The following is a 57,671-nucleotide window of genomic DNA, read 5'->3' as shown; positions in this document are numbered from 1 at the left end:
TCGAGCAGGGCGGCAATGGTGTCGTGGGGGAGGTTGAGGTCGGCCACCAGCAACGCGGCGCTGGCGCATTGTTGCTGGCGAGTGGCGAGGAACTCCGGGCTCAGGCGCTCGTTCAGGGCCATGTCGGCCAGCGCCACGACCATCTCGCCGTCCTGGTCCAGCACCGCGGTATAGGTGCCGCTACTGACGCCGTCGAGGCGCAGGGCGCCGCGGGTGTCGATGCCGACATCCTCGGCGTGGGCGAGCAGGGCGCGGCCGGACGCGTCGTTGCCGACCGCCGTGATCAGGGCCACCGGCGCGCCCAGGCGCGCCAGGTTCTCGGCGATGTTGCGGGCGACGCCGCCGAAGGATTCGTCCTGGCTGGCCGGGTTCGAGGTGCCGAGCGCCAGCTTGGCGGTGCTGCGCAGCTTGCGGTCGAGGTTGGAAGCGCCGATGCACAGGATCGGACGCTGGTCCGGCAGCACGTAGGCACGCCCCAGGATGCGGCGCTCGCGCACCAGGGTGGCGATGTAGTTGGCCACGGCCGAGCGTGACAGCCCGAGCTGGGCCGCCAGGTCCTGTTGCGAGATGAAGGGATTCGCGCGGATCAGCTCGTACAACTGTTCTTTTTTTGGCAGCTCGGTCACGGTGGTGTGTCGATGAGAGTAAACAAATGTTTGTATATACTAGACAAATGTTTGGTCGACGTCAAAGAAAATCGGTTTCTATGTCTGTAGGTCAACAATACACGGAATCATTTATTTTTTAAACCAATAAATCGGCAAGAAAAATGGTATTTGCCATACATATCGCCCCTCATGCATAGTTATAATATTCCGGCTGGTATGTAGCAAACCCTGTTCCAGCCCCTCCTCACGTCTCCCGAATCCGCACACAAGGACTACCATGTTCAGCAATACCCCATTTGAAGCAGCAGAAGTCATCAAGGCCCGCAAACCCGGTTTCGCACCGCGCGCCGCATTGATCCTGGGTTCGGGACTGGGCGTGCTGGCCGAGCAGATGACGGACGCGGTGTCGATCAGCTATGCCGACCTGCCGGGCTTCCCGATCAGCACCGTGCACGGCCACGCGGGCGAGCTGGTGCTCGGTACCCTGGCCGGCGTGCCGGTCGTGTGCATGAAGGGCCGCGGCCACTTCTACGAAGGCTACGGCGCCAACGTCATGACCTCCGCCGTGCGCACCTTCAAGCTGATCGGCTGCGAGATGCTGCTGGTGACGAATGCCGCTGGCTCGCTGCGTCCCGAAGTGGATGCGGGCAGCGTCGTGGTCCTGAACGACCACATCAACCTGCTGCCGGGCAGCCCGATGGCCGGCCCGAACGACGAGCGCTTCGGCCCACGCTTCTTCAGCATGGCCAATGCCTATGACGCCGACCTGCGCGCCATGATCAAGGAAACCGCGGCCGCCAAGGGCATCACCCTGCACGAAGGCGTGTACCTGGCCTGCCCGGGCCCGAACTTCGAGACCGCCGCCGAAATCCGCGCCTTCAAGACGATGGGCGCCGACGTGGTCGGCATGTCGGTGGTGCCGGAAGTGATCTCGGCGCGCCACTGCGGCCTGAAGGTCGCCGGCATCTCGGCCATTACCAACCTGGCCGAGGGATTGACCCCGTTCCCGCTGTCGCACGAGCAGACCCTGAAGTACGCCGCGATCGCGGCCAAGGACCTGGTCACCCTGATCCATTCCTTCATCGAGCGCCTGGGCGCAAGCCCGCGCGCGGAAGCCTAATTTTCGAAAGAGCGAGCGATCCATGTCACGCGCATTCATCCTCCTGCTTGACTCGTTCGGCCTGGGCGCCTTGCCCGACGCCGACAAGTACGGCGACGCAGGCGCCAACACCTTCGGCCACATCGCAGCATGGGCAGCGAAAGAGGGCAAGCCGATGTCGCTGCCGAACCTGGAGCGCCTGGGCCTGGCCGCTGCCGCCCACAAGGCCAGCGGCGAATGGGCCGCCGGCTTCAGCCAGCGCGACGGCTTCACGGGCGCCTGGGGCGTCGCGCGCGAGCAGTCGACCGGCAAGGACACGCAGAGCGGCCACTGGGAGATCGCCGGCGTGCCGGTGCTGTTCGACTGGGGCTACTTCCCGAAGATGGTGCCGTCCTTCCCGAAAGAGCTGACGGATAAACTGCAAGAGCTGACCGGCGTGCCCGGCTGGCTCGGCAACTGCCACGCTTCCGGCACCACCATCATCGACGAGCTGGGCGACGAGCACGTCGCTACTGGCCGTCCGATCCTGTACACCTCGGCCGACTCGGTGCTGCAGATCGCCGCCCACGAAGAGCACTTCGGCCTCGAGCGCCTGTACGAGGTCTGCGAGGCCGCGTATGAACTCGTCAAGCCCTACAACATCGGCCGCGTGATCGCGCGTCCCTTCCTGGGCGAGAACGGCAAGTACAAGCGCACCAGCAACCGCCACGACTACGCCGTGCCGCCCACCGCGCCGACCCTGCTGGACCACGTGAAGAACGAGGGCGGTGAAGTCATCGCACTGGGTAAGATCAGCGACATCTTCGCGGCCCAGGGCGTGACCCAGCTGATCAAGGGCGCCGACAACATGGCCCTGTTCGACCGCCTGGTCGAGGTGGCCGACAGCGCGCCGTCCAAGTCGCTCACCTTTGTCAACTTCGTCGACTTCGACATGCACTTCGGCCACCGCCGCGACGTCGCCGGCTATTCGAACGCGCTGCACGAGCTGGACGCGCGCCTGCCGGAATTCATGGCCAAGCTGAAGGATGGCGACCTGGTCGTCATCACCGCCGACCACGGCTGCGACCCGACCGCGCCGGGCTCGGACCACACCCGCGAACACATCCCGATGATCTTCTTCGGCCCGAACGTCGCCCCGCAGGAACTGCCGATCGCGAATACTTTCTCGGATATCGGCGCAACGCTCGCCAAGCACCTTGGCGTCAAACCACTTTCGAACGGAACCGCACTGCTATGACCCAGCCCCTGGATTTCAAACGTAACACCGCCGTCGGCCTCGACCTCGGGCTGGTCAAGCACGTCAAGGTGAACCGCAACGCTGCCGACCGCCGCGCCGCCAGCCTGGCGAACCGCCGCACTGTCAAGAAGGAATACCAGGCCGCCTGGCTGGTACGCGCCATCGAGTGCATGGACCTGACCACCCTGGGCGGCGACGACACCCCGGGCCGCGTCGAGCGCCTGTGCATGAAGGCGATGCGCCCGCTGCGTTCGGACCTGATGCAGGCCCTGGGCCTGGAATCGCTCACTACCGGCGCCGTCTGCGTGTACCACGAGATGATTCAGCCGGCAGTGAAAGTGCTGCAGGGCCGCCTGCCGATCGCCGCCGTGTCGACCGCTTTCCCGGCCGGCCTGTCGAGCCTGGAGACCAAGCTGCGCGAGATCGAACTCTCCGTGGCTGCCGGCGCCACCGAGATCGACATCGTCATCACCCGCCAGCACGTCCTGACCGGCAACTGGCAAGCCCTGTACGACGAGATGGTCGCCTACCGCCAGGCCTGCGGCGAAGCGCACGTGAAGGCGATCCTCGCCACCGGCGACATCGTCACCCTGGACAACGTGGCCAAGGCCTCGATGGTCTGCATGATGGCCGGCGCCGACTTCATCAAGACCTCGACCGGTAAAGAGGGCGTGAACGCCACCATCCCGGTGTCGCTGGTGATGGTCCGCGCGATCCGCGATTACTACGAGCAGACCGGCTTCCAGGTCGGCTACAAGCCGGCCGGCGGCGTCTCCACCGCCAAGGCCGCGCTGCAGTACCTGACCGTGATGAAGGAAGAACTCGGCAACGACTGGCTGCAGCCGCACCTGTTCCGCATCGGCGCGTCGAGCCTGATGACCGACATCGAACGCCAGCTCGAACACTACGTGACCGGCAACTACTCGGCCGCCCATCGCCACGCGCAACCATAAAACAGCATCGGATTCGTCATGCCAACTATTAAAGAGATTCTTCAGACTATGGATTACGGCCCCGCACCAGAAAGCACCAAGGAAGCGAATGCGTGGCTGGACCAGCATGGACGCCGTTTTGGCCTGTTCATCGACGGCGCGTGGACCGAAGCGGCGACCACCTTCGCCACCAACAACCCGGCCGATGCCAGCGAACTGGCGCAGGTGACCCAGGCGACCGGCGACGACGTCGAGCGCGCCGTGCAGGCCGCGCGCCGCGCCCAGCCGGGCTGGGTGGCGCTGGGCGGCCATGGCCGTGCCAAGATCATGTATTCGCTGGCGCGCCTGCTGCAGAAGCATTCGCGCCTGTTCGCGGTGCTCGAGACCCTGGACAACGGCAAGACCATCCGCGAGACCCGCGACGCCGACCTGCCGCTGGCCGCGCGCCACTTCTACCACCACGCCGGCTGGGCCCAGCTGCAGTCGGAAGAATTCGCGGACTACCGCGCCGTCGGCGTGGTCGGCCAGATCGTGCCGTGGAATTTCCCGCTGCTCATGCTGGCATGGAAGATCGCCCCGGCCCTGGCCGCCGGTAACACCATCGTGTTCAAGCCGGCCGAGTTCACGCCGCTGACCGCGCTGTTGTTCGCCGAGATCTGCCAACAAGCTGGCGTCCCAAGCGGCGTGGTCAACATCGTCACCGGCGACGGCGCCGTGGGCGAAGCCATCGTCAACCACCCGGGCATCGACAAGCTGGCCTTTACCGGCTCGACCGAAGTCGGCCGCATCATCAGGAAGGCCACCGCCGGCACCGGCAAGAAGCTGTCGCTGGAACTGGGCGGCAAGTCGCCCTTCATCGTGTTCGACGACGCCGACCTGGATGCAGCGGTCGAAGGCCTGGTCGATTCGATCTGGTTCAACCAGGGCCAGGTCTGCTGCGCCGGCTCGCGCCTTCTGGTGCAGGAATCGGTCTACGAGCGCTTCATCGCCAAGGTGAAAGCACGCATGCAGAACCTGCGCGTCGGCTCGCCGCTGGATAAATCGAACGACATCGGCGCGCTGGTCGACCCGATCCAGCAGCAGCGCATCCACGGCCTGGTGGAATCGGCACGTGCGGAAGGCTGCGACATCTGGCAGCCGAGCTGCGAAGCCCCGACCGCGGGTTCGTGGTACCTGCCGACCCTGATCACCGGCGCTTCGACCTCGGCCGCCGTGGCCCAGGCCGAGATCTTCGGCCCGGTGCTGGTGGCGATGAGCTTCCGTACGCCGTCGGAGGCGGTGCAGCTGGCCAACAACACTGTCTACGGCCTGGCCGCCTGCGTGTGGTCGGAATCGATCTCGCTGGCGCTGGACGTGGCACCGCAGATCAAGGCAGGCGTGGTGTGGATCAACACCGCCAACCAGTTCGACGCAGCCTGCGGCTTCGGCGGCTACAAGGAATCGGGCTTCGGCCGCGAAGGCGGCAAAGAGGGCATGTACGAGTACCTGACCCCGTTGTCGGAAGACGCACGCCCGGCAGCACCTAGCGTGCCTGAAAAGGGCCGCGTCAAGGCATCGGAAGAAGGCAGCCCGTTCGCCGTCGACCGCACCGCCAAGCTCTACATCGGCGGCAAGCAGGCGCGCCCGGACGGCGCCTACAGCCGTGCCATCAACGGCGCCAACGGCGCCTTCCTGGCCGACGTCGGCGAAGGCAACCGCAAGGACATCCGCAACGCCGTGGAAGCGGCGCACAAGGCGTCCGGCTGGTCCAAGGCCACCGCGCACAACCGCGCCCAGGTGCTGTACTACGTCGCCGAGAACCTGGCGATCCGTGCCGACGAATTCGCCCAGCGCATCGCCGCGCAGACCGGCGCCAAGGATGCGGCGCGCGAGGTGCAGGCCTCGATCGAGCGCCTGTTCTACTGGGCCGCATGGTGCGACAAGTACGACGGCCAGGCCCACCAGCCGCCGATGCACGGCATCACCGTGGCGCTGAACGAGCCGGTCGGCGTGATCGGCATCATCTGCCCGAACGAGAACCCGCTGCTGGGCTTCATCTCGCTGGTGGCGCCGGCGCTGGCGCTGGGCAACCGCGTGGTGGCGGTGCCGTCGGAAACGGCGCCGCTCTCGGCGACCGACCTGTACCAGGTGCTGGACACCTCGGACCTGCCGGGCGGCGCGCTGAACATCGTCACGGGGTCAAGCTCGGAACTGGCGCGTACGCTGGCTTCGCACTCGGACGTGGATGCCGTGTGGCGCCACGACGGTTCGGCAGAGGGCTGCGCGGAAGTCGAGCGCTTGTCCAGCGAGTCGCTCAAACGCACCTGGGTCGGCGGCGCCAAGGGCCGTGACTGGTTCGATGCGAAGCAGGCCTGCGGCCGCACGGTGCTGCAGCATGCTTCCCAAGTCAAAAACGTTTGGATTCCATACGGCGTCTGATACGCGGCTTTGATGGTTTTGTAGGGTGGGCGGGTTCCCCGCCCACGCGGTGAGGCATACGCCAACTATCACCGCGTGGGCGGGAGACCCGCCCACCCTACGTTATAGAAAAGGATTGATATGTTCCTCCCCCAAGAAATCGTCCGCAAAAAGCGTGACGGCGGCACCCTGAGCGCCGAAGAGATCCAGTTCTTCGTGCGCGGCATCCCCGACGGCAGCACCACCGAAGGCCAGATCGCGGCACTCGCGATGGCGGTCTACTTCAACGGCATGACAATGGACGAACGTGTCGCCTTCACGCTGGCGATGCGCGATTCCGGCCAGGTCCTCGACTGGAAATCCCTCGACTTGCCGGGCCCGGTGGTCGACAAGCACTCGACCGGCGGCGTCGGCGACGTGGTCTCGCTCATGCTGGGCCCGATGATCGCGGCCTGCGGCGGCTTCGTGCCGATGATCTCGGGCCGCGGCCTGGGCCACACCGGCGGCACCCTGGACAAGTTCGATTCGATCCCCGGCTACAGCACCGTGCCTGACCCGGAAACATTCCGCCAGGTCGTCAAGGACGTGGGCGTGGCCATCATCGGCCAGACTGCCCAGCTGGCCCCGGCCGACAAGCGCTTCTACAGCATCCGCGACACCACGGCGACCGTGGAATCGGTGGCGATGATCACCGGCTCGATCCTGTCCAAGAAGCTGGCGGCCGGCCTGGATGCGCTGGTGATGGACGTGAAAGTCGGCAGCGGCGCCTTCATGCCGACCTACGAGAAATCGGTGGAGCTGGCCGAGAGCATCGTCCACGTCGGCAACGGCGCCGGCACCCGCACCTCGGCCATCCTGACCGGCATGAACGAGTCGCTCTGCCACGCGGCCGGCAACGCCGTCGAGGTGCGCGTCGCGATCGACTACCTGACCGGCAAATCGCGCCCCGCGCGCCTGCACGAAGTGACCATGGCGCTGTGCGCCGAGATGCTGGTCATCTCGGGTATCACCGCCAACGACGCCGAAGCACGCGCCAAGCTGCAGGCGGCGCTGGATTCCGGCGAAGCGGCCGAGCGTTTCGCACGCATGGTCAGCGCGCTGGGCGGCCCGGCCGACCTGATGGACAAGCCGGACGCACACCTGGAAACCGCACCGGTCATCGTGCCGGCACCCAGTCTGCAGGCCGGCTTTGCGAGCTCGGTCGACACCCGCGGCCTCGGCCTGGCGGTGGTGGCCTTGGGCGGCGGCCGCGTGCGTCCGCAGGACACGATCGACTTCGCCGTCGGCCTCACCAATCTGGTGGAGCTGGGCGATGCGATCGCGGTGGGCCAGCCGCTGGCGATGGTGCATGCACGCTCCAGGGAAGCTGCCGAGCAGGCGGTGCGCCAGGTGCAGGCGGCCTACCAGATCGGCCTTGATGCAGCGGCGGCCGAGCCGATGATCTACAAGACCATCCGTCCTTGATACCCAGACCATGAAATACGCGAAACTCATCGACGAAGCGCGCGCCGCGCGCGAACTGGCCTACACGCCGTACTCGAAGTTCCAGGTCGGCGCCGCGCTGGAATGCAAGGACGGGCGCATCTTCCGCGGCTGTAACGTGGAAAACGCCTCCTACGGCCTGTGCAACTGCGCCGAGCGTACCGCCTTCTTCAGCGCCATCGCGCACGGCTACAAGCCGGGCGACTTCACGGCCCTGGCTGTGATCGGCCAGACCGAGGGTCCGATCGCCCCCTGCGGCGCCTGCCGCCAGGTGATCCTGGAACTGGGCGGCAAGGCACTGCCGGTGGTGCTGACCAACCTGAACGGCGACGTGTTCGAGACCACGGCGGCCGAGCAGCTGCCGAATGCCTTCGTTGGCGGAGACCTCAACCGGTAAGCGGCACTCGTCCCGCTTACAAGCGCTGCACGCGACAAACGCGGCAGCGCTTTTCTTTTGCTTGTCTAAAGCCAAGCAAGCTGAGCTTCCTCAAGAGCAACATGGCAATCCCGGCGTGTAATCGCTGGAATCGCCTTGTATGTGCGCATGGAGGAAGCGATGTCCGAACACGTCCAGATTGCCAGTCTTCTCGCATCCTTCGGCAGCTTCACGCAAGATACCCGCCTGCTCAGGCTGACGACACCGCTGGGCAGCGCGCTGCTGGCGGAATGCATGCGCGGCGAGGAAGGGATCAGCCGGGGCTTCCGTTTTTCCATCGATGCCCTCTGTACCGAGGCCGATGTGCGTCTCAAGTCGCTGATCGGCCAGCCGGCGCTGCTCCAGCTGCTCACTGCCTCCAGTCTCGATGCGTTCCGGCCCTTCCACGGTCATGTCACGGCGATGGAGATGAGCGGCGCCAATGGCGGCTTCGTCCGCTACACCCTGACGCTGCAGCCCTGGACCAGCTTTCTCTCGCTTGGCCGCGACAGCCGCATCTTCCAGGACATGTCGGTCTTCGACATCCTCGACGTGGTCTTCGGCAGCTATGGCGGCCGGGCCAGGCTGGCGCCGGCCTGGCGCCTGGAGATTGCCGACCGCAGCATCTATCCCAAGCGCAGCCTGACGACCCAATATCAGGAGAGCGACCTCGCCTTCGTCGAGCGCCTGATGCTGGAGGAGGGCCTGTTCTACTTCTTCGAGCACAGCGGCGATCCCGACAGCCCGTCGCTGGGCGCGCACACGATGGTGATCGCCGACCACAACGGCGCCTTCCAGCCGAACCCGCAGGCGCAGGTCGACTTCACACGGCCAGGGGCCGTCATGAAGGCCGACAGCATCGACCGCTGGCGGACCGAATCCCGCCTGCTGAGCAATGGAATCGAGCTGGGAAGCTGGGATTACCGGACCGTGCGCCAGCGCCAGGTGTGCGCTTCTAGCCATGCCGGCCAGGATGCATCCTTGATCAGCCGTGATACGCCGGGGCTGTATGCCTGGGAGACGCGCGAGCAGGGCGAGCGGCTGGCCGAGAACCAGATCCAGGCCTGCGAGGCCGCGCGCCAGGTCCACATCGCCGCAGGCACCGTGCGGACCTTCACGCCCGGCACGCGCTTCACCTTGCACGGGCATGCCCGCTTCGACGAGGCGCCGGGCGACGACGCGCGCAGCTTCGTGATCACCGCTGCGACCCACCTGATGCACAACAACCTGACGGCCGACATGCTCGAGACGGTCAACAAGCTGCTGGGACAGGGGCCGGTCGCCGGGATGGCCATGCACCAGTCCGAGCCCAGGATTCCACGGCAGCTCGCCGGCGATCGTCCCCTCTATCGCAACCGGATCGAAGCCATTCCAGCCGGTGTTCCTTACCGCGCAACGGGGGAGGAAGGACATGGGCACCTGCTCCATCCGCGCCCGACCGTGCGCGGCCAGCAGACCGCCATCGTGGTGGGGCCGCCGGGTGCGGTGGTTCATACTGACAGGGATCATCGCATCAAGGTGCAATTCCACTGGCAGCGCGGCGCGATGAGCCATAGCCGCGCGTCGCATCCGGCGCCGGATGGACATACCGGCGCGCCTGGTGACGACACGGCCGGGACCTGGGTGCGGGTCGCGACACCGATGGCCGGCGCCAACTGGGGCAGCAATATGCTGCCGCGGGTGGGGCAGGAGGTGCTGGTGGATTTCATCGAGGGCGACATCGACCGGCCGGTGGTGATCGGCGCGCTCTACAACGGCCGCGGGCAGCCCGATGCCCAGCACAACGGGGTCGCGCATGGTCCCGGGGCGGCGACAGGCAATGCGCCGCCATGGTTTCCGGGCGAAGGGGGCTGGCACGGGCATGCGGCGGTGCTGTCGGGCTTCAAGTCGCAGGGCATGGGTGACAGCCAGTCGGGCACTGGCGCCTACAGCCAGCTGGTGTTCGACGACAGCCCGGGGCAGGCACGCACTGCCCTGCAGTGTCATATGAAGGCGCATGAAGGCACGGCGGAGCTGAACCTGGGGCATCTGGTGCACCAGACCGATAACGAGCGGCTGCAGACAGTGGGCTTCGGGGCGGAGCTGAAGACGGCGCACAGCCTGGCGATGCGGGCGGGGCAGGGGATGTTGCTGTCCACCGACGCGCGGCAGGGGGCGCGTGGCAGCCAGCTCGATTCGCGCGAGGCGGTGTCGCAGATCGAAGAGAGCCATCGCCTGCAGGTCGATGTGGCGAACCTGGCGCAGAAGCACAATGCCAGGCTGGAGGGGGAGGCGGGGCCGGACGAACTCGCGGCCGTGAAGGAGATGGCGCATAGCGCCGAGGTGATCGGTGCTACCGATGGTGATGCCATCGCGTACAGCGAGCCACAGCTGCAGCTGTCGAGCCCTGCGGGCATCGTCGTTACCACGCCGGCCGATGCGGTGCTCTCGGCAGGGACCACGAGCAGCATCGTTGCGGGGCAGGACATCAATGTTGTCGCGCAGGGCAACTCGTCCACCCTGGTTGCGAAGGGGATCAGCCTGTTCACCTACGGCAAAGCCACCAATAAGGAAAAACCGAACCAGGAGGTGGGCATCAAGCTGCACGCGGCCAGTGGAAAGCTGAGCAGCCAGAGTCAGTCAGGGCCGACCAGGCTGACGGCGGACAAGAAGATTACCGTGGCGAGCGTGACGAAATCGGTGGCGATTGCGGCGCCGAAGAAGCATGTGTTGCTGACGGCGCAGGGGGCGTATATCAAGCTGGAAGGGGGGAATATCGAGGTGCATGCGTCGGGGAATGTGGAGTTCAAGGCGAGCAAGAAGGAGTTGGCGGGTCCAAGGAGTGTGAGTATCGACACCCCGCGACTGCCTAAGCCGGAGGAAATCCTTAGCACCGACAAACCAATATTTAGCCAGCGTTTTGACTTTTCACATCTTGCCCTGAATCATCCGCTTGGATTTTCTTCCGAGCGTCTGCCATATGAAGTATTTGATGCAAATGGGAAATTTATAACCTCCGGCGTAACTGATGCAAATGGAGTCACTGACAGGATTTTTACGAACCATGAAACCGACTTGACCGTATTCATTGGTGATGGTGCGTGGAAAGTTGAAGAATATATCGAATCGGACGAGTTACAGGTGAGACCAAGTTATTGATGAGTTCAGGATATCGGTTACTTTCTAAACGCTGGGTCTATCCCACAATAAGCAGAAATTACTCGATCATGTCTAGTAAGGAAAATTGTTCGCTGCAGGTCTTGTTTTTGGATGCTGATCGCAATCCAATAGAAAAGATTTCATACAAGCTCCGCTTTAACGGTGCAATAATCAGCGGCGAAACCGGAATGGATGGCCTCACTAAAAAACTGACAACGGCTTCTTCGGGTGATAGTGTGCAAATAGCGATAGAGCGCACGGATAAATCAATGAAAACCGTTGCGCGCGTCATTGCTGAAGCTGGCAGCAAGCTTGTTACCTTGGTTAGTCCTCGGGTGAAGGTTGTTGGCCCGACTTTGCCCCATCTCGCACCAGTTCCAGGTCAGATTCCGGAAAAGAAAGAAATTGCACCTCCAATATATGACCCGCAAAAGACGAAACCGCCATCTGAGAAAAAGGAGTTTGGTCCAAAAATCGAGAAAACAAAAAATAGTCAAGGGAACCCTGTTGCAAAAGTTGAGGGTGATATACCGAACCTCGAATTCTTGGATGAATACAACGGCGAAGAAATGAGTGAAGCTGACTATGAATGGGCAGCAAAAACACTTGACATCGAACATGCAGCAATCAAGGCATTTGCAGTCGTTGAGGCAGAAGGTGAAGCATTCTTAAAAATCGGAAGTAAAACTGTTCCAAAAATCCTTTACGAGAGACACTGGTTCGCCAAGTTTACAAACAATGTATATAGTAAACTCAACCCAGATATCTCATTGCCATGCGGATATTATAATAAAAAGGACCGCTACATATTAGCCGACGCCTTATATAAACGGAAGCGTAATGTCCCGGAAGAGGTTGCGTACTATCGTCCCCTTAATAAGAAAGATAATGACGAGATCAGGTCTCAAGCGGTGCCCTTCAAGGATCTTGTGAAGGAAGGGAAGTTGGCCCGCGAAGACCATGCATACTACGATGAGATAGGGAGTTATAAGAGGCTCATCAAAGCTTATGCACTTGCTCCTGCAGCTGCACTGCAAAGCTGTTCTTGGGGAGTCTTTCAAATTATGGGCGTATATTGGAAAGTGATGGGCTACGCCAGTGTAGTGGAATTTACAAAATCGATGTCTCGTTCGCCGAAAGAGCAAATTAAAGCGTTTGTTTTGTACGTAGAAAAGGTAAATCCGCAGCTGAAGAAACTATTGCGTGCAAAGGACTGGGACGCGGTGGCTTGCGCATATAACGGACCTGATTACGCGGTCAATCAATATCACTTGAAGCTTGAGCGCGAATACAAGAAGGCAAAAAAGGAACCGTAATGAAAATTCTGATTTGTTTGTTGATGGCAATAAGTCCTTGTGTTGGAATTTGCGCCTTCACAGATGAGCTGGACTATTCGGCGAAATCGGACTTTTCAGATAATCCGTTTTTGGCATATGGCTACAATCCAAAGACAAAAGTCATCTCGGGGTATCTTGCTGCATTTAGGACTGCTCCGGGAAGAACGGATGAGTGTAAGTTAGTATTTAAAGGGAGTTCAGATCGCCTCTTGGTTAAATATTCGGAGGAAACTTGGGCATCCATGGGTGGAAACGATAGCTTTGTTTCAGTGGCGATGGAAAAGAATGATCCTTATCTGAAATTTCATAGGGAATCAATGGGTGGTGATTGCGATTGGATACTTCCTTTTAAGGTAGGTAAGCGTGTTCATGTAGCTGGCGGTGAAGTATTCGTATCTGCAAAAGTCCCCGTCATAGGCGACTGGATTGGTGTCTATGTAATTAATTCCAAGCGCGCCCAATTCCATAGTGGGCCGGATAGTAATTCGTTAAAAAAAGGATATGTAGTAAAAGGCGACGTTGTTTATGTTTATGATGAACAGCCTGAGTGGTATTTTGTTCGCTACGACAACGGGAAAAAGAGTAAGTCTGGATGGATTAAAAAGCTTGATACAGTGCAGCCCTGATGTAAGGGTTGATATCCAAAGGCTTACGGCTCAGCTTCTCGACAGTGTGCATACTGGTCTTGAAATCACTGACAAGCACACAACATGCAGCTTTGACCACGTTTTCGATGAGGAGCACCACCATGAGCCCATCCGACACCCAAATGCTGCATGACTTCCTCGGCCAGCTCGTCCAGGCCCGAGGCATCAAGAAAGACCCCGAAGCCGACGCGCTGATCCAGCGCGCGGTCGCACAGCAGCCCGATGCCGCCTACTTGCTGGTGCAGCGTGTGCTGCTGATGGAACAGGCCCTCGACAGCGCCAAATCCCAGATCGCCGCACTGGAAAGCCAGCTGCAACAACAACAGCAGCAACAGACCAGCCGCGGCGGCTTCCTCGACCAGTATTCCTGGGGCAGCCGCAGGCATGCCAGCCACCCGCAATCCCACCACATGCATTACCAGCACGCCATGCCGGGCTCGATGGGCCGCGGCATGGGAGGTTTCCTGCGTGGTGGTGGAGGTGGCGGCCTGCTCGGCTCGATCGCCGCGACCGCAGCCGGCGTGGCAGCCGGCAGCTTCCTGTTCCACGGCCTGGACAACCTGTTCCATGACCACGACGGAAACGGCGGCGCCCACCTGCTGGGAGGAGAAAACCTGTCAAGCGCCGACCTGTCGGGCAGCGCGCTGGCCGACCAGGCCGGCCTGAACGACATCGGCACGGGCGACAGCCTGCTCGACGGCGGTGACTTCGGTTCGGAAGGCAGCGGCGGTTTCTTCGACGGCGACGGTTCCGACGAGGGCCTGTTCGGCTGAGCGCCAGGCCGCCATGGGCATCACATCTGCTGGAACAGATGCCCGTGATTGCGGCTCACTTCCAGCTCGCCGGGGAAGTTGCGCAGCCGGACCATCTGGCGCCCGCGCAGGTCGCGGAACACCTCGGCGATCGCATCCACCCGCACCAGGGTCGAGCGGTGGATGCGCCAGAACTCGTCCGGGTCCAGCTCGTCCGCCAGTTCCTTGAGCGTCTTACGGATCAGGAGCTGGGCGGTCGCGGTCTGCACGCAGGTGTACTTGTCGTCGGCCTGGAAGAACAGGACCTCGCGCGTGCTGACCATGCGCAAGCTGCCGCCCACCTGGGCCTGGATCCACTTCAGGTAGTTCGGCTTGGCCGCGCCGCCTTGCTTGAGCAGGGTGCCCAATTCAAGCAGCTGCGCACCGATGTCCTGCGGCGCCCTGGTGAGCCGCGCGCGCAGGCGCTCGCAGGTGGTCTGCAGCCTTGAAGGCGTCACCGGCTTGAGCAGGTAGTCGATCGCTCCCTGTTCGAAGGCGTCGAGCGCGTACTGGTCGTAGGCGGTGGCGAACACGATGTGGCAGCGGTTGTACAGCTGGCGCGCGGCGTCGATGCCGCCCATGCCCGGCATGCGGATGTCGAGGAAGGCGATATCGGGCTTGTGCAGCTCGGCCAGCTCCAGCGCTTCGGCGCCGTTGGCGGCTTCGGCGACGATGCGCAGCTCGGGCCAGGCATCAAGCAGGCGCATGCGCAGCTGGTCGCGCATCGGCGCTTCGTCGTCGGCAATCAGCGCGGTTGGGGCGCCAGGACTCATCAGTCGAACTCCGTCATGCGGTAAGGGAGGCGGATCGAGGCACAGGCGCCGCCGCCAGGTGGCATTTCGATCACCAGCTCGGCATCCTTCCCGTACAGCAGGGCGAGGCGCTCGCGGATGTTGGCCAGGCCCACGCCTTCGTCGGCGTGCACGTTGATGCCGACACCATCGTCGCACACGTCCACGTGCAGCGTGGCCACTTCGACATGGGCGCGGACCGTGATGGTGCCGCCGGCCACCTTCGGCTCCAGGCCATGCTTGATCGAATTCTCGATCAGGGTCTGCAGCATCATTGGCGGGAAGGGCGAGCTGCCCAGGAAATCGGGCACTTCGAAGCGCACCTGCAGGCGCTCCTTCATGCGCGCCTGCATGATCGCCAGGTAGGCACGCGACAGCTCGACCTGCTTGCCGAGCGTGCCGCCGCCACCCGAGCGCATTTGCGGCAGCGAGGAGCGCAGGTATTCGATCAGGTGCGCGTGCACGCGCGCTGCTTCCTTCGGATCGGTCTCGATCAGCTGGCCGATCAGGGCCAGGGTATTGAACAGGAAATGCGGTTCGACCTGGGCCTGCAGGGTGGCCATCTGGGCTTCCATCAGGCGGCGCTCGAGGGTGGCCACGTTGGCCTTGTCGGAGGCTTCCCGCGCCGTCAGTTCGGCGCGGCGCTTGCCGCCGGCCAGCACCTTGACGCCGAGCGAGAGCAGGATGAACCACACCGCCGGTTCGGTCAGGTTGAACGAGATACCGAAGACGAAAGCCAGGAACCAGGTCACGTACAGCTTGCGCCACTCGACCAGGGCCAGCCAGTCGAAGAAGCCCCACCACAGGGTGCTGGCTTCGCTGACGGCTTCGCGCACGAAGTCGAGTGCGCGGTTGATCGGGGCGGCAGTCATGGCTTACTCCACGATCTGGGCCGGACGGCGGCCGAACAGGGCGGTCGCAACGACTTTCAGCAGCAGGAAAGCGATGAACAGCGTGAGCGCCAGCGGCACGATGCTCAGGATCAGCGCCAGCCCGATCGACACCGCCAGCAGCGACGGCCAGGACAGCGACGCCAGGGTGCGGGCGCCCGAACGCAGGGCACGGTTGGCCTTGCGGGCGATGTCTTTCATGTCGGTCATGAACGTATCAAAGCGAGTGGGTTTCATGTGTTGTCCTTCGGTTGAGTTGATGGTGCCACTGTAGGCCCTGGGGCCGGGCAGCGCCATGGTCATCCGACGAACGGTCGAAATCCCGGGTTTGTCGGTAGCGTGGACGGATAAGCGGGACTGTATTTATCACTTTCGGGAGAGCGCTGCGCGGCTGCGCGCGTCCCAGTAGCTGCGCAGCAGCCCATAGTTGACGGTGTCGGCCATCTGGCCGTGCACGAACCAGCGTTCCGGCATGTAGCCTTCCTTGCGAAAGCCCAGGCGTTCGAGCACGGCGGCCGAGGCGCCGTTGCGCGGGTCGATGTCGGCTTCGACGCGGTTCAGGCGCAGTTCGTGGAAACCGTAGTCGAGCGCCACCTCCAGCGCCTCGGTGGCGTAGCCCTTGCCCCAGTGCGGGCTGCCGAGCGCGTAGCCCAGTTCGCAGCGGCGGTTCTGCGGGAAGAAATGGTGCAGGTTGACGGTGCCGATGAGAAGGCCGGTGTCGGCCAGCTCGATGCCGAAGCGCACTTCCGACTGCTCGCGGTAGGCGTCCAGGGCCCGCGCGATCGCGCTTTCGGCAAAGGCGACCGAGGTCCAGGGTTCGGCGCTCCAGTAGCGCACCACGGCAGGATCGGAGAACACGGCGAACAGGTCGGCAGCGTCAAGCATCGTCATGGGACGCAGGGTGAGACGCTCGGTAGTGAGGATGGGCGTGGGGTAACTGGACATGGCGAAATGATAACACTGCGGCCGGGGCAGCGACCTACCTCAGCCGGTAGAGGCGACCGCCCGCACCACCAGGTCGCCGATCAGGCGCTCGGCATCCTCGAAGTCCTTGCCGGTGAGTTCGGGCTTGTCCAGCACCAGCGCCATCTGGGCCGAGAAGTCGGCGTAGGACTGGGTCATGGCCCACAGCGCGAACAGCAGGTGGGTGGCGTCCACCCGGGCGATGCGGCCGTCCGCCATCCAGCGCTCGAAGACTTCGATGTCGCGGCGCAGCAGCGGCACCACGCGGGTGCGGATCTGCTCGCCGTAGAACTTGGCGCCGCCGATGACTTCCATCGCATACACGCGCGAGGCCCAGGGCTGTTCGCGCGAGAAGCGCAGCTTGGCGGCGACGTAGGCGCGCAGCACGTCGGCCGGCTCGCCGCCGGCATCGGCAAGCTTGGCCATGCGCTCGAGCCAGTCGTCGAGCACGTCGTCGAGCACGCGCTGGTACAGGCCGTTCTTGGTCGGGAAGTAGTAGAGCAGGTTCTGCTTCGAGATGCCGGTCCGTTCGGCGACCGCGGCGATGCTGGTGCCGTCGAAGCCGCATTCGGCGAACAGGCGGGTGGCGGCGGCGAGGATGGCGTTTTCCAGCTTGTCGCGCCGCCTGGCGCTGTCGGTGACGTGGGTGTCCATGGTGTCCTCAGCGCTGTGCGCGCAGGAAGTCGAGCAGTTGCGGGTCGGCCGCGTAGGCGGCATTGAAGCGGAACCAGATGCCCTGGGGTTCGCGCTGCGTGAAGAATTCGCCCGGCGCCAGCAGGATGCCGGCCCTTAACGCGGCGTCGGCGATACTGCGGCCGTTTCTCGCCGCGCTCGGCGCTGCCGTCCAGCCGGCGCTGACGAACATGCCGCCGCGCGGCCGCGCCAGCGGGCGCAATCCCACATGGAGCAGGGCCTCCAGGGCGCGTTCGCGCGCGTCCTCCAGCTGGCTGGTCAAACGCTCGACCATGCGGCGGTAGCCGCGCGTGCCGGTGGCGTGGAAGACCGCGCGCTCGTTGATCTCGGACGTGGTCAGGCCCGCCACCATCTTCACGCGCAGCAGTTCCGGTATCAGGGAATGCGAAGCGCACAGCGAACCCACCCGCAGCACCGGCGACAGGGTCTTGGAAAAGCTGCCAACCCGGATCACGCGGCGCAGCCCGTCCATGGCCGCCAGCGACGCCTCGCCGGGGGCAGCCAGTTCGCGGTAGATGTCGTCTTCCACCAGCCAGAAATCGAACTGCTCGGCCAGCGCCAGCAGGCGGTGCGCCTGGGCCTGCGAGAGCGAGGTGCCGAGCGGATTCTGGAGCACCGTGTTGACGAACATGAGCTTGGGATGCAGCAGGGCGGCCTGGCGCGCCAGTTCCTCCATGTCCAGCCCGGCCTCGCTACGCGGGATGCCGACCGGGATGCAGCCGTGGTGGCGCACCAGCGACAGCAGGTTGCTGTAGCCGGGGTCTTCCACCAGCACCACGTCGCCGGGCCGCGTGAGGGTGCGCAGCACCAGGTCGAAGGCGTGGGTGGCGCCGTTGGTCAGCAGGATCTGCTCGGGTTCGACGGCGAACAGCTCGCTCGACAAGCTGGTGGCGAGGTACTGGCGCAGCGCGGGAAAGCCGAGCGGGTGGCCGTAGCCGCGCAGGCGGCTGGCCGGGATCTTCATCGCATGACGCACGGCGTCGAGGATGGTATTTTCTCCATACCACTCGGGCGGCAGCCAGCCGGCGCCGACGGGCAGCGCCTCGGCCTGCCCACTGTACAGGTCGGGGGCGAGGGCGTCGATTTCGGATTGCAGGCTGGGCTGGCATACCAGCGGTGCGGAGGGCGCCTGCGGCAGGCTGCGCGCCACGAAGAATCCGGAACCGCGGCGCGAGGACAGCAGCCCCAGCTGGTGCAGCCGCTCGTAGGCTTCGACCACCGTGAATGTGCTGACGCCATTGCACTTTGCGAATTGTCTAACCGATGGCATTTTCGTACCAGCACCGAGCTGGCGCTCGTTTACCATCGTCGAGATAGTCCCGACGATCTGGTCGACCAGGCTGCCGCGCCCCTTCCGGTCGATGGCGAGCAGCGGCCATGCGGCGCCACCTGCCATACTGGCGGTGCCGTGCGCGGATGCGGATCGCAAGGTTTCAGAAGGAATGCCCTCTGTCAAAACAGCTTCTTCCATCGCACCACTCCACTCGAACTGTACAGGTCGATTTACCTGTACGGTTGGTCGGTTTTACCCTTGGTGTATCTGTGCCGGTGTTGCCTTGCTGACTATTATTGATCAATATTTTGCCAACTGGTAAAAATTTTTCGCCGTCATGGCGGGGGAGAGACGCATGAACGAGTCCAGGCCCACCTCGATGTCCGCATTCTGGATGCCTTTTACGAATAACCGCGACTTCAAGGCCAATCCGCGCCTGTTGGTCTCAAGCGAAGGGATGTATTACAAGGATGTGGACGGCAACAGCGTGCTCGACGGCACTGCCGGCCTCTGGTGCGTGCCCTGCGGCCATGCCCAGCCGCGCATCACCCAGGCCGTGAGCGAGATGGTCGGCCAGCTCGACTTCGCGCCCACCTTCCAGATGGGCCACCCGGCCGCATTCGACCTGGCCGAGCAGCTGATGGAGTATACCGGCCACAAGTTCGGCCACGTGTTCTATACCAACTCCGGTTCCGAGGCGGTGGACACCGCCCTCAAGATGGCGCTGGCCTACCACAAGGCGCGCGGCGAGGGCGGGCGCACCCGCCTGATCGGCCGCGAGCGCGGCTACCATGGCGTGGGCTTCGGCGGCCTGTCGGTGGGCGGCATCGGCAACAACCGCAAGAGCTTCGGCCCGCTGTTGCCGGGCGTGGACCACCTGCCGCACACGCACAACCTGTCGAAAAACGCCTTCTCGCGCGGCGAGCCGGATTTCGGCGCCGAGCTGGCCGACGAGCTGGAACGCCTGGTCACGCTGCACGACGCGTCAACCATCGCCGCCGTCATCATCGAGCCGGTGTCCGGCTCCACCGGCGTGCTGGTGCCGCCCAAGGGTTACCTGAAGCGCCTGCGCGAGATCTGCGACAAGCACGGCATCCTCCTGATCTTCGACGAAGTCATCACCGGTTTCGGCCGCCTGTGCACGCCGTTCGCCAGCGATTATTTCGGCGTCGAGCCGGACATGATGACGACCGCCAAGGGCCTGACCAACGGCGTGGTGCCGATGGGCGCCGTGTTTTCCAAGCGCTTCATTCACGACGCCTTCATGGAAGCGCCGGCCGGCATCGAGCTGTTCCACGGCTATACCTATTCGGGCCACCCGCTGGCTTGCGCAGCCTCGCTCGCCACGCTCGAGGTATTCCGCGAGCAGGGCATCATCGAAAACGCCAAGAGCCTGCAGCCGTATTTCGAAGACGCGTTGCATTCGCTGCGCGGCCTGCCGCACGTGATCGACCTGCGCTCGATCGGCCTGGTGGCCGGCATCGAGCTCGAACCCATCGCCGGCAAGCCGGGTGCGCGCGCCTACAGCGCCTTCAAGAAGGCCTTCGCGGACGGCATCCTGATCCGCGTGACGGGCGATATCATCGCCCTGTCGCCGCCGCTCATCCTGAACAAGCAGCACATCGACGAGCTGTTCGGCAAGCTGGCCAACATACTGAAAAACCTGGACTAGACACATGAATCTCATTTCGCACTTCATCAACGGCCAACCGGCGCACGCCGAGGGCACGCGCCAGATCGATGTCTACAACCCGGCGCGCGGCGAGCCCTGCGCCCGGGTGGCGCTGGCCGAGCCGCGCGACGTCGATGCCGCGGTGTGCGCCGCGCTCGCCGCCTTTCCAAGCTGGGCCGCCACGCCGCCGCTGGCGCGAGCGCGCATCCTGTTCAAGTACCTGCAGCTGTGCCAGCAGCACACCGACGATTTCGCCGCCATGGTGGTGCGCGAACACGGCAAGACCTTCGCCGACGCCCAGGGAGAAGTCGCGCGCGGCATCGAGGTGGTGGAATTCGCGGTCGGCATCCCGCAGATGCTCAAGGGCGAATTCACCGACCAGATCGCGCGCGGCATCGACGCCTGGTCGATGCGCCAGCCGCTCGGCGTCGTGGCCGGCATTACGCCCTTCAACTTCCCGGTGATGGTGCCGATGTGGATGTTCCCGGTCGCCCTCGCGTGCGGCAACACCTTCATCCTGAAACCCTCGGAACGCGATCCTTCGCCTTCGCTGCTGCATGCGCAGCTGCTGAAGGAAGCCGGCTTGCCGGACGGCGTGTTCAACGTGGTGCAGGGCGACAAGGTGGCGGTCGATGCGCTGCTCGATCATCCCGACATCCAGGCCATCAGTTTTGTCGGCTCGACCCCGATCGCCGAATACATCTATTCGCGGGGTTCAAGCAAAGGCAAGCGCGTACAGGCCCTGGGCGGCGCCAAGAACCACATGGTGGTGATGCCGGACGCCGACATGGACATGGCGGTCGACGCGCTCATCGGCGCGGCCTACGGTTCGGCCGGCGAGCGCTGCATGGCGATCTCGGTGGCGGTGGCGATCGGCGACGCCGGCGACAAGCTGGTCGCCGCGCTGGCCGAGCGCACCGCCAGGCTCAAGGTCGACGACGGCATGGCGCCGGGCGCCGAGATGGGCCCGGTCGTCACCAGCGCCGCCAAGGAGCGCATCGAACGCCTGATCGGCCAGGGCGTGGAGCAGGGCGCGACGCTCGTCGTCGACGGCCGCGGCTACCGGGTGGACGGCTGCCCGAACGGCTTCTTCGTGGGCGGCACCCTGTTCGACCACGTCACGCCCGACATGACGATCTACAAGGAAGAGATCTTCGGCCCGGTGCTGTGCGTGGTGCGCCTGCCGGACGTGGGACGGGCGGTGGAACTCATCAACGCCAACGAGTACGGCAACGGCGTCGCCATCTTCACCCGCGATGGCGGCGTGGCGCGCGAGTTCGTGCGCCAGATCGAGGTCGGCATGGTCGGCGTGAACGTGCCGCTGCCGGTGCCGATGGCCTTCAACAGCTTCGGCGGCTGGAAGCGCAGCCTGTTCGGCGACCACCATGCCTACGGACCGGAGGGAGTGCGCTTCTACACGCGCCACAAGGCGGTCATGGAGCGCTGGCCGAGCACTGCCAGCAGCGGACCGGAGTTCGCCTTCCCGCAGATGAAGTAGAGGTGGTGAATGCCCGGCAGGCCCGGGCTGCAGCATGTCGTCGACCTACAACAAGAAGGGATGCACATGATCGAATCACTCCAGCACCTGCCGCCCGCGGCAGGCTCGAACGGCGAGCTGGCCGCGCAGTTCACCGACCTGACGCCGCCCTTCAGTGCGCGCCAGGCCGCCGTCGAGGCGGCGCGCTGCCTGTACTGCTACGACGCCCCCTGCATGAACGCCTGCCCGACCGGCATCGACGTCGCCGGCTTCATCAAGAACATCCATGACGGGAACGTCACCGGGGCCGCAGCGGGCATCCTGAAGGCGAACATCTTCGGCGGCAGCTGCGCCCGGGTATGTCCCACCGAGATCCTGTGCGAACACGCCTGCGTGCGCAACAACCCGGCCGAGCGCGAGCCGGTGCGCATCGGCCTGCTGCAGCGCTACGCGATCGACAACGCCCGTTTCGAGGGCCATCCCTTCCAGCGTGCTCCGTCCACCGGTAAGGTGATCGCCGTGGTCGGCGCCGGTCCGGCCGGCCTGTCCTGCGCGCACCGCCTTGCGATGCTGGGCAACGACGTCGTCGTGTATGAGGCGCGTCCGAAAGCGGGCGGCCTGAACGAATTCGGCATCGCCAAGTACAAGCTGCCGGGTGATTTTGCCCAGCAGGAGGTGGACTTCCTGCTGTCGATCGGCGGCATCCACATCGAATACGGCCGCCGGCTCGGCGAGAACCTGAGCCTGGCCGAGCTGCACACCCGCTACGACGCCGTTTTCCTGGGCATCGGTTTGCAGACCAGCCGGGCGCTCGGCCTGCTAGGGGAAAATGCGCCCGGCCTGATGGCGGCCATCGACTACATCGCCGCGCTGCGCCAGGCCAGCGACCTGTCGCTGCTGCCGGTACCGCGCCGTGCGGTCGTCATCGGCGCCGGCAATACCGCGATCGACATGGCGGTGCAAATAAAACGTCTGGGCGCCGAGGACGTGACCCTGGTCTACCGCCGCGGCCTGGAATCGATGAGCGCGACCGGCCACGAGATCGAGATCGCCAAGGCGAATTTTGTCCGTATTCGCACCTGGGCGGCGCCGCTCGAGGTGCTGCTGGACGAAGGCGGCCGGGTATCCGGCATGCGCTTCGAACAGACCCGCATGGAAGAGGGCCGCCTGGTGCGCACCGGCGGCCTGGTCGAGATCGCAGCCGACGCCGTGTTCAAGGCCATCGGCCAGGCCATGAGCGAAGAAGGCTTCCAGGAGCCGCTGGCACGGGAGCTGTCGCGCGAGGGCGAGCGCATCTGGATCGACAATCGCTTCCGCACCGCGCTGCCCGGCATCTATGCCGGCGGCGACTGCGTCGCGCCGGGGCAGGACCTGACGGTGCAGGCGGTCCAGCACGGCAAGCTGGCTGCAATGGCCATCCACGAAGACATCCAAGCGAAAACGGAGGCAGCATGGCCGACCTGAGCATCGATTTCTGCGGCATCAAGAGCCCGAACCCGTTCTGGCTGGCCTCCGCGCCGCCGACCGACAAGGCCTACAATGTCGTGCGCGCCTTCGAAGCGGGGTGGGGCGGCGTGGTGTGGAAGACCCTGGGCGAAGATCCGCCGGCGGTCAACGTGTCCTCGCGCTACTCGGCCCACTACGGCAAGAACCGCGAGGTCATCGGTTTCAATAATATCGAACTGATCACCGACCGCAGCCTGGAGATCAACCTGCGGGAGATCACCCAGGTCAAGAAGGACTGGCCGGACCGCGCCCTGGTCGTCTCGCTGATGCTGCCCTGCGAGGAGGCGCCCTGGGCGGCGATCCTGCCGCTGGTCGAAGCCACCGGCGCCGACGGCATCGAACTGAACTTCGGCTGCCCGCACGGCATGCCCGAGCGCGGCATGGGCGCCGCGGTGGGGCAGGTGCCGGACTACGTGCAAATGGTCACGGCCTGGTGCAAGAAGCACACGCGCCTGCCGGTGATCGTCAAGCTGACCCCGAACATCACCGACGTGCGCCATCCGGCACGCGCGGCGCTGGCCGGCGGCGCGGATGCGGTGTCCCTGATCAACACGGTCAACTCGATCACCCACCTCGACCTCGACCGCATGGTGGCATTCCCGATCGTGGGCGGGGCCAGCACCCACGGCGGCTATTGCGGCTCGGCGGTCAAACCGATCGCCCTGAACATGGTGGCCGAGATCGCGCGCGACCCGGCGACGCGCAACTTGCCGATCTCGGGCATCGGCGGCATCGGCAACTGGCGCGACGCGGCCGAGTTCATCGCGCTGGGCGCCGGCAGCGTGCAGGTGTGCACGGCCGCGATGCTGCACGGTTTCCGCATCGTCGAAGAGATGAAGGACGGCCTGTCGCGCTGGATGGACAGCAAGGGCTATCCGAACATTGCAGCCTTCTCGCGCAAGGCGGTGCAGAACACGACGGACTGGAAGTACCTGGACATGAACTACCAGGTGATCGCCCGGATCGACCAGGACAAGTGCATCAAGTGCGGCAAGTGCTACGTGGCCTGCGAGGACACCTCGCACCAGGCGATCGCGCGCAGCGTGGATGATGCAGGCACGCGCCGCTACGAGGTGAAGGATGCCGAATGCGTGGGCTGCAACCTGTGCGAGATCACCTGCCCGGTGGAGGCCTGCATCACCATGGTGCCGCAGGAGACTGGCAAGCCCACCATGAACTGGACGCAGGACCCGCGCAATCCGAGGGCCGAACCGGTTGCCGTTTGAGCCGACGAAACCCCGCACCGCCGTAAGTACGATTGCGCTACACTCGGTCGCACATTTTCGCAACCGACGAGGAGAGTCCCCCCGTGACCACGCACCATGACGCGCCGACCGGCGCCAGCACCGAACTCTGGAACCACGACCTGGCCCCGACCACGGCCGCGCAGCGCACCTGGCGCTGGTATCACTTCGCGGCGCTGTGGGTCGGCATGGTGATCAGCATCCCCGCCTACATGCTGGCGGCCAGCCTGATCGAAAGCGGGATGTCGGCCTGGCAGGCGGTGCTCACGGTGTTCCTCGCGAACGTGATCGTGCTGCTGCCGATGCTCCTGATCGGCCACGCCGGCACCAAGTACGGCATTCCGTATGCGGTACTGGCGCGCGCCTCGTTCGGCACCCGCGGCGCCCGGCTTCCCGCCCTGATGCGGGCGATCGTCGCCTGCGGCTGGTACGGCATCCAGACCTGGTTCGGCGGCAGCATGATCTACACGCTGCTCGGCGTGCTGCTGGGTGCGCCGATCGGCGGCGAGAACCTTCCGGGCCTGGGCATCAACCTCGGCCAGTTGGCCTGCTTCCTGGGCTTCTGGGCGATCCAGATGTACTTCATCGTGCACGGCATGGAATCGATCAGGAAGCTGGAAACCTATACCGCGCCGCTGAAGATCGCGATCTGCTTCCTGCTGCTGTGGTGGGTGTACGACAAGGTGGGCGGCTTCGGCCCGCTGCTCGGCCAGCCTTCCGCGTTCGTCGAGGGCGGACCGAAGGCCGGCCTGTTCTGGGCGGTGTTCTGGCCCTCGCTGACGGCGATGATCGGCTACTGGGCCACGCTGGCGTTGAACATCCCCGACTTCACCCGCTTCGCCAAGACCCAGCGCGACCAGGTGGTCGGCCAGACGCTCGGCCTGCCACTGCCGATGGGCCTGCTCGCGGCACTGGCCGTGACCGTCACCTCGGCCACCATCGTCTTGTACGGCAAGGCCCTGTGGGATCCGGTCGACGTGGCCAGCCGCATGACCGGCATCGCCGTGCTGGTGGCCCTCATCATCCTGCTGATCGACACCGCCAGCGTCAACCTGGCCGCCAACCTGGTGGGCCCGGCCTACGATTTTTCGGCGCTGTCGCCCAAGCGCATTTCCTACCGCATCGGCGGCTACATCACGGCCGGCATCGCGCTGGCCATGATGCCCTGGAAGATACTCGAGACCACCCAGAACTACATCTTCATCTGGCTGACCGGCTACTCGGCCCTGCTCGGGCCGATCGCCGGGATCATGATCGTCGACTACTACTTCGTGCGCAAGACCAGGCTCGACGTCGACCAGCTCTACAACGAGGGCGGAAGCTACTCGTATAAAGGCGGCTGGAACATGGCCGCCATCGTGGCCTTCGCGGCCGGGGTGTTGCCCAACCTTCCCGGCTTCCTGAACGCGGCGCTGCCGGACGCCTTCCCGAACGTGGGCGAAGCCTTCAAGACCATCTATACCTACGCCTGGTTCGTCGGCGTGGTGATCGCGGCCATCGTGTACGGACTGATGATGAAGGGCCGCACCGCGCCGGCGCCCCGGGCCGTGAATAACACAGCGAACAACTATCCAACCTGAAGGGAGAGTCATGACTACCTTGATCCGTGGCGGTACCGTCGTGAACGCCGACCGTGCGTTCCGCGCCGACGTGCTGTGTGTGGGGGACAGGATTGCGGCCGTGGGCGAGAACCTCGATGCGCCCGCGGGCGCGACGATCGTCGATGCCGGCGGCCAGTTCGTGATGCCGGGCGGGATCGACACCCATACCCACATGCAGCTGCCCTTCATGGGCACCGTCACGGCCGACGATTTCTTCAGCGGCACCGCGGCCGGCCTGGCCGGCGGCACCACCACCATCATGGATTTCGTGATTCCCGACCCGAAGGAGTCGCTGCTGGAGGCCTTCCACACCTGGCGCGGCTGGGCCGAGAAGTCGGCCGGTGACTACACCTTCCACGTCGCCGTCACCTGGTGGGACCCCTCGGTGCACGAGGAGATGGGCGTGCTGGTGCGCGAGCACGGCGTCAACAGCTTCAAGCACTTCATGGCCTACAAGAATGCGATCATGGCCGATGACGAGACCCTGGTCAGGAGCTTTCGCCGCGCGCTGGAACTGGGCGCGATCCCGACCGTGCACGCCGAGAACGGCGAACTGGTCTACCAGCTGCAGCAAGAGCTTTTAATGAAGGGCATCCGCGGCGCCGAGGCCCATCCGCTCTCGCGCCCGCCGGAAGTGGAAGCCGAAGCCGCCAACCGCGCCATCGCCATCGCGGGCGTGCTCGGCACCCCGGTCTACATCGTCCACGTGTCCTGCGCCGAATCGCTGGAGGCGATTACCCGGGCGCGCGCCAAGGGGCAGCGCGTGTACGGCGAAGCGCTGGCCGGCCACCTCGTCATCGACGACAGCGTGTACCGCCATCCCGATCCCGAGTTCGCCCGCGCCCACGTGATGAGCCCGCCGTTTCGCAGCCGGCACCACCAGCAGGCGCTGTGGCAGGGCCTGCAAGGCGGGAACCTGCACACCACCGCCACCGACCACTGCACCTTCTGCGCCGAGCAGAAGGCGGCCGGCAAGGACGACTTCACCAGGATCCCGAACGGCTGCGGCGGCGTCGAGGAACGCATGGCCGTGGTCTGGGACGCCGGCGTGAACACGGGCCTGCTCACGCCCTCGGAATTCGTGCGCGTGACCTCCACCAACGCGGCCCAGATCTTCAACATGTATCCGCGCAAGGGCCTGGTCGCGGTCGGCGCCGACGCCGACATCGTGGTCTGGGACCCGAGCGGTACCCGCACGATCTCCGCCGCCACCCAGCACTCGAAAGGCGGCTTCAACGTCTTCGAAGGGCGCACGGTGCGCGGCGTCCCCACGCATACGGTTGCAAGGGGCAAACTGGTGTTCGAGCGCGGCACATTGCGCGCCGAAGCCGGGGCAGGGCGCTACGTCGAGCGTCCCGCTTTTTCCGCCACCCTGGCTTGATTCGAGGAGACCAGCATGGACGAACTGCGCATCAATGGCGAGCGCCTGTGGCAATCGCTGATGGACCTGGCCGCGATCGGCGCCACGGACAAGGGCGGCGTCAAGCGCCTGGCGCTGACGGACCTGGACCGCCAGGGCCGCGACCTGGTCGTGCGCTGGGGCCGCGAGGCCGGGCTGGAAGTCACGGTCGACCAGATCGGCAACGTCTTCATGCGCCGTGAAGGGCGCAACCCGTCCGCGCTGCCGATCGTCACCGGCAGCCACGTCGACACCCAGCCGACCGGCGGCAAGTTCGACGGCAACTACGGGGTGCTGGCCGGGCTGGAAGTGGTACGGACCCTGAACGAGCGCAACATCCAGACCGAGGCGCCGATCGAGGTCGCCTTCTGGACCAACGAGGAAGGCTCGCGCTTCGTGCCGGTGATGATGGGATCGGGCGTGTTCTGCGGCGCCTTCAGCCTGGAAACGGCCTATGCGGCGGTCGATACCGAAGGCAAGAGCGTGCGCGAGGAACTGGAACGCATCGGCTACCTGGGCGACGAAGTGCCGGGCAAGCACCCGATCGGCGCCTATTTCGAGACCCACATCGAGCAGGGGCCGGTGCTGGAGGATGCGGACAAGGTGATCGGCGTGGTGCCGGCCGTGATGGGCCTGTCGTGGTACGACTGCACCGTGACGGGCATGGAAGCGCATGCCGGCCCCACTCCGATGGGACTGCGGCGCGATGCGCTGCAGGTGGCGACGTCCATCATGCAGGAAGTGGTCGCCATCGCGAACCGCTACCCGCCCTATGGACGCGGGACGGTGGGCATGGTGCAGGTGTTCCCGAACAGCCGCAACGTGATCCCCGGGCAGGTCAAGTTCAGCATCGACCTGCGCAACGTGAACGACGCGCTGCTCAACACCATGCACGAGGAGATGCTGGCCTTCGTGGCCAAGACCCGCAAGGACAGCGGCCTGGCCATCGAGGTCGAGCGGGTGTCCTACTACCCGCCTTGCCCCTTCCACCCGGATTGCGTGAACGCGGTGCGCGCCGCGACCGAAAAGCTGGGCTACTCGAGCATGGACGTGGTCTCGGGCGCCGGCCACGATGCCATCTACGCCGCCCGCGTGGCGCCGTCCGGCATGATCTTCGTGCCCTGCAAGGACGGCATCAGCCACAACGAGATCGAGGACGCCCAGCCGGCCCACCTGGAGGCGGGATGCAACGTGCTCTTGCACGCCATGCTCGAACGAGCCGAAGTCATCCATGCGCCATAAATCTTGATTAGATGGCATCATTCCCGGGTGACCTCGGGAGGAGCAGCATGGACTGGCTGGATCGAAGTTGGTTGACAATACAGCAGGAATTTTCGGACCTCGGCAATGTGGAGGACATCACGCGCATCGTGGTGCGGCTGCTGGTGGCGGTCGTGCTGGGCGGGATGCTCGGTTACGAGCGTGAATCGGTGGGCGCATCGGCGGGCTTGCGCACCCACATGCTGGTGTCGCTGGGCGCGGCCCTGTTCGTGCTGATCCCGCTGCAGGCGGGCATGGAGATCGGCGACCTGTCGCGCGTGCTGCAGGGCGTCACCGCCGGCATCGGCTTCATCGGCGCCGGGGCCATCCTGAAGCAAACCGACAAGGAAGACGTCAAAGGCGTCACGACGGCCGCAAGCGTGTGGCTGAGCGCCGCCATCGGCATTGCCGCCGGCATGGGACGGGAAGCGACCGCCGTTCTGAGCGCCTTGTTCGCACTGGTGATCCTGGCGATCCTGAAAATGTCGCCGAAAGACGAATCGACACGCGCGACGAAGAAGTAACGCTTATTGCCTGCTCATGCTTTCCAGGAAGTGCAGCAGCACTTCGCCCGCCACCTCGGCGTCGTCCGCCGTCATGGTCTCGAGCGGATTGTGGCTGATGCCGCCGTTGCCGCAGCGCGTGAACAGCATCGCCACATCGGTGATGCTGGCCATCTCCATGGCGTCGTGCCCCGCGCCGGACAAGAGTTCGAAGCGCGGCAGGCCGGCGGCCTCGATGGCCGCGCCCAGCTGGTCCATCAGGCGCGGCGCGCAGGGCGCGGCGTCCGCCTCCACCAGCTTCCACAGCTTTTCCTCGATGCCGCGGCGCGCGCAAATGGCGCTGATGCCGGCCAGGATGTCGTCCACCGCCGCCAGGCGCTCTACATCGCTTGCGGCGCGGATGTCGAGCGACAGCCTGCACTGCCCCGGGATCACGTTCACGGAACCGGACGGCACCTCGAGCTGCCCGACCGTGCCGACCAGCGAGCCGCGTCCGCTGCAGCGCTCCTCGACCAGCAGCACGATCTCGGCCGCGGCCGCCGCCGCATCGCGGCGCATGCCCATCGGCGTGGTGCCCGCGTGGCTGGCCACGCCCGAGAGTTCGACCAGGTAGCGCGAGCTGCCGGCAATTGCCGTCACCACGCCGACCGGCAGGCCGCGCTCCAGCAGCACCGGCCCTTGTTCGATGTGGACTTCGACAAAGCCCAGCAGCGCTGCCGGATCGCGCGCGATGGCGGGGATGGCCGCAGGATCGTGGCCGGCGGCGCCCAATGCGGCGCGCATGCTCGTGCCCTCGCTGTCCTGCTGGTCGAGTACGCGTGGGTCGAAGCGGCCGGTAATGGCGCTGCTGCCCAGGAAGGTGCATTGATACCGCACGCCTTCCTCTTCCGCAAAACCGATTACCTCGAGGTGGAAGGGCAGGCGTTCGCCGCGCTCGTTCAGGTGCCGCACCAGGGCGATGGGCAGCAGGATGCCGAGCCGGCCGTCGTACTTGCCGCCCTGGCGCACGGTGTCGTAGTGCGAGCCGGTGACGAGGGTCTTCGCATCCGGTAGCAAGGCTGCGTAGCGCCCGACTACGTTTCCGACCGCATCGATGTGCGCGTCCATGCCGGCCTCGATCATCCAGTCGCGCAACTGGGCGGCAGTGCGCTGGTGCGCCGGCGTCATGTAGGCACAGGTAAGCCCATCGGGGCTGTCGCTGATCGCTCCCAGTGTCTCGGCCCAGTCCATCACCTGTGGCCCGAAGTGCAGTTGCACCACGAGCAGCTCGTTCAGGCGGATCTCGGCGATGCGGTGCACCTGGCGCAGGCACTCGCGCATCTCGTCGCCGCGCGTGTTCTTCAGGCGCCGTGCAAAGGTCTCGATGATGGCGGCGCGGGTCAGGCCGCGTCCCGTCGGGCCCTTGACCGCCAGGATGAAGGGGAAGCCGAACTTCTCCTTGTATTGCGCGTTGAGCGCGTGCAATACGGCGTATTCCTCCGGGCTGCAGCGGTTCAGGCCGGACGCCGCCTGCTCGCCGGTCGATTCGGCCGTGAGCTCGCCGGCGATCGCCGCCTTGCCGGCCAGTTCCGGGTGGGCGCGCAGCAGCGCCAGCTGCTCGTCTTCGCTTGCCTGCGTGACGGCTGCCTGCAAGGCCTGCTTGAGGGCGGCGACGCTGGCGAAAGGCCGCAGGCCGGCGGCACGTTCGGCGATCCAGGGCGAGTGTTCGTAGATGCCGCGCAGCGCTTCGACGAAGGTGGCCGGTGGGCAGGTGTTCAGGTCCGACAGGGTGGTCATGGTTCGCATCGCCTCATGAGAGTCAATGATGATAAATCCTGCAGGTCCTCCAGTTATACGCTTGAGCAGATAAGCGGTATTGCGCCTACTTGGCGACCAGCGCACGGGCCGCCGAGCTGACCTGGTCGCGCAGCCACTTGTGCTCGGTCGACTGGTGCACCCGCTGGTGCCACAGCTGGTAGAAGCGCATCGGCGGAAACTTGATCGGCACCGTGAAGCTCTTGAGCGGCAGCGTGCGTTCGTAGAAGCGGATGAACTGGCGCCCGGTGGTCAGCACCAGGTCGCTCTGGGTCAGCATGTAGGGAATCACGCCGAAGTAGGGCGACTCGACCGCCACCTTGCGCTGCAGCCCCAGGCGGTCGAGGTGGGCGTCGATCACGCCGTGGTAGCCCGGCAGCATCTGCGAGGGCGCCACATGCGGCAGCGCCAGGTAATCCTCGACCGTCATCGCATCGATCGCGGTGCGCTTGGCATACGGGCTGTCGGCGCGCATGGTGCAGATGATCGGGTCTTCGAACAGCTTGGACATGTGCAGGTGCGCGGGCGGCTCGTCCCAGTTGGCGATCACCAGGTCCATCTCGCCATCGGACAGCATGCGCAGGTAGTCCAGGCCTGGTCCCAGGCTGTGGATCACCACCTTGCTGTTGGGCGAACCGCGCCGCAGCGCCGCGACCACGTTCGGCAGGAACTGGGTGTCGAGGTAGTCGGGCGCGGCGATGTGGAAGGTGCGCGCCGCTTCCTCCGGCACGAAGGGCGACTTGCGCACGAACAGGCTCTCGGTTTCGTCGAGGATGCGCTTGGCCGGCTTGAGCAGGCTCTCGCCGTGCTGGGTCGGCACCATGCCGCGCGCGCCGCGCACCAGCAGCGGGTCGCCTGTCAGTTCGCGCAGTTTGCGCAGCGAGGCCGAGATCGAGGGCTGCGGCTGGTTCAGCTTGAGCGCCACGCGCGAGACGTTCTTCTCCTGCAGCAGCAGGTAGAGGATGCGGATCAGGTGCAGGTCGAGGTGCTGGGGCAGGCTGGCCATGGGGGCGTATATCAATACAGTTATGTCGAATATACGCTAAATTTCATGTTGCAGAAATTGAAATCACGTTATCGTCGGGGGATACTCGACAAGGACGCTTCTATGGATGGTTTCGGTTATCTCGGCCCGTATGCCCTGGAGTGGTTCAACATGCTGGTGCGCTGGCTGCACATCATCACGGGCATCGCCTGGATCGGTGCGTCCTTCTACTTCGTCTGGCTCGACAACACCATCCGTCCGCCGGCGCCGGGCTCCGAGCTGGCCAGGAAGGGCGTGGCCGGCGAGCTGTGGGCGGTGCACGGCGGCGGCTTCTACAACCCGCAGAAATACCTGGTGGCGCCCGCCGAGCTGCCCAAGGAACTCCACTGGTTCAAGTGGGAAGCCTATTCCACCTGGATCTCGGGCTTCGCACTGCTGGTCATCGTCTACTACCTGAACGCGCAGGCCATGATGGTCGACCGCAGCGTGGCAGATTTGACCAGCTGGCAGGCGGTCGGCATCGGCCTGGCCAGCCTGGTGGTCGGCTGGATCGTCTACGACCTGCTGTGCCGTTCCCCGCTGGGCAAGCACGACCTGGCCTTCGGCCTCACCATCTTCGCCTTCCTGGTCCTGAGCAGCTATGTGCTCACCCACCTGCTCAGCGGCCGCGCCGCCTACCTGCACGTGGGGGCGATGATCGGCACCATGATGGTGGCGAATGTGGCGATGCTGATCATTCCCGGCCAGCGCAAGATGGTGAACGCCATGATGGCCGGCGAGAAGCCGGACCCCATCCACGGCATCAAGGCCAAGCAGCGCAGCGTCCACAACAACTACTTCACGCTGCCGGTGCTGTTCATCATGATCAGCAACCACTACGCGATGACCTACCGCCATGAATACTCGTGGGCGGTGCTGGGCGTGATCATGGCGGCGGGCGTCCTGATCCGCCACTTCTTCAACCTGCGACACAAGGGCCGCGTCGAATGGAAGTACCCGGTGGCGGGCGTGGCCCTGCTCGCCATCCTGGCCTTCGCCATCGCGCCGAAGGCGCCGGCACCGGTCAAGGCGCAGACCGGCGCGGACGACGCGGCGCGCTTCGCACAGGTGCGCACCATCATCGACCAGCGCTGCGTGTCCTGCCACGCGCAGCACCCGACCCAGCCGGGCTTCGCGACGGCCCCGGCCGGCGTGATGCTGCATACCCCCGAACTCGTCAGCCAGAACGCGCAGCGCATCTACCAGCAGACCGTGCAGATGAAGGCGATGCCGCTGGCGAACCTCACCAACATGACCGATGCGGAACGGGCGCAGGTCGGCGCCTGGTTCGAAGCGGGCGCAAAAACCGGACAACACCGATGAACGATCAAGCACGGCAACGACTCCTGCAATGGATCGACGAGCACTTCGACGAGCAGGTCGGCTTCCTGCAGCAGGTCATCCGCATTCCCACCGATACGCCGCCGGGAAACAATGCGCCGCATGCGGAAGCGGTGGCGGCGATGCTCGCGCAATACGGCTGGAACGCCGAGCAGCATGCGGTGCCGGCGCAGGCGGTGCGCGACTACGGCATGGAAAGCATCACCAACCTGATCGTGCGCCGCCCCTATGGCGCGGGCGGCCCGACGCTGGCGCTGAACGCGCACGGCGACGTGGTGCCGCCGGGCGAGGGCTGGAGCAAACCGCCCTACGGCGCCGAGATCGTTGACGGGGCCATCTACGGCCGCGCGGCGGCGGTCTCGAAGAGCGACTTCGCCACCTACGTCTTCGCCGTGCGCGCGCTGGAAGCGCTGGGCCTGCCGCTCAAGGGGGCGCTCGAGCTGCACTTCACCTACGACGAGGAATTCGGCGGCCTGCTCGGCCCGGGCTGGCTGCTGGAACAGAACCTGACCCGCCCCGACTACGTGATCGCGGCCGGCTTCAGCTACAACATCGTCACCGCCCACAACGCCTGCCTGCAGCTGGAGATCACGGTGCACGGCAAGGCCGGGCACGGCGCCATGCCGGAGACGGCAGTGGACGCGCTGCAGGCCGCTACCCGCATCCTGAACGCGATCTACGGCCAGCTGCCGGAACTCAAGAAGATCAAGTCGCAGGTACCCGGCATCGATTCGCCCACCATGCTGGTCGGCCGCATCGATGGCGGCACCAATACCAATGTGGTGCCGGGCAAGGTGGTCATGAAGATGGACCGCCGCATGATCCCCGAAGAAGACCCGGTGGCGGTGGAAGCGCAGGTGCGCGCCCTGATCGAAGGCGCGGTGGCCGGCATGCCCGGCATCCGGCTGGAGATCCGGCGCCTGCTGCTCTCGCATGCGCTGCGCCCGCTGCCCGGTTCCGACAAGCTGGTGGACAGCCTGCAGCGCCACGGCCGCGCCATCCTCGGCGAGGAGATCACGGCCCAGGGCACGCCGCTGTACGCGGATGCGCGCCTGTACGGCGAGCGCGGCATCCCGACGGTGATGTATGGGGCCGGGCCGCGCACGGTCTCGGCGTCGAACGCCAAGAAGGCAGACGAGCATGTGCAGCTGGAGGATCTGCGCAAGGCCACCAAGGTGGTGGCGCTGACGCTACTGGACTTCCTGGCGGACCAATGAAAAGTAGGGTGGGCGGGGTAATTCCGGGCAGTGCCCGGAATTACGAACGCCCACGCGGTGATAGTTGGCGGCGAGATCATCCGGCGCGATAACTGAGCCGCTACCGATCACCGCGTGGGCGGACAAGCCGCCCACCCTACGAACGATTAGCCGTAAAAAAGGCGCCCGCAGGCGCCTTGGTTTTGCTTACTGCTTGAGCGTGCGCTCGAACAGCTGGTAGATCCGGCGGTACTGGTCATACCAGGCTTCCGGCTGGACGTAGGCGTGGCGCTCCAGCGGGTAGCTGGCCAGTTCCCAGTTGTCCTTCTTCAGCTCGATCAGGCGCTGGGCCATGCGCACCGAGTCCTGGTAGAACACGTTGTCGTCGACCATGCCGTGCGCGATCAGGAGGTGGCCCTGCAGCTTGTCGGCGTATTCGATCGGCGACGAGATGCGGTAGGCTTCCGGGTCGATGTCCGGCGTGTTCAGGATGTTGGCGGTGTAGCCGTGGTTGTAGGTCACCCAGTCCGTCACCGGACGCAGGGCGGCGCCCGACTTGAAGGTTTCCGGCGCGCGCATCAGGGCCATGAAGGTCATGAAGCCGCCGTAGCTGCCGCCGTACACGCCGACGTTCTTGGCATCGCCCTGGTGCTGCGCCACCATGTAGTTCACGCCGTCGATGTAGTCCACCAGTTCCGGATGGCCCATCTGGCGGTAGATCGCGTTGCGCCACTTGGCGCCGTAGCCCTTCGAGGCGCGGTAGTCCATGTCGAGCACGACGTAGCCCTTCTGGACCAGCAGGTTGTGGAACATCTGCTCGCGGAAGTAGTTCGGGTAGCGCTTGCTGACGTTCTGCAGGTAGCCGGCGCCGTGCACGAACATCACGACCGGGTACTTCTTGCCCGGTTCCAGCTGGGCCGGGCGGTACAGCTTGGCCCAGACCGGATCGCCGCCGGCGCTCGAGGGCACCGCCACGTACTGCGGCTCGACCCACTGGCGCGCCTTGAACTCGGCAGTGCGGGTATCGGTCAGCTTGGTTGCCGCGCCGCCGCTTACCGGCGCCAATGCCAGCTGGACCGGGGTGTAGCTGCTCGACCAGTGCACCAGCAGTTTCTTTTCGTCGGGCGACAGGGTGAAGCGCTCGACGCCGTCCAGGCTGGTGACTTCGCGGACCGTGCCGTTCTTCGCGTCGACCGCGCAGACCTCGTAGTCGCCCGGCGTTTCGCGGTTGCACATCACATAGGCCATGCGGCCGTCGTGCGACCAGCGCACGTCCGAGGCTTCCCACTTGCCCGAGGTCAGGGCGCGGGCAGGACCACCTTCGGCGGATTGGGTGTACAGGTGCGAGTAGCCGCTTTCCTCGGACAGGTACCACAGCGTGCGGTTGTCCGGCAGCCAGCCGAATTCGTTGTTGTCGTAGTTGACCCAGGCGTTGTCGGTCAGGCGGTGCAGCGGCTTGAGCTTGGCGGCCTGCAGGTCGACGGTGGCGATCCAGCGGTCCTTGTTGTCCACCGCGCGCAGCATCACGGCGACGTTGGCGCCGTTGGCCGACCATTCGATCGCATCGGCGCCGTCGATGACGCGCAGCGCGCGGTTGCCCTTCAGCGGCTCCTTCTTGGCGGCGGCGCGCAGCTCGGCCAGCGGATCGACGTTCACGCCCGGCAGCACGTCGAAGGACAGGTCCTGCACCTTGTTGGTGCGCAGGTCGACCAGCTTCAGTGCATGGGGCGCCGGCATGTTGCGGCCGACGCGGGTGCGCTGGTCGTCGAATTCCTCGTAGCCCGATTCGGTCACGTAGCGCGGCATCTTGCCGACGCGGCCCTTGTCGCCGTTCTTCGGCGCGGTGACGACCAGCAGCCAGCGGCCGTCGGGCGACAGCACGCTGCTCTCGATCGCGACCTTGTCGCCCAGGTAGACCGGGGCCGGGGGCAGGGTGGGGTCAACGCGGCGCTGCTCGTTCATGCGCTCGCGCAGCGCATCGCGGTCATCCTTCTGGCGCTTGAGGTGGGTCATCAGGCGCAGCTGCTGGTCGCGCAGCGCGTCTTCCTCGTTCACCGCCGGGTCCTTGGCGGCGCGCGGCAGCGCAACCGGGCCGACCACGCGGCTGGCGCGGTCCCAGCCGTACCAGTCGGTGCCGATGCGGTAGTAGACCGTGCGTTCGTCGTGCGAATACTGGAGCGCGTCGAGCTTGCTGGCGCCGCGGGTGATCTGCACCAGCGCGCCGCTCTTCAGGTCGCGCTCGAACAGGTCGCCGTTACGCAGCATCAGGGCGCGGGTCTGGGCCGGGTTGTAGATGACGTCGTTGCCGTCGATCTTTGCCGCCTCGGCGTCGCTCACCAGCTTTGGCTTGCCGCCCTGGCTCACCTGCCAGGTGTCGCGGATCGGCGAGCCGGTGCGCTTCTGTTTATAGAACACCTGCTTGCTGTCCCAGCTCCACCAGGCGTTTTCCACCGGCGTGCCGATCCAGTCGGGGTGGGCCATGGCCTGGTCGAGGGTGATGGGCGTGGATGCCGCCGCCGGCAGCGCCGGCAGGGTCAGGAGCGCTGCGAAGATCGTGAGTGCTGGTGTACGCATCGTGTTGTAGGAGCTGAAGTAGAAAGGAGGTTGGCTTTCTTGCCAGAAAATGCGACTTGCATTCTAGCTCAGCATTTCACGCTGCGGGGCATATGGAGAACGGACCTGCTAAAAAAGAACGCGCCGGCGTACGTACATACGTACAACCGGCGCGTGCATATCAATACTGCTGTTGCGTCGCAGCGTTCAGGCCGCCTTGCCCGGGCGCTTTGCCGGACGCAGGAACAGGGCCAGGCGCACGACCAGGGCGGTGAGGGCGCAGACGCTCAGGACGGTGTCGAGCAGGTCCATGCTCAGCCCCGCACCGCAGGTGCCCAGCCGCCGTGCGCGGCATAGAGTTCGATCGAAAAGCTGCGCACTGCGGCGAGGGCGCTGGCGAAGAAGCGGCGGGTCGTGGTCATGGTGAATTCCCCTGTAAAGATTGCGATGTTGCGTTGCAGTATAAGGAGGAGAGGGCTATAAATAAACTTTAGATTGGTGATTCCTTCGATACGGATAATGAATAATTGATGAAGGAGCTCGACCAGTGATATTTACGCGGCGAATGTCTCTTTGTTGCCACTGTGAATGGCTGAGGTGTCGAGAGGGGGATTGCGCAGCTGGATCGGTTCTTGCATGACATACCGGCATGAAATCGACAGGCTGTGTAGCACCTCATCTGCGGATCGTCGTCGTCAATCCCGCCACACCCCCCGGCGCCGAGCGCGATGCAGCGCTCGCCGGGCAGGCCCAGCGCAGCGCAGCGCTGCGGATCGGCCTGCTCGAATCGGGCTACGACCTGGTCGCCTCGCTCCCCGCCGACGTATTCCTGCCCGAGCGCGTGGCCCAGCTGCAGCCGGACATGATCATCGTCGACAGCGCGTCCGACGCGCGCGACGTCCTCGAGCACATCGTGATCGCCACCCGCGATGCGCGCCGCCCCATCGTGCTGTTTACCGAAGACGACGCCCCGGCCAGCATGGACGCGGCCCTGGACGCGGGCGTGTCGGCCTACATCGTGGCCGGCCTGCAGGCCGAGCGTGTGAAAGCGGTGCTCGACGTCGCGCTGGCGCGCTTCCGGCGCGAGCAGAAGCTGCTGGACGAGCTGGAGGGCACGCGCCAGAAACTGGCCGAGCGCAAGACCGTCGACCGCGCCAAGGGCCTCCTGATGACGCGCTACCGGCTCACCGAGGATCAGGCCTACCAGCGCCTGCGCAGCATGGCCATGAACAAGAACCTGAAGCTGGCGGAGATCGCGCAGCGGCTCATCGATGTGGAAGACCTGCTCGGCTGACGCCGGCGGTGCGAAAGACAGGAACCCTATGACAGGCATTGGCAAGGAAAGCGGCGGCGCATGGATCGCCGGCTCGGACAAACCGGAAAGAACAGTGGTCCGCATCGGCTACCTGCCGCTGGCGGACTGCGCGCCGGTGGTGATGGCATCCGTGCTCGGCTTCGACGAACTGTACGGGATCAAGTTCGAACTGAGCCGCGAGCTGTCCTGGACCGGCATGCGCGACCGCCTGGTCGCCGGCGACATCGACGCCGCCCACGTCCTGTATGGCCTGCTGTACGGCCTGCAAATGGGCATCGGCACGCGGGCCCGCCAGATGGCCGTCCTGATGAACCTGAACCGCAACGGCCAGGGCATCACGCTGTCGCGCGCGCTGGCCGCCAAGGCTCCCGACGCGGCGGCGCTGGCGCGGCTGGTGCGCGCCGGCGCGTTGCGCCCCACCTTCGGGCATACCTTCCCGACCGGGAACCACGCGATGTTCCTGTATTACTGGCTGGCGGCGGCGGGCATCGATCCTCTCGCGGACTGCAAGCTGGTCACCGTGCCGCCCGGCCAGATGGCGGCCAGCCTGGCGGCCGGCCACATGGACGGCTTCTGCGCCGGCGAGCCCTGGGGCCAGCGCGCGGTGCGCGAAGGCGCCGGGCTGCTGTCGGTGTCGAGCGAGGAGATCTGGCCCGATCATCCGGGCAAGGTGCTGGGCACGGGCGCCGATTTCGCAGCGAGCCACCCGAATACCTGCCGCGCCCTGGTCGCCGCATTGCTGGAAACGGCGCGCTGGCTGGATGCCTCGCGCACCAACCGCGAGGCCGCCGCCGAGGTACTGGCCAGCCCGGCCTATGTGAATGCGGACAGGGACGTGCTGCAGGTCTGCCTGGCCGGGCGTCCCGGCAAGGCGTACGCCACTGGGGCCTGGCGCGGCCACAATGGCCTGCATTTCTTCGCCGACGGCGAGGCCAGCTTTCCCTGGCTGTCGGACGGCATGTGGTTCCTCACCCAGCAGCGCCGCTGGGGCCTGCTGCGTGCCGATCCGCCCTATGCCGCGATCGCGCGGGAGGTCAACCGCATTGATCTCTACCGTGATGGGGCGGCAATGGCGGGCGTGGCTGTGCCGGACAGCGCCATGCGCAGTTCCACCCTGCTCGACGGCCGCGTCTGGGACGGCAGCGACCCGGCCGGCCATGCCGGATCGGTGCAGCGTGCTGCCTGAACCGGTGCGCAAACCTGCATCATGAACGCGCATGTTGCACCGCAATGTAGCGCGTGATCCCGTCGGATACATGCGCTTCCCTCTGGGAGCAAGGTGGCACGCCTCTTGCTGTTAAGACGATACGGATCAATGGCGATCCTCTTCACTTTTTCGCCGGCCTAACGAGGGGCCGGCAACCAGGACAACGGCGTCCGCGGCTCGCTGCCATCACGGCAGGAGCGCGGACGCCGTTTTGTTTTTCAAAGGAAGAAACATGGCCAATACATTGGACAACAAGGCAGACAGCATCAAGCTCTTCTCGTTCGACACGGCGCCGATGCGCGCCTTCCACCTGACCTGGGTGGCCTTCTTCATCTGCTTCTTTGCCTGGTTCGCCTGCGCGCCGCTCATGCCGGTGATCAAGGGCGAATTCGGCCTGTCGATGGAGCAGATCGCCAACATCAACATCGCGGCGGTCGCCATCACGATCTTCGTGCGCTTGCTGATCGGCCCCCTGTGCGACCGCTTCGGTCCGCGCAAGGCCTACACCGGCCTGCTGCTGCTCGGTTCGATCCCGGTGCTGGGCGTGGCCATGGCGCAGAGCTACGAAAGCTTCCTGCTGTTCCGCCTCGGGATCGGTGCGGTCGGCGCCAGCTTCGTCATCACCCAGTACCACACCTCAGTGATGTTCGGCCCGAAAGTGGTCGGCACCGCCAATGCGGCCGCGGCCGGCTGGGGCAACAGCGGCGGCGGCGCGGCCCAGGCCCTGATGCCTCTGCTGCTGACCGCCGTCACCATGCTGGGCGTCTCGCAGGCCCTGAGCTGGCGCGTGGCGCTGGTGGTGCCCGGCCTGATGATGATCGTGATGGCCTTCTTCTACTGGCGCTATACCCAGGACTGCCCGGCCGGTAACTTCGACGACATGCGTGCGCGCGGCGAAGCGCTCCCCGGCGGGAAGGGCGGCTGGGCGAGCTTTCGCGACGCCTGCCGCAACCACCGCGCCTGGCTCCTGTTCGTGACCTACGGCGCCTGCTTCGGCATCGAGATCTTCATCCACAACATCGCCGCCGTGTACTACGTCGAACACTTCGGCCTGTCGCTGGGCGCGGCCGGGCTGGCGGCCGGCAGCTTCGGCCTGCTGGCCCTGTTCGCCCGTGCGCTGGGCGGCTGGCTGTCGGACCGCAGCGCCCGTGGCGGGAACCTGAACAGCCGCGTCACCGTGCTGTTCGTGCTGATGATCGGCGAGGGCCTCGGCCTGCTGTGGTTCGCCCAGGCCGACGGCGTGGTCTATGCGGTGATCGCCATGCTGTGCTTCGGCCTGTTCACCCACATGGCCTGCGGCGCCACCTATGCGCTGGTGCCGTTTGTTGCGCCCAGGGCGCTGGGCGGCGTGGCCGGCATCGTCGGCGCCGGCGGCAACGTCGGCGCGGTGGCGGCCGGCTTCCTCATGAAAGGCACGGGCGACATCGCCCAGACCCTGACCATCCTGAGCGTGCTGGTGCTGGCTTCGAGCCTGTGCGCCATCGCCGCCCGTTTCACCATGACCGCCAGCGAGGCCAGCCCGGCCGCACCGGCGGCCACCGCAGCATAAGGAGTAACGCAATGCATATCGTCGTCGTCGGCCACGGCATGGTGGGCCATAAATTCGTCGAAACCCTGGTTGCCAGCGGGGATCCGGACCTGCGCGTGACCATCCTCGGGGAAGAAGCGCGTCCCGCCTACGACCGGGTCCACCTGTCCGAATTCTTTGCCGGGAAAAGCGCGGAAGACCTGTCGCTGGTGGCGCCCGGCTTCTTCGACAACGCGCAGCTCACGCTGCGCCTCGGCGCCCGCGTGACCGGCATCGACCGCGACGCGCGCCAGGTGATGCTGGCCGAAGGCGAGCCGGTGGCCTACGACAAGCTGGTGCTGGCCACCGGCTCCACGCCCTTCGTGCCGCCGGTACCGGGAGCAAGCCGCAAGGACTGCTTCGTGTACCGCACCATCGACGACCTGGAAGCGATGAGCGAGTGCGGCGCACGCTCGCGCACCGGCGTGGTGGTGGGGGGCGGCCTGCTCGGCCTGGAATGCGCCAAGGCGCTGCGCGACCTCGGCCTGCAGACCCACGTGGTCGAGTTCGCGCCGCGCCTGATGGCGGTGCAGGTCGACGAGCCCGGTGCGCGCGTGCTGCGTAACAAGATCGAGGAACTGGGCGTGCAGGTGCACACGCAGAAGAACACCCTCGCCATCGTCGACGGCGAGGAGGGCACCCACCGCATGCAGTTCGCCGACGGCAGTCACCTGGATGCCGACATGATTGTGTTCTCGGCCGGCATCCGCCCGCGCGACGAACTGGCGCGCTCGAGCGGCCTGGCGCTCGGCCAGCGCGGCGGCATCGTGATCGACGAGCGCTGCCTGACGTCCGACCCGCATATCTACGCGATCGGCGAATGCGCGCTTTGGAATGGCCAGCTGTTCGGCCTGGTGGCGCCCGGCTACGACATGGCGCGCACCGCGGCCAGGCAGATCCTCGGCCTGGAGTCCGGTTTCACGGGCGCCGACATGAGCACCAAGCTGAAACTGATGGGCGTCGACGTGGCCAGCATCGGCGACGCCCACGGCGCCACCGCCGGCAGCCGCAGCTACCAGTTCCTGGACGAGCGCAAGCAGGTGTACCGCAAGATCGTCACCTCCGAGTGCGGCAAGGTCCTGCTGGGCGCCGTGCTGGTGGGCGACGCCGCTTCTTACGGCGAACTGCTGCAGATGATGCTGAACCGATTGGCGCTGCCGGCTTCCCCCGAAGTGCTGATCCTGCCGGCGCTGGAAGGCGCGGCGCGCCCGGCCCTCGGTGTGGACGCGCTGCCGGCCAGCGCCCAGATCTGCTCCTGCAACGACGTCTCCAAGGGCGCGCTGTGCGAAGCGGTGGCGGGCGGCGCCGGCACGATCGGCGCGCTCAAGAGCTGTACGAAAGCCGGCACCGCCTGCGGCGGCTGCGTGCCCCTGATGACTCAGGTGATGAATGCCGAGCTGTCGCGCCTGGGCGTGGAAGTGAAGGATCACCTGTGCGAGCACTTCGCCTGCTCGCGCCAGGAGCTCTACCACCTGGTGCGCGTGGAAGGCATCCGCAGCTTCGGCGAGCTGATTGCGCGCCACGGCAAGGGACTCGGCTGCGACGTCTGCAAGCCGGTGGTGGCCAACATCCTGGCGTCCAGCTGGAACGACTTCGTGCTCAAGCCGGAGCACGCCAGCCTGCAGGACTCGAACGACTACTTCCTCGGCAACATCCAGAAGGACGGGACTTATTCGGTGGTGCCGCGCATGCCGGGCGGCGAGGTGACGGCCGATGGCCTGATCGCGGTGGGACAGGTGGCCAAGAAGTATGGCCTGTACACCAAGATCACCGGCGGCCAGCGCGTCGACCTGTTCGGCGCGCGCGTGGAGCAGTTGCCGAACATCTGGGAAGAACTCATCGCCGCCGGCTTCGAGTCGGGCCACGCCTACGGCAAGTCGCTGCGCACCGTGAAATCCTGCGTCGGCTCGACCTGGTGCCGCTACGGCGTGGGCGACAGCCTGGCCTTCGCCATCGCGCTCGAGAACCGTTACAAGGGCCTGCGCGCGCCGCACAAGATCAAGTTCGGCGTCTCCGGCTGCACCCGCGAGTGCGCCGAGGCTCAGGGCAAGGACGTCGGCCTGATCGCCACCGAGAAGGGCTGGAACCTCTACGTCTGCGGCAACGGCGGCATGAAGCCGCGCCACGCGGAGCTGATCGCTTCCGGCATCGACGACGAGACGGTGGTGAAGCTGGTCGACCGCTTCCTGATGTTCTACGTGCGCACCGCCGGCCGCCTGCAGCGCACCAGCGTGTGGCGCGAGAACCTCGAAGGCGGGCTGGATTACCTGAAGGCGGTGGTGGTCGACGACAAGCTGGGCATCGGCGCCGAGCTGGAAGCGCAGATGCAGCACGTGGTCGACACCTATGCCGACGAATGGAAGGAAGCCGTCACCAATCCGGACGTGCGTCGCCGCTTCCGCCACTTCGTCAACAGCGAGGCGCTTGATAACAACGTCGTGTTCGTGCCGGAGCGCGGCCAGATCCGCCCGGCCAATCCCGAGGAACGGCGCGGTCGCGTCATCCCGATTGCCGCCAGCGCGGCCTGACCCCGATTGAGGAGATAAGACATGCACCGAGACCTGCAACTTCAGAACTGGACCGCCGTCTGTGCCCTCGACGAGATCGTGCCGGACACCGGCGTCTGCGCACTGCTGGACGGCCGCCAGGTGGCCGTGTTCCGCGTCGGCAGCGACGAACCGCGCGTGTTCGCCATCGACAACTTCGATCCGAATGCGCAGGCCGCCGTGCTGTCGCGCGGACTGGTCGGCAGCATCGGCGAACGCGTCGTGGTCGCTTCGCCCATCTACAAGCAGCATTTCGACCTCCACAGCGGCGAATGCCTGGAAGCGCCCGAGCACTCGGTCGCCAGCTACCCGGCCCGCGTGGAAGGAGGCAAGGTATGGATCGCACCGTGAAACCGAAGCTGGTCGTGGTCGGCAACGGCATGGCCGGCATGCGCACCGTCGAGGAATTGCTCAAGCTCGACGCCGGCATGTACGAGATCACGGTGTTCGGCGCCGAACCGCGCGTGAACTACAACCGCATCATGCTCTCGCCGGTACTGGCGGGCGAGAAGAAGCCTGATGACATCATCCTGCATAGCCGCGCGTGGTATGCCGAGAACGGCATCGTGCTGCACGCCGGCGACCCGGTGGTGGCGATCGACCGTGCGCGCCGCATCGTGCGCGCCCGCTCCGGCCTGGAAACGGCCTACGACCGCCTGCTGCTGGCCACCGGCTCCAGCCCCTTCATCGTGCCGGTGCCGGGCGCCCAGCTGGGCGGCGTGGTGGGTTTCCGCGACCTCGACGATGTCGACCTGATGCTGGCCGCGGCACGGCGCGGCGGCACTGCGGTAGTGATCGGCGGCGGCCTGCTCGGCCTGGAGGCGGCCAACGGGCTGCTGCGCCAGGGGATGAACGTGACCGTCGTCCACTTGACGAGCAGCCTGATGAACCAGCAGCTCGACCCGGCCGCGGCCCTGCTGTTAAAAAGCGCGCTGGAACGGCGCGGCCTGCGCATCCTGCTCGGCGCCCAGACCGAGGCGATCCTGGGTGAAGGCAAGGTGGAAGCGGTGCGCTTCGCCGACGGTAGCGAGGTGCCGGCCGACCTGGTGGTGATGGCCGCCGGCGTGCGCCCCAACGTGGCGCTGGCACGCGAGGCCGGCCTGCACGTCGAGCGTGCGATCGTGGTCGACGACACCCTGCAGACCTACGACCCGCGCGTGTATGCTGTGGGCGAATGCGTCCAGCACCGCAAGGCCACCTTCGGCCTGGTGGCGCCGATCTGGGACCAGGCGCGCGTCTGCGCCGCCCACCTGGCCGGGCTCGGCCATCGCCGCTACGTGCAGCAGGCCACCGCCACCAAGCTGAAGGTCACCGGCATCGACCTGTACTCGGCCGGCGACTTCAGTGGCCTGGAGGGCAGCGAAGACCTGGTGCTGCGCGATCGCCATGCCGGCGTGTACAAGCGCCTGGTGCTGATGGGGGGGCGTGTGACCGGCGCGGTGCTGTACGGCGACGTGTCGGATGGGCCCTGGTACTTCGACCTGATCCAGCGCGGCACCGACGTTTCAAGCATCCGCGACCGGCTGCTGTTCGGCCCGACTTTATGCGAGGCTGCCTGATGGGTGTTCCGATGATCCCGATCGCGGCGGCAGTCCGCACCACCTGTCCCTACTGCGGCGTCGGCTGCGGCATCAAGGCGACGCCGATGGCGGACGGCGCCCTGATCGAGGGCGACCCGGAGCACATCGCAAACCGCGGCCGCCTGTGCGTCAAGGGTGCGGCGCTGGGCGAGACGCTCGGCCTGGACGGCCGCCTGCTGGCGCCTGCCATCCGCGAGGACGGCAGGCTGCGCCAGGCCGGCTGGGAGGAGGCGATCGACAAGGTCGCCTCCACGTTCGCAGCGATCATCGCCGAGCATGGCCCGGACGCGGTGGCGATGTACGTCTCCGGCCAGCTGCTGACCGAGGACTACTACGTCGCCAACAAGTTCATGAAGGGCTTCGTGGGCAGCGCCAACATCGACACCAATTCGCGCCTGTGCATGTCGTCCAGCGTGGCCGGGCACAAGCGCGCCTTCGGCGAAGACCTGGTGCCGGGCTGCTACGAGGACTTCGAACTGGCCGACCTGGTCGTGCTGGTCGGCTCCAACACGGCCTGGTGCCACCCGACGCTGTTCCAGCGCATCGTCAAGGCCAAGGAAGCGCGGCCCGGCTTGCGCATCGTCGCGATCGATCCGCGCCGCACCGCGACCTGCGAGCTGGCCGACCTGCACCTGCCGGTCAAGGCCGGCACCGACGTCTGGCTGTTCAACGGCCTGCTCAGCTACCTGGCGCGGACCGGCGCGGCCGACGAGGCCTTCGTGGCCGCGCATGCGGCCGGCCTCGAGGCCGCCCTTGGCCTAGCCGATGCCTGCGCCGACATCGACCTGGTAGCCCGCACCTGCGGCATCGATCCGCGCCAACTGGTCGAGTTCTACGAGCTGTTTGCCGCAACCGACAAGGTCGTCACCGCCTTCTCGCAGGGCGTCAACCAGTCCTCCAGCGGCACGGACAAGGTCAACAGCATCATCAACTGCCACCTGCTCACCGGCCGGATCGGCAAGCCGGGCACGGGGCCGTTCTCGCTGACCGGCCAGCCGAACGCCATGGGCGGTCGCGAAGTGGGCGGCCTGGCCAACATGCTGGCCAGCCACCTGGAGCTCGACCAGCCGGCCCACCGCGAGGCGGTGCGCAGCTTCTGGGATGCCCCGCGCATCGCCGACAAGCCGGGCCTGAAGGCGGTGGACCTGTTCCGCGCCATCGAAGCGGGCAAGGTGAAAGCCGTGTGGATCATGGCGACCAATCCGGTGGTCAGCCTGCCGGACGCCGACCAGGTCCGGCGCGCCCTGGAGCGCTGCGAGCTGGTGGTGGTCTCGGACATGAGTCCGGATACCGATACCGCCGCGCTGGGACACGTGCTGCTGCCCGCGCTGGGCTGGGGCGAGAAGGATGGCACCGTCACCAATTCCGAACGCTGCATTTCGCGCCAGCGGGGCTTCCTCCCAAGGCCGGGAGAAGCGCGCAGCGACTGGCAGGCGATCTGCCAGGTGGCCCGGCGCATGGGTTTCAGCGGCTTCGATTACGCGCACGTGCACGAGATCTTCGACGAGCATGCCCGGCTCTCTGGCTGGCGCAACGGGGAAGGGGAGCTGCCGCGCGCCTTCCGCATCGACGGCCTGGCCGGCATGGACCGCGCCGCCTACGACGCGCTGGAGCCCTTGCAATGGCCCGTCCTGCGCAGCGGCGCGGGAACGACGCGCCTGTTCGCCGACGGCCGCTTTGCCCATCCTGACGGCAGGGCGCGGTTCGTGGCGAGCGCGCCGCGCCTGCCGGCCAATGCGCCGGGCGGCGAGTTCCCGCTGGCCCTGAACACCGGCCGCCTGCGCGACCAATGGCACACCATGACCCGGACCGGCAAGTCGCCGCGCCTGGCCGCTCACGCACCCGAACCTTTCGTCGACCTGCATCCGCACGACGCCCTGCTAAGTGGCGTACGCGAAGGCGAGCTGGCGCGCGTCACCAGCCGCTTTGGCGCGATGGTGGCGCGGGTGGCGCACAGCGGCGGCATCGCGCGCGGCACCGCCTTCATCCCGATCCACTGGAACGGCCAGACCGCCTCGGATGCGCGGGTCGGCGCCGTGGTCAATCCGGACGTCGACCCGGTGTCGGGCGAGCCCGAATTCAAGCATACGCCGGTCCGGGTCGAGCCTTTCGGGGTGGCCTGGCATGGCTTCATCCTGTGCCGCGAGGAGTTGGACCTGGGGCGCGTCGCCAACTGGACGCGCGTGCGCGGCGCCGGCTTCGTGCGCTACGAACTGGGCGGCCGCGAAGCGGTCTCCCCAGGCTGGGCACGCGCGCTGCTCGGGGCGGGCGAGGACGCGGACTGGATCGAATACGAGGACAAGGCCGAGGGCATGCTGCGCTGCGCCTTGCTGGTCGACGGGCGCCTGCAAGCCTGCCTGTTCGTGTCGCGCCGCCCGGACCTGCCGGCCCGCACCTGGCTGGGCAGCCTGTTCGTCCAGGACTTGCTGTCGGCAAAGGAACGGGCCACGCTGCTCGCGGGCCGTTTGCCTGCGCAGGGCGCCGATCCGGGCCCGACCGTCTGTTCGTGCTTCGGGGTAGGCCGCAACACGATCTGCAAGGCGATCGCGGAACACGGCTTGCGCGATGCCGCGGGCGTGACCGCCTGCCTGCGCGCCGGCGGCAATTGCGGTTCCTGTCTGCCGGAGATTCGGCAACTGCTCGGCTTTACTTCGCCGCCACCTGGGCGCCGCTCGCCAGGTAGCTGAGCGCCATCATGGACATGGCCCGTACCCCGACGACCAGGGCCTTTTCGTCGACGAAGAACTTGGGGTTGTGGTTCGGCGCCGCCTTGGCCGGATCCTGCCCATCGGGCGTAATGCCCAGGAAGACATACAGTCCCGGCACCTGCTCGGAGAAGAAGGAAAAATCTTCGGACGCGCCCGACAGCAGCGCCTGCGAGACCTTGCCGTCGGCGGCGCGCTCCAGCACCGGCCGCATGCTGTCGGCCAGGGCTTTCTGGTTGTCGACGGCATCGTACATCGGGACGATCGTGACCTTCGCTTCCGCGCCGGTGCTGGCGGCGATGTTCTGTGCGCTGGTCTTGATGTTCTCCACGACATCGCCGCGGACTTTCTTGCCATAGCTGCGAATCGTTCCGGTCATGTTCACCGTTTCGGGAACGATGTTCGGGCCGGTGCCGCCATTGATCGTGCCGACGGTCACCACCACGGGAGACTCCGTCAGGTTGGCCTGCCGGCTCACCACGGTCTGCAGGCCGTTGATGACGAGCGCCGAGGTCACGATCGGGTCGACCGTATTCCATGGCATGCCGCCATGTCCTTGCTTGCCGGTGATGCTGATGTCGAGCGAATCGCTTGCGGCCGTGATGGGGCCGGTACGCCAGCTGATCTCGCCCGAACGGCCCGGCATGACGTGCATGGCCAGTACCGCATCCGGCTTGAGCTGCTTGAACAGGCCCTCGTCGAGCATCAGCTTGGCGCCCCATGCCTTGCCGGTGCCCGGCAGGAAAGTGCTGGAACCTTCCTCGGCGGGCTGGAAGATGAACATCACGGTTCCGGCCAGGCTGTCGCGCATGCCCGCCAGCACCGTCGCGGTCGCCATCAGCATCGCTGTGTGGGTATCGTGGCCGCATGCGTGCATGACGTCGACCTCGCGTCCCTGGTAATTGCCTTTGGCCTTAGATGCGAAGGGCAGGCCGGCCGGCTCCTTGACCGGCAGCGCATCCATGTCGGCGCGCAGCGCCACCGTCTTGCCCGGCTTGGCGCCCTTGAGAATGCCGACCACGCCGGTGATGCCGATCCCGGTGCGCACTTCCAGGCCCAGCTGGCGCAAGTGGTCGGCCACGAGTTTGGCGGTGCGGGTTTCCTGGTTTCCGAGCTCGGGATGCTGGTGAATGTCGCGCCGCCACTTGATCAGCTGCGGCTCGACCGCGGCGGCGCGCTTGCGGACTTGCTGCTCGCTTGCGCTCGGCTCGGCGGCGTGCGCCGTATGGGAGAGGATTACTGCTGCCAGTGCGGCAGGGAACAATCGTGAGATTCGCATGGTGAGCCCCTGTGGACGTAGCCGGAACACTCCTGCGCATGTCGCTGAGGCGCGATGCTTCATGTCCCTGGCATGCGATAGCACGAATATAAACGATTTCGTATGCAGGGCGCATGAATTTCGAGCGGTGCGCGCCCATGAAAAAAGCCAGATCAGCTGACGCTGGATCTGGCTTTTTCGAATTCTGTGGTCGGGGTGAGAGGATTCGAACCTCCGGCCTCTACGTCCCGAACGTAGCGCTCTACCGGGCTAAGCTACACCCCGACTGTTTGAGACTTCGTTACCGAAATCTCGGGAAGGCATTACTATATTCGGCTCAATGGTTCCTGTCAACAGCGAAACTGCAGAGCTGCTGCAGACTCGCCTTGTAGACGCTTTCTGGCAGGCCGGAAATTGCCTCGGCCGCGCGGCGCGCAGCCTGTTCCGCCTGCTGGCGGGTGTAGTCCAGTGCGCCGCTCGAGGTCACCGCCGCTAGCACCGCTTCGAACTGTTCCTCGTCGCCATGCTCGATGCAGCTGCGCACCAGCTGGCGCTGTTCCGGCGTACCGTTTTCCATCAGCCAGATCAGCGGCAGGGTGGGCTTGCCTTCGCGCAGGTCGTCGCCCAGGTTCTTGCCGATCTCGGCGGCGTCGCCGGCGTAGTCCAGCACGTCGTCGATCAGCTGGAACGCCGTGCCCAGCGAACGGCCGTATTCGCCGGCCGCGGCGATCTGCTCGTCATCGGCGCCGCCCACCAGGGCGCCCAGCTCGGCAGCCGCCTCGAACAGCTTGGCGGTCTTGGAGCGGATCACCTTCAGGTAGCTTTCATGCGTCACGTCCGGATCGTGCATGTTCAGCAGCTGCAGCACTTCGCCTTCGGCGATCACGGTGGTGGCGCGCGACAGGATGCTCATCACGCGCATGTTGTCGAGGCTGGTCATCATCTCGAAGGAGCGCGAGTACAGGTAGTCGCCCACCAGCACCGAAGCGGCGTTGCCGAACAGGGCGTTGGCCGTCTGGCGCCCGCGGCGCATCGAGGATTCGTCGACCACGTCGTCGTGCAGCAGGGTCGCGGTGTGGATGAATTCGACCACTGCCGCCAGCTCGTGGTGGGCCGTGCCCTTGTAGCCGTAGGCATTGGCCAGCAGCAGTACCAGTACCGGCCGGATTCGCTTGCCGCCCGCGCTGATGATGTACTCGGCGATCTGGTTCACCAGGCTCACTTCCGACTGCAGTCGCTGTCGGATCACCGCGTTCACGGCCTCCATGTCGGTGGCGATCGATTGGGCGATGGTGTTCTGGGCGTGTTGGGTAGCAGCTGACAAGGCGAACCTGCAATAAACGGTGAGTATTTGGTTAAGTGCCGAGATTATACGTCATGCAAGGGAAGGGCGTCCCACGGATGGCTTATCACTCTCAAGCACGAGCGAAAGTCCGGCTGAAACTTGGCATTGTGCTACGACGGCAACACCATCCGGGGCGAATCGTCAAGGCCTTTTGACCGCTTGCCCCGAGTTATGTATAATCCCCTGTTCCCCGGCTTCCGAACAGTCCAGCGTCTCGACGCCGGTGGGATTCTTTTAAACATTTGATGAGGTTTCAATCATGTACGCGGTCATAAAAACCGGTGGCAAGCAATACAAAGTTGTCGCTGGCGAAAAACTCAAAGTAGAACAGATACCTGCTGACATTGGTTCCGAACTCACCATCGATCAAGTTCTCGCGCTCGGCGCGGGCGACAGCATCAAGTTTGGTGCTCCGCTGGTCGAAGGTGCCTCGGTCCTGGTGAAAGTTGTTTCCCACGGTCGCCACGACAAGGTCCGCATCTTCAAGATGCGCCGTCGTAAGCACTACCAGAAGCGTCAGGGCCATCGCCAGAACTTCACCGAAATCCAGGTGGTGTCGATCAACGGCTAATCCCGTTCGATCCACCAAGTTCATTCATCAAGGAGCAAATAAATGGCACACAAAAAAGGTGGCGGTACTACCCGCAACGGCCGTGACTCAGAAAGCAAACGCCTTGGCGTGAAAGTCTACGGCGGCCAGGCGATCAACGCCGGCGGCATCATCATCCGTCAACGCGGCACCCCGGTGCGCGCTGGCGCCAACGTCGGCACCGGCAAGGATCACACCCTGTTCGCGCTGGTCGACGGTACCGTCAAGTTCGTCAAGCAAGGCGTGGGCTCGAAGCAGTTCGTGACCGTCGTTGCCAACGAAGCAGTCGCTGCTTAAGTAGTTACTCGCGCCGCTTGACGCGGCGCTTCTTTGCAAGGCGCAAGCCTTCCATCGAAAGGCTCTGCCCACGGTAGGGCCTTTTTAGTTTTTATCGGTCATCATCATGAAGTTTATCGACGAAGCAAGAATTGAAGTCATCGCCGGCGACGGCGGCAACGGGTGCGCCTCGTTCCGCCGCGAGAAGTTCCGCCCATTCGGCGGCCCGGACGGCGGCGACGGCGGCAAGGGCGGCTCGATCTACGTGGTGGCCGACCGTAACATCAACACCCTGGTGGATTTCCGCTATTCGAAGACCCATCACGCCCGCAACGGCGAACCGGGCCGCGGCTCGGACTGCTACGGCAAGGGCGCCGAAGACGTCTACATGCGCATGCCGGTCGGCACGCTGATCGTGGACGACGTCAATGGCGAGATCGTTGCCGACCTGACCGAGCACGGCCAGACCGAGCTGCTGGCCAAGGGCGGCGAGGGCGGCTGGGGCAACATCCACTTCAAGACCTCGACCAACCGCGCGCCGCGCCAGAAGACCGAAGGCAAGGCCGGCGAGCGCCGCACCCTGCGCCTGGAGCTGAAGGTGCTGGCCGACGTGGGCCTCTTGGGCATGCCGAACGCCGGCAAGTCTACTTTTATTACCGCCGTCTCGAACGCCAAGCCGAAGATCGCCGACTATCCGTTCACCACCCTGCACCCGAACCTGGGCGTGGTGCGCGTGTCGCACGAGAAGAGCTTCGTCATCGCCGACATCCCCGGCCTGATCGAAGGCGCGGCCGAAGGCGCGGGCCTGGGCCACCAGTTCCTGCGCCACCTGGCGCGCACCGGCCTGCTGCTGCACATCGTCGACCTGTCGGGCTTCGACGAGAAAGTCGATCCGGTCAAGGAAGCCAAGGCCCTGGTCAAGGAGCTGGAAAAGTACGACGAAGAGCTGCTGAACAAGCCGCGCTGGCTGGTGCTGAACAAGCTCGACGTGGTCGATGAAGCCGAGCGCAAGAAGCGCGTCAAGGACTTCGTCAAGCGCATGGCCTGGAAAGGGCCGGTGTTCGAGATCTCGGCACTGAATCGCGAAGGTTGCCAGGACCTGGTCAATGCGATCTACCTGCACCTCGAAGAAAAGCGCACCAGCGATCAACGCGCCGAAGAAACCACCATGACCGAGGAAGCGCGCGGCATCAACTCGATCGACCCGGACGATCCGCGTTTCAAGATCCTGGAAGACTAAGTTGCCTGCGGCAGCACTGACTCGCAGCTGGCTGCGTAGCCAGCTGCTGCAGCTCGTCGCCACCGCCAGTTCGCTGGCGGCGCTGGCGGCCATGCTCGATCCCGACCGTATCGCGTCGGCGATGGGCATCTTTCTCGTCGGCGTGAACGGCTACAGCCAGTTCTACGCCATCTACGTGGGCATGCGCCTCGCTACCGCGATGCTGGCGCTGCTGGCATCGAGACAGGGCGACCAGCCCCTCCTCGTCGACCTCACCGCATTGTTCCTCCTGGCCCAGCCGGCCGGGCGCCTCGTCGCCGCTTTCGCGATCGGGCTGCCGAAGGGGGTATTATTAGCAGTCTGCGCGGTCGAGTTGTTGGCAGGACTTTCCCTGCTGGCCTTACGGCCGCGAGGAAAATTCCTGTCACCATGACCTCAGCTCACCACTCAGCCCTCCAGCAAGCCTCCCGCATCATCGTCAAGGTCGGTTCCTCGCTCGTCACGGACGAGGGCAGGGGCCTCGACCATACCGCCATCGCCCGCTGGGCGGCCCAGATCGCCGCGCTGCGTGCCCTGGGCAAGGACGTCGTGCTCGTGTCCTCGGGCGCGATCGCCGAAGGCATGCTGCGCCTCGGTTTTGCCTCACGCCCGACCGATATCCACGAACTGCAGGCCTGCGCCGCCGTGGGCCAGATGGGCCTGGCCCAGATCTACGAAACCAGCTTCCACACCCACGGCGTCAAGACCGCCCAGGTGCTGCTCACCCACGCCGACCTGGCCGACCGCGAACGCTACCTGAACGCGCGCTCGACGCTCACCACCCTGCTGCGCCTGGGCGTGGTCCCGATCATCAACGAGAACGATACGGTGGTCACCGACGAAATCAAGTTCGGCGACAACGACACCCTGGGCGCGCTGGTGGCCAACCTGATCGAGGCCGACGCGCTGGTGATCCTGACCGACCAGCGCGGCCTGTTTTCCGCCGATCCGCGCAAGGACCCGGACGCGCGCCTGATCGGGGAAGCGCAGGCGGGCGATCCGCAACTGGAAGCGATGGCCGGTGGGGCCGGCTCGAGCATCGGGCGCGGCGGCATGCTGACCAAGGTGCTGGCCGCCAAGCGTGCGGCGCGCTCGGGCGCCCACACCATCATCGCCTGGGGCCGTGAAGAAGACGTGCTGGTGCGCCTGGCCGGCGGCGAGATGATCGGCACCCAGCTCACCGCGCCGACCGGCCGCCTGACCGCACGGCGCCAGTGGATGATCGACCACCTGCACACCACCGGCGAAGTCGTGATCGACGCCGGCGCCGCGCAGAAGCTGACCCGGGAAGGCAAGTCGCTGCTGCCGATCGGCGTGGTCGCGGTGCGCGGCGAATTCGGGCGCGGCCAGGTGATCACCTGCATCGACGAAGCAGGCAAGCCGCTGGCGCGCGGACTGACCAACTACACCAGCAGCGAAGTGCGGCGGATCATGCGCCATTCCTCGGCCGAGATCGAACGCATCCTGGGCTATGTCGAGGGGCCTGAATTGGTGCATCGGGACAATCTCGTCCTGCTTTGATGCAAACTTGCACCGCGCTGGTGCGCGCGTTGCTGTCGAGCTACAAATCAGGCGGGTCAAAGAACGGACAGTCGATTGCGGTTTTGCCTGGTAGTTACAGAATACGTAAACTACCGGGCATTCGCAGGTTGTCACCCTGCTCACCCGAGAGCTGTCCATGAAACTCAGTCGTAAACTCCCCCTCGGCTTCGCCGCCGTCACCCTGGTCGTCGCCTGCGCCGGCTTCTTCGGCATGAGCCAGTTGAATCATGCGCTGGATACCTATCGGGCCGCGGTGCTGCAATCTACCCAGGCGGAGCGCGTTGAAAGCCTGCTCTCGCATTTCCGCCTGCAGACCCAGGAATGGAAGAACACCTTATTACGCGGCAAGGACGAAGAACAGCGCGCCAAGTACTGGAAGGCCTTCCAGAAGAGTGAAGCCGAGCTCGCCAAGGCAGTGCAAGAGCTGAGCGCCGCCATGCCGGATGGGGAAGTGCGCGAGCTGCTGGGGCAGTTCGGCCAGGCGCATGCGAAGATGGGCGAGGGCTACCGCCGCGGCTTCGCCGACTTCACCGCCGCCGATTTCGACGCGGCAGCCGGGGACAAGGCCGTCAAGGGCATGGACCGGGCGCCGGCCGAACTCCTGGTCAAGGCGCAGGAAGCGATGAGCAAACATACCGTCGCCACCGCACTGGAGGCGGAAGCGGTCGGCACGCGCGCGACACTGGTCGGTTATTCCCTGATGCTGCTGGGCGCGGTCGCCGCCGTCGCGGCCGGCGTCTTCATTTCGCGTTCGATCACGCGTCCGCTCGGGGCAGCCGTCGAAGCGGCGCAGAGCGTCGCCTCGGGCGACCTGCGCACCACGATCGCGGTACGCACCGACGACGAAACCGGACAGCTGCTGCAGGCCCTGAACCACATGACCGGCAGCCTGCAGGCCATCGTGGCGCAGGTGCGCAGCGGCACCGAGACCATCGCCGTCGCTTCCGACCAGATCGCACGCGGCAATCTCGACCTGTCGAGCCGCACCGAGCAGCAGGCCGGCGCGATCGAGGAAACCGCCTCGTCGATGGAAGAAATCACCTCGACCGTCCAGCAGAACGCCGACAACGCGCGCCAGGCCAACCAACTCGCCGTCTCGGCCTGCGAAGTCGCCGCGAGGGGCGGCCAGATGGTGGAGCAGGTGGTCGGCACCATGGCCTCGATCAGCGCGTCCTCGCGCAAGATCGTCGAGATCATCAGCGTCATCGACGGCATCGCTTTCCAGACCAATATCCTGGCGCTGAACGCGGCGGTGGAAGCGGCGCGCGCCGGTGAGCAGGGCCGCGGTTTTGCGGTGGTCGCGGGCGAGGTGCGCAACCTGGCGCAGCGCTCGGCGATGGCGGCCAAGGAAATCAAGGAACTGATCGACGATTCGGTGGGGCGCGTCGATGCCGGCAACCGCCTCGCCGGCGAGACCGGCGCCACCATGATTGATGTCGTCACCAGCGTGCGCCGCGTGATGGACATCATCGCCGAGATCAGCACCGCCAGCGCGGAGCAGGGCGCCGGCATCGCCCAGGTCAACGTCGCCGTCGGCGAGATGGATACGGTAACGCAGCAGAACGCGGCGCTGGTGGAGGAAGCCGCGGCCGCGGCGCAGGAGTTGCACGACCAGTCACGGGCGCTGAACGAGCTGGTTGCGGTGTTCAAGGTGGAGGATACGCAGCAGGCGCGCAAGGCGCTCCCTGGCCGATCGCCTGCACGGCTGAGCGTTTGACGCTAAGATGAAAGACGCGCCAAGGCTGGCGCGTTTTTTATCGACTTACGGAGACCATGAACCCGACTTCCCCCCTCGCTGTCGTCCAGGCGCAGCTCGATGCCTACAACGCCAAGGACTTGGGCGCCCTGATGGCCACCTACGCGCCGGATGCGCAGCAGTTCGCGCTGCATGGCGCTCTGCTGGCCCAGGGCCATGAACAGATCCGCCCGCGCTACCAGGAGCGCTTTGCCGAACCCGAGCTGCATGCGCGCCTCCTGAACCGCTCGGTCCTCGGCAACTTCGTCACCGACCTCGAGATCGTGACCCGCAACTTCCCGGAAGGCCGCGGCACGGTGGAGATGCTGTGCGTGTATGAAGTGGTAGACGGGCGCATCGTGCGCGCCTCGTTCGCCACCGGGGAAAAACGCCTCGGCTAGCCGAGTTCGGCGGCCTGGCTGGCCAGGTCGGCCGCCGGATCCATCGCCCCGGCGGGCGCCGGCGTCTTGTCCTTGAACTCGCACAGGTCGTTGATGAGGCAGTTCCAGCACTTGGGTTTACGCGCCACGCAGGTGTAGCGGCCGTGCAGGATCAGCCAGTGGTGGGCATCGTGAAGGAAGTCCTTGGGCACGAACTTGAGCAGCTTCTGCTCGACGATGTCGACGTTCTTGCCCGGCGCGATCCTGGTACGGTTCGACACCCGGAAGATGTGGGTGTCGACCGCCATGGTCGGCTCGCCAAACGCGGTATTGAGCACCACGTTGGCGGTCTTGCGGCCCACGCCGGGAAGGGCTTCCAGCGCCTCGCGCGCGCGCGGCACTTCGCCGCCATGCTGCTCCACCAGGATCCGGCAAGTCGCCATGACATTCGCGGCCTTGGTGTTGTACAGGCCGATGGTCGAGATATAGGACTTGAGTTCGTCCAGCCCCAGGTCGAGGATGGCCTGCGGGGTGTTCGCCACCGGGTAGAGGCGGCGCGTCGCCTTGTTGACGCCGACGTCGGTCGACTGCGCCGACAGCAGCACCGCGATCAGGAGCTCGAAGGGAGTCGTGAATTCGAGCTCGGTGGTCGGCTTGGGGTTGGCTGCGCGAAAGCGCGTGAATATTTCTAATCTTTTCGCGGGATTCATCGGTTTTGCTTACTTTTGCTCCGGTGGCGCATCGGGCACATTCGCGGCTGCCTTCTGGCGCGCGCGTTCCATCGCGGCCGCGATGATGGCGCGCTTGCGTTCCTTTTCCGCCAGCTCTTCCGGCGTATTGGTCACCTCCGCCGTCACCGCGCGCATCTTTTCCAGGGCCTTGGCGGCCAGGCGCGCATCGTTTTCTTCCTTCTCGCGGCGCAGGCGCTCGCTGCGGAAGTCGTGGCGGGCGCGCGCCGCATCGGCGGCTTCCTGCGACCAGGCGTCCCAGCCGGTGCGCTCCCCCGTCACCGGGACCATCGAGATGCAGTCGACCGGGCAGGGCGCCACGCACAGGTCGCAGCCTGTGCACAGGCTCGGCAGGATGGTGTGCATCTGCTTGGCCG

The 57,671-nt window shown here is 65.5% G+C and carries 48 protein-coding genes and 1 tRNA gene (2 of these 49 only partly in view); 34 read left to right on the top strand and 15 right to left on the bottom strand.

Annotated elements, in window-relative coordinates:
- Positions 1-626, bottom strand: partial view of a carbohydrate kinase gene (locus ACK6C6_RS22550; protein WP_409269401.1) — the 5' portion only. The gene continues 481 nt to the left of window position 1, outside the view; 626 of the gene's 1,107 nt are visible here — the first part of the coding sequence; it begins with the start codon at positions 624-626; the stop codon falls past the left edge of the window.
- A 259-nt stretch (positions 627-885) separates the two neighbouring features.
- Here ACK6C6_RS22550 and xapA point away from each other — a divergent pair, with 259 nt between their 5' ends.
- The 10 genes from xapA to ACK6C6_RS22500 all read left to right on the top strand — a co-directional run bounded on the left by xapA (position 886) and on the right by ACK6C6_RS22500 (position 14,065).
- Complete coding sequence (gene xapA / locus ACK6C6_RS22545) at positions 886-1,728, top strand: xanthosine phosphorylase (protein ID WP_036212055.1); 843 nt, start codon at positions 886-888, stop codon at positions 1,726-1,728.
- Between the two features lie 22 nt (positions 1,729-1,750).
- Positions 1,751-2,944: a phosphopentomutase gene (locus ACK6C6_RS22540; protein ID WP_409269400.1), complete on the top strand. Its 1,194-nt coding sequence runs from the start codon at positions 1,751-1,753 to the stop codon at positions 2,942-2,944.
- Positions 2,941-3,897 (top strand): deoxyribose-phosphate aldolase, encoded by a 957-nt coding sequence (gene deoC / locus ACK6C6_RS22535; protein ID WP_036212050.1) that lies wholly within the window; start codon positions 2,941-2,943, stop codon positions 3,895-3,897. Before ACK6C6_RS22540 ends, deoC begins: the two co-directional genes overlap by 4 nt.
- A gap of 18 nt (positions 3,898-3,915) precedes the next feature.
- A complete protein-coding gene (locus ACK6C6_RS22530) occupies positions 3,916-6,294 on the top strand; it encodes an aldehyde dehydrogenase family protein (RefSeq protein ID WP_409269399.1) in 2,379 nt (792 codons plus the stop codon).
- Between the two features lie 120 nt (positions 6,295-6,414).
- Positions 6,415-7,737: a thymidine phosphorylase gene (gene deoA / locus ACK6C6_RS22525; protein WP_409269397.1), complete on the top strand. Its 1,323-nt coding sequence runs from the start codon at positions 6,415-6,417 to the stop codon at positions 7,735-7,737.
- 10 nt (positions 7,738-7,747) lie between these two features.
- A complete protein-coding gene (locus tag ACK6C6_RS22520; RefSeq protein WP_209587960.1) occupies positions 7,748-8,152 on the top strand; it encodes a cytidine deaminase in 405 nt (134 codons plus the stop codon).
- Between the two features lie 159 nt (positions 8,153-8,311).
- Positions 8,312-11,308: a type VI secretion system Vgr family protein gene (locus tag ACK6C6_RS22515; RefSeq protein WP_409269396.1), complete on the top strand. Its 2,997-nt coding sequence runs from the start codon at positions 8,312-8,314 to the stop codon at positions 11,306-11,308.
- 68 nt (positions 11,309-11,376) lie between these two features.
- Entirely contained in the window at positions 11,377-12,624 is a 1,248-nt protein-coding gene (locus ACK6C6_RS22510; protein WP_409269395.1) for an N-acetylmuramidase domain-containing protein, read from the top strand.
- Positions 12,624-13,271, top strand: a complete 648-nt coding sequence (locus ACK6C6_RS22505) for an SH3 domain-containing protein (RefSeq protein ID WP_409269394.1) — start codon at positions 12,624-12,626, stop codon at positions 13,269-13,271. The genes ACK6C6_RS22510 and ACK6C6_RS22505 overlap by 1 nt, the downstream gene beginning before the upstream one ends.
- A 122-nt stretch (positions 13,272-13,393) precedes the next feature.
- Entirely contained in the window at positions 13,394-14,065 is a 672-nt protein-coding gene (locus tag ACK6C6_RS22500) for a DUF2076 family protein (protein ID WP_409269392.1), read from the top strand.
- Between the two features lie 20 nt (positions 14,066-14,085).
- Here the strand turns inward: ACK6C6_RS22500 and ACK6C6_RS22495 are convergent, their stop codons facing one another.
- From ACK6C6_RS22495 to ACK6C6_RS22470, 6 genes are all read right to left on the bottom strand, one after another.
- The gene (locus ACK6C6_RS22495; protein WP_409269391.1) at positions 14,086-14,856 is read right to left on the bottom strand and encodes a LytR/AlgR family response regulator transcription factor; all 771 of its coding nucleotides are present in this window, start codon (positions 14,854-14,856) and stop codon (positions 14,086-14,088) included.
- Positions 14,856-15,746 carry a sensor histidine kinase gene (locus ACK6C6_RS22490; protein ID WP_036212033.1) on the bottom strand — a complete coding sequence of 297 codons (891 nt, stop codon included), beginning with the start codon at positions 15,744-15,746 and terminating at the stop codon, positions 14,856-14,858. The genes ACK6C6_RS22495 and ACK6C6_RS22490 overlap by 1 nt, the downstream gene beginning before the upstream one ends.
- Before the next feature lie 3 nt (positions 15,747-15,749).
- On the bottom strand, positions 15,750-15,974 hold the full coding sequence (locus tag ACK6C6_RS22485; RefSeq protein ID WP_027865943.1) for a hypothetical protein: 225 nt from the start codon (positions 15,972-15,974) through the stop codon (positions 15,750-15,752).
- Between the two features lie 156 nt (positions 15,975-16,130).
- The gene (locus ACK6C6_RS22480; RefSeq protein WP_409269389.1) at positions 16,131-16,709 is read right to left on the bottom strand and encodes a GNAT family N-acetyltransferase; all 579 of its coding nucleotides are present in this window, start codon (positions 16,707-16,709) and stop codon (positions 16,131-16,133) included.
- Between the two features lie 39 nt (positions 16,710-16,748).
- Positions 16,749-17,381 carry a TetR/AcrR family transcriptional regulator gene (locus ACK6C6_RS22475; RefSeq protein WP_409269388.1) on the bottom strand — a complete coding sequence of 211 codons (633 nt, stop codon included), beginning with the start codon at positions 17,379-17,381 and terminating at the stop codon, positions 16,749-16,751.
- Between the two features lie 7 nt (positions 17,382-17,388).
- A complete protein-coding gene (locus tag ACK6C6_RS22470) occupies positions 17,389-18,849 on the bottom strand; it encodes a PLP-dependent aminotransferase family protein (protein WP_409269386.1) in 1,461 nt (486 codons plus the stop codon).
- A 199-nt stretch (positions 18,850-19,048) separates the two neighbouring features.
- Between ACK6C6_RS22470 and ACK6C6_RS22465 the strand changes: the two genes are divergently transcribed.
- From ACK6C6_RS22465 to ACK6C6_RS22430, 8 genes are all read left to right on the top strand, one after another.
- Positions 19,049-20,365, top strand: a complete 1,317-nt coding sequence (locus ACK6C6_RS22465; protein ID WP_409269384.1) for an aspartate aminotransferase family protein — start codon at positions 19,049-19,051, stop codon at positions 20,363-20,365.
- A gap of 4 nt (positions 20,366-20,369) precedes the next feature.
- On the top strand, positions 20,370-21,863 hold the full coding sequence (locus ACK6C6_RS22460; protein ID WP_409269382.1) for a CoA-acylating methylmalonate-semialdehyde dehydrogenase: 1,494 nt from the start codon (positions 20,370-20,372) through the stop codon (positions 21,861-21,863).
- Positions 21,864-21,929: 66 nt separating this feature from the next.
- The gene (locus ACK6C6_RS22455) at positions 21,930-23,306 is read left to right on the top strand and encodes an NAD(P)-dependent oxidoreductase (RefSeq protein ID WP_409269380.1); all 1,377 of its coding nucleotides are present in this window, start codon (positions 21,930-21,932) and stop codon (positions 23,304-23,306) included.
- Positions 23,294-24,574: an NAD-dependent dihydropyrimidine dehydrogenase subunit PreA gene (preA, locus tag ACK6C6_RS22450; protein WP_409269379.1), complete on the top strand. Its 1,281-nt coding sequence runs from the start codon at positions 23,294-23,296 to the stop codon at positions 24,572-24,574. Before ACK6C6_RS22455 ends, preA begins: the two co-directional genes overlap by 13 nt.
- A gap of 83 nt (positions 24,575-24,657) precedes the next feature.
- The gene (locus ACK6C6_RS22445) at positions 24,658-26,172 is read left to right on the top strand and encodes an NCS1 family nucleobase:cation symporter-1 (RefSeq protein WP_409269377.1); all 1,515 of its coding nucleotides are present in this window, start codon (positions 24,658-24,660) and stop codon (positions 26,170-26,172) included.
- A 10-nt stretch (positions 26,173-26,182) separates the two neighbouring features.
- Entirely contained in the window at positions 26,183-27,574 is a 1,392-nt protein-coding gene (gene hydA / locus ACK6C6_RS22440) for a dihydropyrimidinase (RefSeq protein ID WP_409269375.1), read from the top strand.
- A 15-nt stretch (positions 27,575-27,589) separates the two neighbouring features.
- On the top strand, positions 27,590-28,834 hold the full coding sequence (locus tag ACK6C6_RS22435) for a Zn-dependent hydrolase (RefSeq protein ID WP_409269374.1): 1,245 nt from the start codon (positions 27,590-27,592) through the stop codon (positions 28,832-28,834).
- A gap of 47 nt (positions 28,835-28,881) precedes the next feature.
- Complete coding sequence (locus tag ACK6C6_RS22430; RefSeq protein ID WP_051996594.1) at positions 28,882-29,376, top strand: MgtC/SapB family protein; 495 nt, start codon at positions 28,882-28,884, stop codon at positions 29,374-29,376.
- A gap of 3 nt (positions 29,377-29,379) precedes the next feature.
- Here ACK6C6_RS22430 and ACK6C6_RS22425 read toward each other — a convergent pair whose 3' ends face one another.
- Complete coding sequence (locus tag ACK6C6_RS22425; protein WP_409269372.1) at positions 29,380-31,131, bottom strand: allantoate amidohydrolase; 1,752 nt, start codon at positions 31,129-31,131, stop codon at positions 29,380-29,382.
- An 85-nt stretch (positions 31,132-31,216) separates the two neighbouring features.
- The gene (locus ACK6C6_RS22420; protein WP_409269371.1) at positions 31,217-32,155 is read right to left on the bottom strand and encodes a LysR substrate-binding domain-containing protein; all 939 of its coding nucleotides are present in this window, start codon (positions 32,153-32,155) and stop codon (positions 31,217-31,219) included.
- A gap of 102 nt (positions 32,156-32,257) precedes the next feature.
- Between ACK6C6_RS22420 and ACK6C6_RS22415 the strand changes: the two genes are divergently transcribed.
- Together ACK6C6_RS22415 and ACK6C6_RS22410 are read left to right on the top strand one after the other, a co-directional pair.
- On the top strand, positions 32,258-33,496 hold the full coding sequence (locus tag ACK6C6_RS22415) for a urate hydroxylase PuuD (RefSeq protein WP_409269370.1): 1,239 nt from the start codon (positions 32,258-32,260) through the stop codon (positions 33,494-33,496).
- The gene (locus ACK6C6_RS22410) at positions 33,493-34,731 is read left to right on the top strand and encodes a M20/M25/M40 family metallo-hydrolase (protein ID WP_409269369.1); all 1,239 of its coding nucleotides are present in this window, start codon (positions 33,493-33,495) and stop codon (positions 34,729-34,731) included. The genes ACK6C6_RS22415 and ACK6C6_RS22410 overlap by 4 nt, the downstream gene beginning before the upstream one ends.
- 186 nt (positions 34,732-34,917) lie before the next feature.
- Here ACK6C6_RS22410 and ACK6C6_RS22405 read toward each other — a convergent pair whose 3' ends face one another.
- The gene (locus ACK6C6_RS22405; RefSeq protein WP_409269368.1) at positions 34,918-37,284 is read right to left on the bottom strand and encodes a S9 family peptidase; all 2,367 of its coding nucleotides are present in this window, start codon (positions 37,282-37,284) and stop codon (positions 34,918-34,920) included.
- Between the two features lie 628 nt (positions 37,285-37,912).
- On the opposite strand from ACK6C6_RS22405, the gene ACK6C6_RS22400 reads away from it, so the two are divergent.
- The 7 genes from ACK6C6_RS22400 to ACK6C6_RS22370 all read left to right on the top strand — a co-directional run bounded on the left by ACK6C6_RS22400 (position 37,913) and on the right by ACK6C6_RS22370 (position 48,165).
- Positions 37,913-38,557, top strand: coding sequence for an ANTAR domain-containing response regulator (locus tag ACK6C6_RS22400; RefSeq protein ID WP_409269367.1), 645 nt, complete (start codon positions 37,913-37,915; stop codon positions 38,555-38,557).
- A 28-nt stretch (positions 38,558-38,585) separates the two neighbouring features.
- Entirely contained in the window at positions 38,586-39,764 is a 1,179-nt protein-coding gene (locus ACK6C6_RS22395) for a CmpA/NrtA family ABC transporter substrate-binding protein (protein WP_409269365.1), read from the top strand.
- Positions 39,765-40,029: 265 nt separating this feature from the next.
- Positions 40,030-41,334 (top strand): MFS transporter, encoded by a 1,305-nt coding sequence (locus ACK6C6_RS22390; protein WP_409269702.1) that lies wholly within the window; start codon positions 40,030-40,032, stop codon positions 41,332-41,334.
- An 11-nt stretch (positions 41,335-41,345) separates the two neighbouring features.
- A complete protein-coding gene (nirB, locus tag ACK6C6_RS22385; protein WP_292043550.1) occupies positions 41,346-43,880 on the top strand; it encodes a nitrite reductase large subunit NirB in 2,535 nt (844 codons plus the stop codon).
- Positions 43,881-43,901: 21 nt separating this feature from the next.
- Entirely contained in the window at positions 43,902-44,249 is a 348-nt protein-coding gene (gene nirD, locus ACK6C6_RS22380; protein WP_292043552.1) for a nitrite reductase small subunit NirD, read from the top strand.
- On the top strand, positions 44,234-45,457 hold the full coding sequence (locus ACK6C6_RS22375; protein ID WP_409269363.1) for an NAD(P)/FAD-dependent oxidoreductase: 1,224 nt from the start codon (positions 44,234-44,236) through the stop codon (positions 45,455-45,457). The genes nirD and ACK6C6_RS22375 overlap by 16 nt, the downstream gene beginning before the upstream one ends.
- Positions 45,457-48,165, top strand: coding sequence for a molybdopterin-dependent oxidoreductase (locus ACK6C6_RS22370; protein ID WP_409269361.1), 2,709 nt, complete (start codon positions 45,457-45,459; stop codon positions 48,163-48,165). Before ACK6C6_RS22375 ends, ACK6C6_RS22370 begins: the two co-directional genes overlap by 1 nt.
- Here the strand turns inward: ACK6C6_RS22370 and ACK6C6_RS22365 are convergent.
- The 3 genes from ACK6C6_RS22365 to ispB all read right to left on the bottom strand — a co-directional run bounded on the left by ACK6C6_RS22365 (position 48,125) and on the right by ispB (position 50,765).
- A complete protein-coding gene (locus ACK6C6_RS22365) occupies positions 48,125-49,462 on the bottom strand; it encodes an amidohydrolase (protein WP_409269360.1) in 1,338 nt (445 codons plus the stop codon). The genes ACK6C6_RS22370 and ACK6C6_RS22365 overlap by 41 nt on opposite strands.
- Before the next feature lie 187 nt (positions 49,463-49,649).
- A tRNA-Pro gene (locus tag ACK6C6_RS22360) sits at positions 49,650-49,726 on the bottom strand.
- 52 nt (positions 49,727-49,778) lie between these two features.
- Positions 49,779-50,765: an octaprenyl diphosphate synthase gene (ispB, locus tag ACK6C6_RS22355; RefSeq protein ID WP_209587988.1), complete on the bottom strand. Its 987-nt coding sequence runs from the start codon at positions 50,763-50,765 to the stop codon at positions 49,779-49,781.
- A 280-nt stretch (positions 50,766-51,045) separates the two neighbouring features.
- Here ispB and rplU point away from each other — a divergent pair, with 280 nt between their 5' ends.
- The 7 genes from rplU (at position 51,046) to ACK6C6_RS22320 (ending at position 56,587) form a co-directional block, all read left to right on the top strand.
- Positions 51,046-51,357 carry a 50S ribosomal protein L21 gene (rplU, locus tag ACK6C6_RS22350; RefSeq protein ID WP_027865917.1) on the top strand — a complete coding sequence of 104 codons (312 nt, stop codon included), beginning with the start codon at positions 51,046-51,048 and terminating at the stop codon, positions 51,355-51,357.
- 42 nt (positions 51,358-51,399) lie between these two features.
- On the top strand, positions 51,400-51,672 hold the full coding sequence (rpmA, locus tag ACK6C6_RS22345) for a 50S ribosomal protein L27 (protein WP_005668438.1): 273 nt from the start codon (positions 51,400-51,402) through the stop codon (positions 51,670-51,672).
- 106 nt (positions 51,673-51,778) lie between these two features.
- On the top strand, positions 51,779-52,891 hold the full coding sequence (cgtA, locus tag ACK6C6_RS22340; RefSeq protein ID WP_209587989.1) for an Obg family GTPase CgtA: 1,113 nt from the start codon (positions 51,779-51,781) through the stop codon (positions 52,889-52,891).
- A 1-nt stretch (position 52,892) separates the two neighbouring features.
- Positions 52,893-53,303 carry a hypothetical protein gene (locus tag ACK6C6_RS22335; RefSeq protein WP_209587990.1) on the top strand — a complete coding sequence of 137 codons (411 nt, stop codon included), beginning with the start codon at positions 52,893-52,895 and terminating at the stop codon, positions 53,301-53,303.
- Positions 53,300-54,430, top strand: a complete 1,131-nt coding sequence (gene proB / locus ACK6C6_RS22330) for a glutamate 5-kinase (RefSeq protein ID WP_409269358.1) — start codon at positions 53,300-53,302, stop codon at positions 54,428-54,430. The genes ACK6C6_RS22335 and proB overlap by 4 nt, the downstream gene beginning before the upstream one ends.
- Positions 54,431-54,587: 157 nt before the next feature.
- A complete protein-coding gene (locus ACK6C6_RS22325; protein WP_409269357.1) occupies positions 54,588-56,168 on the top strand; it encodes a methyl-accepting chemotaxis protein in 1,581 nt (526 codons plus the stop codon).
- Between the two features lie 56 nt (positions 56,169-56,224).
- Entirely contained in the window at positions 56,225-56,587 is a 363-nt protein-coding gene (locus ACK6C6_RS22320; RefSeq protein WP_409269355.1) for a nuclear transport factor 2 family protein, read from the top strand.
- Here ACK6C6_RS22320 and nth read toward each other — a convergent pair.
- Positions 56,584-57,276, bottom strand: coding sequence for an endonuclease III (nth, locus tag ACK6C6_RS22315; protein ID WP_409269353.1), 693 nt, complete (start codon positions 57,274-57,276; stop codon positions 56,584-56,586). The two genes, ACK6C6_RS22320 and nth, sit on opposite strands and share 4 nt — an antisense overlap.
- Before the next feature lie 9 nt (positions 57,277-57,285).
- Positions 57,286-57,671, bottom strand: partial view of an electron transport complex subunit RsxB gene (gene rsxB / locus ACK6C6_RS22310; RefSeq protein ID WP_409269351.1) — the 3' portion only. It continues 307 nt past the right edge of the window; 386 of the gene's 693 nt are visible here — the last part of the coding sequence; its start codon lies beyond the right edge, outside the window — the gene reads right to left on this strand; its stop codon occupies positions 57,286-57,288.

The sequence above is a fragment of the Massilia sp. BHUDP2 genome (assembly GCF_046236355.1).
GTDB classification, from domain to species: Bacteria; Pseudomonadota; Gammaproteobacteria; order Burkholderiales; family Burkholderiaceae_D; genus Telluria; species Telluria varians.
This window is presented reverse-complemented; position numbering and strand designations above follow the sequence as displayed.

Coding starts and splice junctions, on each gene's coding strand:
- xapA (WP_036212055.1), top strand. CDS start 886: ATGTTCAGCAATACCCCATTTGAAGCAGCAGAAGTCATCAAGGCCCGC.
- ACK6C6_RS22540 (WP_409269400.1), top strand. CDS start 1,751: ATGTCACGCGCATTCATCCTCCTGCTTGACTCGTTCGGCCTGGGCGCC.
- deoC (WP_036212050.1), top strand. CDS start 2,941: ATGACCCAGCCCCTGGATTTCAAACGTAACACCGCCGTCGGCCTCGAC.
- ACK6C6_RS22530 (WP_409269399.1), top strand. CDS start 3,916: ATGCCAACTATTAAAGAGATTCTTCAGACTATGGATTACGGCCCCGCA.
- deoA (WP_409269397.1), top strand. CDS start 6,415: ATGTTCCTCCCCCAAGAAATCGTCCGCAAAAAGCGTGACGGCGGCACC.
- ACK6C6_RS22520 (WP_209587960.1), top strand. CDS start 7,748: ATGAAATACGCGAAACTCATCGACGAAGCGCGCGCCGCGCGCGAACTG.
- ACK6C6_RS22515 (WP_409269396.1), top strand. CDS start 8,312: ATGTCCGAACACGTCCAGATTGCCAGTCTTCTCGCATCCTTCGGCAGC.
- ACK6C6_RS22510 (WP_409269395.1), top strand. CDS start 11,377: ATGTCTAGTAAGGAAAATTGTTCGCTGCAGGTCTTGTTTTTGGATGCT.
- ACK6C6_RS22505 (WP_409269394.1), top strand. CDS start 12,624: ATGAAAATTCTGATTTGTTTGTTGATGGCAATAAGTCCTTGTGTTGGA.
- ACK6C6_RS22500 (WP_409269392.1), top strand. CDS start 13,394: ATGAGCCCATCCGACACCCAAATGCTGCATGACTTCCTCGGCCAGCTC.
- ACK6C6_RS22495 (WP_409269391.1), bottom strand. CDS start 14,856: ATGAGTCCTGGCGCCCCAACCGCGCTGATTGCCGACGACGAAGCGCCG.
- ACK6C6_RS22490 (WP_036212033.1), bottom strand. CDS start 15,746: ATGACTGCCGCCCCGATCAACCGCGCACTCGACTTCGTGCGCGAAGCC.
- ACK6C6_RS22485 (WP_027865943.1), bottom strand. CDS start 15,974: ATGACCGACATGAAAGACATCGCCCGCAAGGCCAACCGTGCCCTGCGT.
- ACK6C6_RS22480 (WP_409269389.1), bottom strand. CDS start 16,709: ATGTCCAGTTACCCCACGCCCATCCTCACTACCGAGCGTCTCACCCTG.
- ACK6C6_RS22475 (WP_409269388.1), bottom strand. CDS start 17,381: ATGGACACCCACGTCACCGACAGCGCCAGGCGGCGCGACAAGCTGGAA.
- ACK6C6_RS22465 (WP_409269384.1), top strand. CDS start 19,049: ATGAACGAGTCCAGGCCCACCTCGATGTCCGCATTCTGGATGCCTTTT.
- ACK6C6_RS22460 (WP_409269382.1), top strand. CDS start 20,370: ATGAATCTCATTTCGCACTTCATCAACGGCCAACCGGCGCACGCCGAG.
- ACK6C6_RS22455 (WP_409269380.1), top strand. CDS start 21,930: ATGATCGAATCACTCCAGCACCTGCCGCCCGCGGCAGGCTCGAACGGC.
- preA (WP_409269379.1), top strand. CDS start 23,294: ATGGCCGACCTGAGCATCGATTTCTGCGGCATCAAGAGCCCGAACCCG.
- hydA (WP_409269375.1), top strand. CDS start 26,183: ATGACTACCTTGATCCGTGGCGGTACCGTCGTGAACGCCGACCGTGCG.
- ACK6C6_RS22435 (WP_409269374.1), top strand. CDS start 27,590: ATGGACGAACTGCGCATCAATGGCGAGCGCCTGTGGCAATCGCTGATG.
- ACK6C6_RS22430 (WP_051996594.1), top strand. CDS start 28,882: ATGGACTGGCTGGATCGAAGTTGGTTGACAATACAGCAGGAATTTTCG.
- ACK6C6_RS22425 (WP_409269372.1), bottom strand. CDS start 31,131: ATGACCACCCTGTCGGACCTGAACACCTGCCCACCGGCCACCTTCGTC.
- ACK6C6_RS22420 (WP_409269371.1), bottom strand. CDS start 32,155: ATGGCCAGCCTGCCCCAGCACCTCGACCTGCACCTGATCCGCATCCTC.
- ACK6C6_RS22415 (WP_409269370.1), top strand. CDS start 32,258: ATGGATGGTTTCGGTTATCTCGGCCCGTATGCCCTGGAGTGGTTCAAC.
- ACK6C6_RS22410 (WP_409269369.1), top strand. CDS start 33,493: ATGAACGATCAAGCACGGCAACGACTCCTGCAATGGATCGACGAGCAC.
- ACK6C6_RS22405 (WP_409269368.1), bottom strand. CDS start 37,284: ATGCGTACACCAGCACTCACGATCTTCGCAGCGCTCCTGACCCTGCCG.
- ACK6C6_RS22400 (WP_409269367.1), top strand. CDS start 37,913: ATGAAATCGACAGGCTGTGTAGCACCTCATCTGCGGATCGTCGTCGTC.
- ACK6C6_RS22395 (WP_409269365.1), top strand. CDS start 38,586: ATGACAGGCATTGGCAAGGAAAGCGGCGGCGCATGGATCGCCGGCTCG.
- nirB (WP_292043550.1), top strand. CDS start 41,346: ATGCATATCGTCGTCGTCGGCCACGGCATGGTGGGCCATAAATTCGTC.
- nirD (WP_292043552.1), top strand. CDS start 43,902: ATGCACCGAGACCTGCAACTTCAGAACTGGACCGCCGTCTGTGCCCTC.
- ACK6C6_RS22375 (WP_409269363.1), top strand. CDS start 44,234: ATGGATCGCACCGTGAAACCGAAGCTGGTCGTGGTCGGCAACGGCATG.
- ACK6C6_RS22370 (WP_409269361.1), top strand. CDS start 45,457: ATGGGTGTTCCGATGATCCCGATCGCGGCGGCAGTCCGCACCACCTGT.
- ACK6C6_RS22365 (WP_409269360.1), bottom strand. CDS start 49,462: ATGCGAATCTCACGATTGTTCCCTGCCGCACTGGCAGCAGTAATCCTC.
- rplU (WP_027865917.1), top strand. CDS start 51,046: ATGTACGCGGTCATAAAAACCGGTGGCAAGCAATACAAAGTTGTCGCT.
- rpmA (WP_005668438.1), top strand. CDS start 51,400: ATGGCACACAAAAAAGGTGGCGGTACTACCCGCAACGGCCGTGACTCA.
- cgtA (WP_209587989.1), top strand. CDS start 51,779: ATGAAGTTTATCGACGAAGCAAGAATTGAAGTCATCGCCGGCGACGGC.
- proB (WP_409269358.1), top strand. CDS start 53,300: ATGACCTCAGCTCACCACTCAGCCCTCCAGCAAGCCTCCCGCATCATC.
- ACK6C6_RS22325 (WP_409269357.1), top strand. CDS start 54,588: ATGAAACTCAGTCGTAAACTCCCCCTCGGCTTCGCCGCCGTCACCCTG.
- ACK6C6_RS22320 (WP_409269355.1), top strand. CDS start 56,225: ATGAACCCGACTTCCCCCCTCGCTGTCGTCCAGGCGCAGCTCGATGCC.
- nth (WP_409269353.1), bottom strand. CDS start 57,276: ATGAATCCCGCGAAAAGATTAGAAATATTCACGCGCTTTCGCGCAGCC.